Annotated in this window: 55 protein-coding genes (1 of these 55 cut by a window edge); 27 read left to right on the forward strand and 28 right to left on the reverse strand. The window is 69.0% G+C overall.

Annotated elements, in window-relative coordinates:
• The first annotated feature begins 48 nt into the window (after positions 1-48).
• Genes J2P76_RS13730 through J2P76_RS13750 form a run of 5 tightly spaced genes read left to right on the forward strand, consistent with a single transcriptional unit; the run spans position 49 to position 5,146 of the window.
• Positions 49-522, forward strand: coding sequence for a MarR family winged helix-turn-helix transcriptional regulator (locus tag J2P76_RS13730; RefSeq protein WP_207408257.1), 474 nt, complete (start codon positions 49-51; stop codon positions 520-522).
• Positions 519-2,576 carry an FUSC family protein gene (locus J2P76_RS13735; protein WP_207408258.1) on the forward strand — a complete coding sequence of 686 codons (2,058 nt, stop codon included), beginning with the start codon at positions 519-521 and terminating at the stop codon, positions 2,574-2,576. The genes J2P76_RS13730 and J2P76_RS13735 overlap by 4 nt, the downstream gene beginning before the upstream one ends.
• Positions 2,573-2,782, forward strand: a complete 210-nt coding sequence (locus tag J2P76_RS13740) for a DUF1656 domain-containing protein (RefSeq protein ID WP_207408259.1) — start codon at positions 2,573-2,575, stop codon at positions 2,780-2,782. Before J2P76_RS13735 ends, J2P76_RS13740 begins: the two co-directional genes overlap by 4 nt.
• Before the next feature lie 4 nt (positions 2,783-2,786).
• A complete protein-coding gene (locus J2P76_RS13745; protein WP_207408260.1) occupies positions 2,787-3,665 on the forward strand; it encodes an efflux RND transporter periplasmic adaptor subunit in 879 nt (292 codons plus the stop codon).
• Positions 3,662-5,146: an efflux transporter outer membrane subunit gene (locus tag J2P76_RS13750; protein ID WP_207408261.1), complete on the forward strand. Its 1,485-nt coding sequence runs from the start codon at positions 3,662-3,664 to the stop codon at positions 5,144-5,146. Before J2P76_RS13745 ends, J2P76_RS13750 begins: the two co-directional genes overlap by 4 nt.
• A gap of 36 nt (positions 5,147-5,182) precedes the next feature.
• Here the strand turns inward: J2P76_RS13750 and ypfH are convergent, their stop codons facing one another.
• Positions 5,183-5,887, reverse strand: coding sequence for an esterase (gene ypfH, locus J2P76_RS13755; RefSeq protein ID WP_207408262.1), 705 nt, complete (start codon positions 5,885-5,887; stop codon positions 5,183-5,185).
• A 227-nt stretch (positions 5,888-6,114) separates the two neighbouring features.
• Between ypfH and imuA the strand changes: the two genes are divergently transcribed.
• Genes imuA through J2P76_RS13770 form a run of 3 tightly spaced genes read left to right on the forward strand, consistent with a single transcriptional unit; the run spans position 6,115 to position 11,400 of the window.
• Positions 6,115-6,822 (forward strand): translesion DNA synthesis-associated protein ImuA, encoded by a 708-nt coding sequence (imuA, locus tag J2P76_RS13760; RefSeq protein WP_207408263.1) that lies wholly within the window; start codon positions 6,115-6,117, stop codon positions 6,820-6,822.
• Positions 6,752-8,218, forward strand: a complete 1,467-nt coding sequence (locus J2P76_RS13765) for a Y-family DNA polymerase (protein WP_207408264.1) — start codon at positions 6,752-6,754, stop codon at positions 8,216-8,218. The genes imuA and J2P76_RS13765 overlap by 71 nt, the downstream gene beginning before the upstream one ends.
• A gap of 8 nt (positions 8,219-8,226) precedes the next feature.
• A complete protein-coding gene (locus tag J2P76_RS13770; protein ID WP_207408265.1) occupies positions 8,227-11,400 on the forward strand; it encodes an error-prone DNA polymerase in 3,174 nt (1,057 codons plus the stop codon).
• Positions 11,401-11,458: 58 nt separating this feature from the next.
• On the opposite strand, the gene J2P76_RS13775 is transcribed toward J2P76_RS13770, so the two are convergent.
• From J2P76_RS13775 to hmpA, 3 genes are all read right to left on the reverse strand, one after another.
• Positions 11,459-12,706, reverse strand: coding sequence for a D-amino acid dehydrogenase (locus J2P76_RS13775; RefSeq protein WP_207408266.1), 1,248 nt, complete (start codon positions 12,704-12,706; stop codon positions 11,459-11,461).
• Between the two features lie 794 nt (positions 12,707-13,500).
• Positions 13,501-13,938, reverse strand: coding sequence for an Rrf2 family transcriptional regulator (locus J2P76_RS13780; RefSeq protein WP_207408267.1), 438 nt, complete (start codon positions 13,936-13,938; stop codon positions 13,501-13,503).
• An 18-nt stretch (positions 13,939-13,956) separates the two neighbouring features.
• A complete protein-coding gene (gene hmpA / locus J2P76_RS13785; RefSeq protein ID WP_207408268.1) occupies positions 13,957-15,174 on the reverse strand; it encodes an NO-inducible flavohemoprotein in 1,218 nt (405 codons plus the stop codon).
• Positions 15,175-15,320: 146 nt separating this feature from the next.
• Here hmpA and J2P76_RS13790 point away from each other — a divergent pair, with 146 nt between their 5' ends.
• Positions 15,321-15,782 (forward strand): GatB/YqeY domain-containing protein, encoded by a 462-nt coding sequence (locus J2P76_RS13790; RefSeq protein ID WP_207408269.1) that lies wholly within the window; start codon positions 15,321-15,323, stop codon positions 15,780-15,782.
• On the opposite strand, the gene dinB is transcribed toward J2P76_RS13790, so the two are convergent.
• Positions 15,763-16,884, reverse strand: coding sequence for a DNA polymerase IV (gene dinB / locus J2P76_RS13795; protein ID WP_207408270.1), 1,122 nt, complete (start codon positions 16,882-16,884; stop codon positions 15,763-15,765). The two genes, J2P76_RS13790 and dinB, sit on opposite strands and share 20 nt — an antisense overlap.
• A 94-nt stretch (positions 16,885-16,978) precedes the next feature.
• Between dinB and J2P76_RS13800 the strand changes: the two genes are divergently transcribed.
• A complete protein-coding gene (locus tag J2P76_RS13800; protein WP_207408271.1) occupies positions 16,979-17,392 on the forward strand; it encodes a PaaI family thioesterase in 414 nt (137 codons plus the stop codon).
• 78 nt (positions 17,393-17,470) lie between these two features.
• On the opposite strand, the gene J2P76_RS13805 is transcribed toward J2P76_RS13800, so the two are convergent.
• Positions 17,471-17,938, reverse strand: a complete 468-nt coding sequence (locus J2P76_RS13805; RefSeq protein WP_207408272.1) for a BPTD_2524 family lipoprotein — start codon at positions 17,936-17,938, stop codon at positions 17,471-17,473.
• A gap of 144 nt (positions 17,939-18,082) precedes the next feature.
• On the opposite strand from J2P76_RS13805, the gene J2P76_RS13810 reads away from it, so the two are divergent.
• The 4 genes from J2P76_RS13810 to J2P76_RS13825 all read left to right on the forward strand — a co-directional run bounded on the left by J2P76_RS13810 (position 18,083) and on the right by J2P76_RS13825 (position 24,402).
• Positions 18,083-19,954, forward strand: coding sequence for a S9 family peptidase (locus J2P76_RS13810; protein ID WP_207408273.1), 1,872 nt, complete (start codon positions 18,083-18,085; stop codon positions 19,952-19,954).
• A 115-nt stretch (positions 19,955-20,069) separates the two neighbouring features.
• A complete protein-coding gene (locus J2P76_RS13815; protein WP_207408274.1) occupies positions 20,070-22,676 on the forward strand; it encodes a penicillin-binding protein 1A in 2,607 nt (868 codons plus the stop codon).
• A 368-nt stretch (positions 22,677-23,044) separates the two neighbouring features.
• The gene (locus J2P76_RS13820; RefSeq protein WP_207408275.1) at positions 23,045-24,220 is read left to right on the forward strand and encodes a PepSY-associated TM helix domain-containing protein; all 1,176 of its coding nucleotides are present in this window, start codon (positions 23,045-23,047) and stop codon (positions 24,218-24,220) included.
• A complete protein-coding gene (locus J2P76_RS13825; RefSeq protein WP_207408276.1) occupies positions 24,217-24,402 on the forward strand; it encodes a hypothetical protein in 186 nt (61 codons plus the stop codon). Before J2P76_RS13820 ends, J2P76_RS13825 begins: the two co-directional genes overlap by 4 nt.
• 171 nt (positions 24,403-24,573) lie before the next feature.
• Here the strand turns inward: J2P76_RS13825 and J2P76_RS13830 are convergent, their stop codons facing one another.
• Both J2P76_RS13830 and J2P76_RS13835 read right to left on the reverse strand, forming a co-directional pair.
• A complete protein-coding gene (locus J2P76_RS13830; RefSeq protein ID WP_207408277.1) occupies positions 24,574-25,401 on the reverse strand; it encodes an aldo/keto reductase in 828 nt (275 codons plus the stop codon).
• Between the two features lie 176 nt (positions 25,402-25,577).
• Complete coding sequence (locus tag J2P76_RS13835) at positions 25,578-26,333, reverse strand: IclR family transcriptional regulator (protein WP_207408278.1); 756 nt, start codon at positions 26,331-26,333, stop codon at positions 25,578-25,580.
• Positions 26,334-26,577: 244 nt separating this feature from the next.
• On the opposite strand from J2P76_RS13835, the gene J2P76_RS13840 reads away from it, so the two are divergent.
• From J2P76_RS13840 to J2P76_RS13875, 8 genes are all read left to right on the forward strand, one after another.
• Positions 26,578-27,357 carry an enoyl-CoA hydratase-related protein gene (locus J2P76_RS13840; protein ID WP_207408279.1) on the forward strand — a complete coding sequence of 260 codons (780 nt, stop codon included), beginning with the start codon at positions 26,578-26,580 and terminating at the stop codon, positions 27,355-27,357.
• Positions 27,354-28,967 carry an acyl-CoA mutase large subunit family protein gene (locus J2P76_RS13845; protein ID WP_207408280.1) on the forward strand — a complete coding sequence of 538 codons (1,614 nt, stop codon included), beginning with the start codon at positions 27,354-27,356 and terminating at the stop codon, positions 28,965-28,967. The genes J2P76_RS13840 and J2P76_RS13845 overlap by 4 nt, the downstream gene beginning before the upstream one ends.
• On the forward strand, positions 28,964-29,395 hold the full coding sequence (locus tag J2P76_RS13850) for a cobalamin B12-binding domain-containing protein (RefSeq protein ID WP_207408281.1): 432 nt from the start codon (positions 28,964-28,966) through the stop codon (positions 29,393-29,395). Before J2P76_RS13845 ends, J2P76_RS13850 begins: the two co-directional genes overlap by 4 nt.
• Positions 29,392-30,519 carry a CoA transferase gene (locus tag J2P76_RS13855; protein WP_207408282.1) on the forward strand — a complete coding sequence of 376 codons (1,128 nt, stop codon included), beginning with the start codon at positions 29,392-29,394 and terminating at the stop codon, positions 30,517-30,519. Before J2P76_RS13850 ends, J2P76_RS13855 begins: the two co-directional genes overlap by 4 nt.
• Positions 30,516-31,424, forward strand: coding sequence for an ArgK/MeaB family GTPase (locus J2P76_RS13860; protein WP_207408283.1), 909 nt, complete (start codon positions 30,516-30,518; stop codon positions 31,422-31,424). The genes J2P76_RS13855 and J2P76_RS13860 overlap by 4 nt, the downstream gene beginning before the upstream one ends.
• 26 nt (positions 31,425-31,450) lie before the next feature.
• Positions 31,451-32,416, forward strand: a complete 966-nt coding sequence (locus tag J2P76_RS13865) for a Bug family tripartite tricarboxylate transporter substrate binding protein (RefSeq protein ID WP_207408284.1) — start codon at positions 31,451-31,453, stop codon at positions 32,414-32,416.
• 245 nt (positions 32,417-32,661) lie between these two features.
• A complete protein-coding gene (locus tag J2P76_RS13870; protein WP_207408285.1) occupies positions 32,662-34,464 on the forward strand; it encodes an ABCB family ABC transporter ATP-binding protein/permease in 1,803 nt (600 codons plus the stop codon).
• Between the two features lie 79 nt (positions 34,465-34,543).
• Positions 34,544-34,957, forward strand: coding sequence for a Rieske (2Fe-2S) protein (locus tag J2P76_RS13875; RefSeq protein ID WP_207408286.1), 414 nt, complete (start codon positions 34,544-34,546; stop codon positions 34,955-34,957).
• Here the strand turns inward: J2P76_RS13875 and J2P76_RS13880 are convergent.
• The 12 genes from J2P76_RS13880 to J2P76_RS13935 form a co-directional block, all read right to left on the reverse strand.
• Positions 34,941-35,156 carry a hypothetical protein gene (locus J2P76_RS13880; RefSeq protein ID WP_207408287.1) on the reverse strand — a complete coding sequence of 72 codons (216 nt, stop codon included), beginning with the start codon at positions 35,154-35,156 and terminating at the stop codon, positions 34,941-34,943. The genes J2P76_RS13875 and J2P76_RS13880 overlap by 17 nt on opposite strands.
• An 85-nt stretch (positions 35,157-35,241) precedes the next feature.
• Positions 35,242-36,348 carry an AGE family epimerase/isomerase gene (locus tag J2P76_RS13885; protein WP_242697368.1) on the reverse strand — a complete coding sequence of 369 codons (1,107 nt, stop codon included), beginning with the start codon at positions 36,346-36,348 and terminating at the stop codon, positions 35,242-35,244.
• Between the two features lie 138 nt (positions 36,349-36,486).
• A complete protein-coding gene (locus J2P76_RS13890) occupies positions 36,487-36,699 on the reverse strand; it encodes a hypothetical protein (RefSeq protein ID WP_012249539.1) in 213 nt (70 codons plus the stop codon).
• 160 nt (positions 36,700-36,859) lie between these two features.
• A complete protein-coding gene (locus tag J2P76_RS13895) occupies positions 36,860-37,084 on the reverse strand; it encodes a hypothetical protein (protein ID WP_207408289.1) in 225 nt (74 codons plus the stop codon).
• Between the two features lie 62 nt (positions 37,085-37,146).
• Positions 37,147-37,893, reverse strand: a complete 747-nt coding sequence (locus J2P76_RS13900; RefSeq protein ID WP_207408290.1) for a sulfite exporter TauE/SafE family protein — start codon at positions 37,891-37,893, stop codon at positions 37,147-37,149.
• Between the two features lie 189 nt (positions 37,894-38,082).
• On the reverse strand, positions 38,083-38,817 hold the full coding sequence (locus J2P76_RS13905; protein ID WP_207408291.1) for an IclR family transcriptional regulator: 735 nt from the start codon (positions 38,815-38,817) through the stop codon (positions 38,083-38,085).
• A 69-nt stretch (positions 38,818-38,886) separates the two neighbouring features.
• Entirely contained in the window at positions 38,887-39,654 is a 768-nt protein-coding gene (locus J2P76_RS13910; protein WP_207408292.1) for a class II aldolase/adducin family protein, read from the reverse strand.
• Positions 39,655-39,684: 30 nt separating this feature from the next.
• Entirely contained in the window at positions 39,685-40,950 is a 1,266-nt protein-coding gene (locus J2P76_RS13915; protein WP_242697564.1) for a TRAP transporter large permease, read from the reverse strand.
• 2 nt (positions 40,951-40,952) lie between these two features.
• The gene (locus tag J2P76_RS13920) at positions 40,953-41,447 is read right to left on the reverse strand and encodes a TRAP transporter small permease subunit (protein ID WP_207408294.1); all 495 of its coding nucleotides are present in this window, start codon (positions 41,445-41,447) and stop codon (positions 40,953-40,955) included.
• The gene (locus tag J2P76_RS13925; RefSeq protein ID WP_207408295.1) at positions 41,448-42,440 is read right to left on the reverse strand and encodes a TRAP transporter substrate-binding protein; all 993 of its coding nucleotides are present in this window, start codon (positions 42,438-42,440) and stop codon (positions 41,448-41,450) included.
• Positions 42,441-42,521: 81 nt separating this feature from the next.
• Positions 42,522-43,376, reverse strand: coding sequence for an amidohydrolase family protein (locus tag J2P76_RS13930; protein WP_207408296.1), 855 nt, complete (start codon positions 43,374-43,376; stop codon positions 42,522-42,524).
• Positions 43,377-43,639: 263 nt separating this feature from the next.
• The gene (locus J2P76_RS13935) at positions 43,640-43,888 is read right to left on the reverse strand and encodes a hypothetical protein (protein WP_207408297.1); all 249 of its coding nucleotides are present in this window, start codon (positions 43,886-43,888) and stop codon (positions 43,640-43,642) included.
• Between the two features lie 173 nt (positions 43,889-44,061).
• Between J2P76_RS13935 and J2P76_RS13940 the strand changes: the two genes are divergently transcribed.
• Together J2P76_RS13940 and hpaR are read left to right on the forward strand one after the other, a co-directional pair.
• On the forward strand, positions 44,062-44,448 hold the full coding sequence (locus J2P76_RS13940; protein WP_207408298.1) for a VOC family protein: 387 nt from the start codon (positions 44,062-44,064) through the stop codon (positions 44,446-44,448).
• Between the two features lie 38 nt (positions 44,449-44,486).
• On the forward strand, positions 44,487-44,933 hold the full coding sequence (gene hpaR, locus J2P76_RS13945) for a homoprotocatechuate degradation operon regulator HpaR (protein ID WP_207408299.1): 447 nt from the start codon (positions 44,487-44,489) through the stop codon (positions 44,931-44,933).
• A gap of 37 nt (positions 44,934-44,970) precedes the next feature.
• On the opposite strand, the gene J2P76_RS13950 is transcribed toward hpaR, so the two are convergent.
• The 3 genes from J2P76_RS13950 to hpaE are packed head-to-tail and all read right to left on the reverse strand — an operon-like array spanning position 44,971 to position 48,118.
• On the reverse strand, positions 44,971-45,765 hold the full coding sequence (locus J2P76_RS13950) for an SDR family NAD(P)-dependent oxidoreductase (RefSeq protein ID WP_207408300.1): 795 nt from the start codon (positions 45,763-45,765) through the stop codon (positions 44,971-44,973).
• Positions 45,762-46,625, reverse strand: a complete 864-nt coding sequence (hpaD, locus tag J2P76_RS13955; protein WP_207408301.1) for a 3,4-dihydroxyphenylacetate 2,3-dioxygenase — start codon at positions 46,623-46,625, stop codon at positions 45,762-45,764. Before hpaD ends, J2P76_RS13950 begins: the two co-directional genes overlap by 4 nt.
• Before the next feature lie 26 nt (positions 46,626-46,651).
• A complete protein-coding gene (gene hpaE, locus J2P76_RS13960) occupies positions 46,652-48,118 on the reverse strand; it encodes a 5-carboxymethyl-2-hydroxymuconate semialdehyde dehydrogenase (protein ID WP_207408302.1) in 1,467 nt (488 codons plus the stop codon).
• Between the two features lie 246 nt (positions 48,119-48,364).
• Between hpaE and J2P76_RS13965 the strand changes: the two genes are divergently transcribed.
• Positions 48,365-50,020 (forward strand): FAD-dependent oxidoreductase, encoded by a 1,656-nt coding sequence (locus J2P76_RS13965; RefSeq protein ID WP_207408303.1) that lies wholly within the window; start codon positions 48,365-48,367, stop codon positions 50,018-50,020.
• A gap of 10 nt (positions 50,021-50,030) precedes the next feature.
• On the opposite strand, the gene J2P76_RS13970 is transcribed toward J2P76_RS13965, so the two are convergent.
• Positions 50,031-50,927, reverse strand: a complete 897-nt coding sequence (locus J2P76_RS13970) for a LysR family transcriptional regulator (protein WP_207408304.1) — start codon at positions 50,925-50,927, stop codon at positions 50,031-50,033.
• Positions 50,928-51,016: 89 nt separating this feature from the next.
• Here J2P76_RS13970 and J2P76_RS13975 point away from each other — a divergent pair, with 89 nt between their 5' ends.
• Positions 51,017-51,412 carry a 5-carboxymethyl-2-hydroxymuconate Delta-isomerase gene (locus tag J2P76_RS13975; RefSeq protein ID WP_207408305.1) on the forward strand — a complete coding sequence of 132 codons (396 nt, stop codon included), beginning with the start codon at positions 51,017-51,019 and terminating at the stop codon, positions 51,410-51,412.
• Positions 51,413-51,444: 32 nt separating this feature from the next.
• On the opposite strand, the gene J2P76_RS13980 is transcribed toward J2P76_RS13975, so the two are convergent.
• On the reverse strand, positions 51,445-52,416 hold the full coding sequence (locus tag J2P76_RS13980; protein WP_207408306.1) for a Bug family tripartite tricarboxylate transporter substrate binding protein: 972 nt from the start codon (positions 52,414-52,416) through the stop codon (positions 51,445-51,447).
• Positions 52,417-52,533: 117 nt separating this feature from the next.
• On the opposite strand from J2P76_RS13980, the gene J2P76_RS13985 reads away from it, so the two are divergent.
• Positions 52,534-53,301, forward strand: coding sequence for an IclR family transcriptional regulator (locus tag J2P76_RS13985; RefSeq protein WP_207408307.1), 768 nt, complete (start codon positions 52,534-52,536; stop codon positions 53,299-53,301).
• An 18-nt stretch (positions 53,302-53,319) separates the two neighbouring features.
• On the opposite strand, the gene J2P76_RS13990 is transcribed toward J2P76_RS13985, so the two are convergent.
• The 3 genes in view from J2P76_RS13990 to J2P76_RS14000 are tightly spaced (at most 59 nt apart) and all read right to left on the reverse strand, a layout consistent with a single transcriptional unit that may run on beyond the window.
• On the reverse strand, positions 53,320-53,925 hold the full coding sequence (locus J2P76_RS13990) for a 3-phenylpropionate/cinnamic acid dioxygenase subunit beta (protein WP_242697369.1): 606 nt from the start codon (positions 53,923-53,925) through the stop codon (positions 53,320-53,322).
• A gap of 25 nt (positions 53,926-53,950) precedes the next feature.
• On the reverse strand, positions 53,951-55,303 hold the full coding sequence (locus J2P76_RS13995; protein WP_207408308.1) for an aromatic ring-hydroxylating oxygenase subunit alpha: 1,353 nt from the start codon (positions 55,301-55,303) through the stop codon (positions 53,951-53,953).
• A 59-nt stretch (positions 55,304-55,362) separates the two neighbouring features.
• Positions 55,363-55,618 carry the end of a 2Fe-2S iron-sulfur cluster-binding protein gene (locus J2P76_RS14000; protein ID WP_207408309.1) on the reverse strand. Its footprint extends 746 nt past the window's final position, so the window shows 256 of its 1,002 coding nt (coding positions 747-1,002); its start codon lies beyond the right edge, outside the window; its stop codon occupies positions 55,363-55,365.

Below are 55,618 nucleotides of genomic sequence, written 5' to 3' on the forward strand. Positions count from 1 at the left end.
GCCTCGCCATATTGATAGGATGCTAATAAATAGCATACAATACAACTCATGAAATCCCCTTCCGACTCCCGCCTCATGGCCGCCACGGCCAGCCTGATGGTGCTGTCGCGCGCCTACCGCGGCGCCGCCGATGCCGCCCTGTCCGAATACGGCCTTTCGCAGGCCACGGCATGGCCCGTGATCATCGCCGGCCGCCTGGGCGACGGCGTGCGCCAGGGCGCCCTGGCCGAGGCGCTGGGCGTCGAAGGCCCTTCCCTGGTGCGCGTGCTCGACCACCTGGTGTCGGCCGGCCTGATGGAACGCCGCGAAGACCCGAACGACCGCCGCGCCCGCACCCTGCACCTGACGCCCGACGGCCAGGCCCTGCGCGAGCGCGTCGAATGCGTGCTGGCCGCCCTGCGCCGCCGGCTGTTCAAGAACGTCAGCGACACCGACCTGGAAGCCTGCCTGCGCGTCTTCGACACGCTCAAGACCACCCTGGGCCGGCAATCGGCCTCGGCCACCGAAGAAGACCGGCCATGAAGCTGCCCAACAGCGATGAGCTGATCTTCTCGGTCAAGTGCTACGTGGGCGCCATAGCGGCGCTTTATCTTTCGTACACCATGGGCCTGTCGCGCCCGTTCTGGGCCATGACCACCGCCTACGTGGTGTCGCAGCCCTGGGCGGGCGCGGTGCGTTCGAAGGCGGTGTTCCGCCTGGGCGGCACGTTCTTCGGCAGCGCCGTGATGGTGTACCTGGTGCCGCGGCTGTCCAATGCGCCCGTGCTGATGATCCTGGCCATGGTGACCTGGGTCGGCCTGTGCCTGTATATCGCGGTGCTGGACCGCACGCCGCGCTCGTACCTGTTCATGCTGGCGGGCTACACCGCCGCCATGATCGGTTTCCCCAGCGTCACCGATCCCGCCACCGTGTTCGACACGGCGCTGGCGCGGGTCGAGGAAATCAGCCTGGGCATCGTGTGCGCCACGCTGGCTCACAGCCTGGTGCTGCCGCGCGGCATCGCCGGGCCGCTGATGGCCCGGCTGGACGCCACGGTGCGCGATGCGCGCAACTGGATCCGCGAAACCCTGATCCAGCGCGACGCCGCGCAGCACGGCAAAGAACGCCGGGCGCTGGCCGAAGACATCACGCTGCTGCGCATGCTGTCGACCCACGTGCCGTTCGACACCGGCAACATCCGCTGGACCGCCGGCGCCGTGCGCGCCATGCAAGACCAGATTGCCGCCCTGACACCGCTGGTGTCGGCAGTGGACGACCGCCTGCGCGCCCTGCAGGAAGGCGGCCACGCCCTGCCCGAACCGGTGGCGCGGGTGCTGGACGACATCGCCGCCTGGATCGACGCCGGGCCGCAAGCCGACCGCGCCAGCGCGGCCACGCTGCGCGCCGCGCTGGCGCAGCTGGCGCCCGATATCGGCCCGGCCGCCAGCTGGCGCGACGCGCTGCTGGCCAGCCTGGTGGCGCGCCTGCGCGAGCTGGTCGAGGCTTATGCCCGCTGCCTGGCGCTGCGCCACGACATCCGCGCCGGCCTGGCCGGCGCGCCGCGCCAGGGCGCGCGCGCGGCCCGCCTGGGCGCCGGCTCGATCCTGCACCACGACCACGGCCTGGCCCTGCTGTCGGCCCTGGCGGCCGCGCTGGCCATATCGGTGTGCTGCGTTTTCTGGATCGGCACGGCCTGGAGCAACGGCGCCACCGCCGCCATGATGGCGGCCATTTTCAGCTGCTTCTTCGCCGCGCAGGACAACCCCGTGCCCGGCATCATGCAGTTCCTGCTGTACACCATTTATTCGATTCCGCTGTCGGCGCTGTACCTGCTGGGCATCATGCCCGCCATCCATTCGTTCGAGATGCTGGCGCTGTCGATCCTGCCGGTGGCGCTGGCGCTGGGCGCGCTGATCCCGCGGCCGGCCTATACCCTCAGGGCCATGGCGCTGCTGTTCGGCTTCCTGGGCACGCTGGCGCTGCACGACACCCACACCGCCGACCTGGTGTCGTTCATCGACACCATGGCCGCGCAGATCATCGGCGTGGCCACGGCCGCGCTCATCGCGGCGATCTTCCGCACCATCAGCGCCGAGCAGAGCGCGCGCCGCATCCAGGCGGCCAACTGGAAAGAATTGGCCGCGCTGGCCAGCGCCGGCCGCGCGCCGTCGCGCTCGGCCTATACGCTGCGCATGCTCGACCGCATCGGCCTGCTGCAGCCGCGCCTGGCGCTGGCCAGGCGGGCCGACGACCAGTTGGCCGCCGACGCGCTGAAAGACCTGCGCGTGGGCAACGACATCGCCGAACTGCAGCGCGCGCGGCGCGTGCTGCCGGCCGCCGAACCCGCCATCCGGCCCGTGCTGGGCGGGCTGGCGGGGTTTTTCCGGCAGCGCCTGGCGGGCGGCGGCCGCGGCGCCGCCGACTTTCCCGCCCTGCTGGCCGACATCGACCGCGCGCTGGCGCGCGTCACGGCCACGCCGGGCGCCCTGGCCGCGCGCGACCGCGCCGTGGTGGCGCTGGTGGGCATCCGCCGCGCCCTGTTTCCGCAAGCCCCCGACTACCGGTCCGACGTCCTGCCGCCGGCGCACGCATCATGATTGGCGAATTCAATTTCTACGGCATTTATTTCCCCTGGCTGCTGGTGCTGGGGCTGGCCACGCTGGGCGTGGCCTGGGCCGCGCGGCGCCTGCTGGCGCGCGCGGGTTTCTATCGGCTGGTGTGGCATCCGGCGCTGTTCGATGCCGCGCTCTACGTCGTATTGCTGTACGGCGTTTACCTGATTTCACCTTACGTACTGAAGTAGCACCATGAATATCCTCAACACGCTGCGCCGCCCCATCGTGGGCAAGTTTCTCGTGACGGCGCTGACCGTCTGCGCGGCGGTCTATGCCGGCTGGCAACTGTGGACGCACTACGAAGTCGAGCCCTGGACGCGCGATGGCCGCGTCAAGGCCTATGTCGTGCAGGTCGCGCCCGATGTGTCGGGCCTGGTAACCGCCGTGCCCGTGCACGACAACCAGGACGTCAAGGCGGGCGACGTCTTGTTCGAAATCGACCGCGCCCGCTTCCAGCTGGCCTATGACCAGGCACAGGCCGCGGTACGCGCGCAGCAAGTGGCGCGCGACCAGGCCGCGCGCGATGCGCGCCGCAACCGCTCGCTGGGCAAGCTGGTATCGGCCGAGGCGCTGGAGCAAAGCCAGGCGCGCCTGCAGCAGGCCGAAGCCGCGCTGGCCGAGGCCCAGGTGCAGCGCGAAACCGCCAAGCTGAACCTGGCGCGCAGCCGCGTGGTGGCGCCCACCGACGGGCGGGTCACCAACCTGGACCTGCGCGTGGGTTCTTACGCCACCGCGGCGCACGGCGTCATGGCGCTGGTCGACGCCGGCTCGTTCTATGTGGAAGGCTATTTCGAAGAAACCAAGCTGGTGCACATCCATGAAGGCGATGCGGTCCTGGTCACCCTGATGGGCGACTCGCGCCAGATCCGCGGCCACGTGCAGAGCATCGCCATGGGCATTGCCGACCGCGACCGCAGCACCGGCGCCAACCTGCTGCCCAACGTCAATCCCACTTTCAACTGGGTGCGGCTGGCGCAGCGCATCCCCGTGCGCGTGCAGATCGACGAAGTGCCCAAGGGGGTGCGGCTGGTGGCCGGCCAGACCGCCACGGTGGAGGTCAACGCATCATGAACATCCGCCCCCTGTGCGTACTGCCGCTGGCCCTGGCGCTGGCCGGCTGCGCCGCCGTCGGCCCCGACTACCAGGTGCCCGCCAGCGCCGCCGTCAACCGGCCCACCGCCTCGGCTGATTTCCTGCAGGCCCGCGAAACGGCGTTCCGGCAGGATGCCGTACCCGGAACCTGGTGGCGGCTGTACCAGGACCCCGCGCTGGATGCCTTGATCGGCCAGGCGCTGCGGGCCAATACCGACCTTCGCATCGCCGCGGCCAACCTGCAGCGGGCCCAGGCCGCCACGCGCGAGGCGCGCGGGCAGCAGCAGCCCACGCTGGGCGTGAATGCCGCGCCGGCGTTCGGGCATGTCTCGGGCGTGCAGGCCGGCGCCCCCGATGTGCGGCCGCCCGACAGCTGGTCGTATTCCGGCGGCATCAGCGTGGCCTACCAGGTAGACCTGTTCGGCCAGATCCGCCGCGCCATCGAGGCCGCGTCCGGCGACGAGCAGGCGGCCCAGGCCGCCTACGATGCCGCGCGCGTAACCGTGGCGGCCGAGACGGCGCACGCCTATGCCGACATCTGCGCGGCCGGCATGCAGCTGGCCTCGGCCCGGCATTCGGTCCAGGTGCAGCGCGATTCGCTCGATGCCGTGCAGCGCCTGCAGCAGGCCGGCCGCGGCACCACGCTGGATGTCACGCGCGCGCGCAGCCAGCTCGAACAGCTGCAGGCCGACCTGCCGCCGTTCCAGGCCAGCCAGCGCACCGCCCTGTATCGCCTGGCCGCGCTTACCGGCCATACCCCCGCCGAAATGCCCGCCACGCTGCTCGACTGCGCCCGGCCGCCGCGCCTGGCGCAGCCCATCCCGGTGGGCGATGGCGCGGCGCTGCTGCGCCGCCGGCCCGACATCCGCCAGGCCGAACGCGCGCTGGCCGCCGCCACCGCCCGCATCGGCGTGGCCACGGCCGAGCTGTACCCCACTATTACGCTGGGCCTATCCGGCGGTTCGGCCGGCCCCGCCGCCATCGTGGGCGAGCGCGGCACGTTCAGCTGGAGCATCGGCCCGCTGATTTCCTGGACCCTGCCCAACACGGGCGCGGCCCAGGCGCGCATCGCCCAGGCCCGCGCGGGCGCCGGCGCGGCGCTGGCGCGCTTTGACGCCACGGTGCTGGGCGCCTTGCGTGAAACCGAGAGCGCGCTGGTCACGTATGCGCGCCAGCTCGACCGCGAGGCCGCGCTGCAGGCGGCTCGCGACCAGAGCGCACTGGCCGCCGGCCAGGCCCAGCAACTGTTCCAGGCCGGCAAGACCGACTACCTGACCGTGCTGGACGCACAGCGCACGCTGGCCGGCAACGAAAGCGCGCTGGCGGCCTCGCAGGCGGCGCTGAGCATCGACCAGATCGCCCTGTTCCTGGCGCTGGGCGGCGGCTGGCAAGACACGCCCGTCAGCACCGCCGATGCCGCGCACGCAGGCAACGCGGCGCCAGGCGCGCCTGGCGCGTGAAGCCGTTCATGCGGAAAACGAGAGGCCGCGCGGGCCTCAGTGCAGCGTCGAGCCCTGCGGCGGCGCCTGGTTCAGGCCCAGCGCCGCTTCCCAGCTGCGCAGCGGCACGCAGGTCTGCAGGCGCTCGATGGCGCGCTGCACCAGAGCCGGATGCAGCACATGCCCCACGCGGCTGGCCACGTCGATCGTGGCATCGCCATGCAGGGCATCCAGCCGCGCCTGGGCCGCCTGGGCATGCGATACCGCCATGACGGCGTCGTCGGCGCCATGCAGCAGGTGAATGGTGGTGTATTGCGGGGCGCTTTTTGGCAATTGCGCATAGCGCCCGGAAAAGGCCAGCACCCGCCCGGCCAGGCCGTCGTGGGCCTGCACCGCTTCCAGCGCCATGATGGCCCCCTGCGAGAATCCCGCCAGCGCGGTGTCCGACTGCAGCAGCCCCAGGCGCGCCTGCGCGGCCCGGATGTATTCAACCAGCGCCGGCAGGGCGCGCGCCACGCGTTCGGCGCGGTTGTCGTCATCAACCCCCTGCACTGAAAACCACTGCCGCCCGCCGGCCGCGCCATCGCCAGGCTCGAACCCCGCCGGCGCCAGGATGGCAGCCTGCGGGAACGCGGCGCGCAACGCCCGCGCCAACGGCTGCAGATCCTGCGGCCCGCCGCCCACGCCGTGCAGCAGGATGAACAACTGCTTGATCTCGATGCCCGGGTCGGGCAAGAACTCTAGGGCGGCGGCGTTGGACATGGCGAGGCTCTGGCTGGGTCTGAGCCGTCATTGTAGATCCCGGGTCCAGGCTCTGGATTTGAGTTCCGGCACCGTTCCGGACCGCTTGGGCGGGCGGGGCGACGCACGTGTGCCGGCCCCGGGCGCCCGGACCGCACCGTGAAGCCCGCCCCCGCCCGGCCCGCCGCCGCGGCGCCTGAAGAACTCAAATTACTGTATATTCATACAGTAATAACGGATCCCCCCAAATGTTGCCCCCCGAACACATCCACCCCGCCCTGTGGCGCGCCACGCAATTGGCCCGCGGCGCCGAACGCGGGGTTCCCACCGGCCATGCCGCGCTGTCCGCGCTGTTGCCGGGCGGCGGCTGGCCGCCGGGTGCGTTGGTGGAATTGCTGGCCCCGCATCCGGGCGTCGGCGAAATCCGCCTGCTGCAGCCCGCCCTGGCCCAGCTCGACAGCCGCCAGGCCATCGCGCTGGTGCAGCCCCCGCACGTGCCGCACCTGGCCTGCTGGCAGGGCTGGCGCCTGGCCCCCCGCCAGTTGCTGTGGGTGGCGCCCGAACGCCCCGCCGACGCCCTGTGGGCCGCCGAGCAAATCCTCAAGCACGGCAGTTGCGGCGCCCTGCTTTGCTGGCTGCCCGCAGCGCGGCCCGAAGCGCTGCGCCGCCTGCACCTGGCCGCCCAGGGCGGCAGCACCCTGTGCTTCGCCCTGCGTCCCGCCACGGCGGCGCAGCAGGCCTCGCCCGCCCTCTTGCGGCTGGCGCTGGCCCCCGTGCCGGGCGGGCTGTCGGTCCACATCCTGAAGCGGCGCGGCCCGGCCTGCGCCGAACCGCTGCACATTGTTTTCGAACCCGCCACGCCGCCGGTTTCCGCACCGCCCCGCCATGCCCCTCTGGATCGCCGCCTTCCTGCGCTGCCTGCCGCTGGACGCCGCACGCCCGCAATGGCCTCGTGACGCGGCCTTCGCGGTGCTGGAACAAGAGCGCATCGCCGCCCTCACCCCCGCCGCCGCCGCGGCCGGGCTGCAGCCCGGCATGCGGCGCGCCGGCGCGGCGGCCCTGGCGCCGTCCATCGCCCTGCTGGCGCGCGACCTGCCGGCCGAAAACCGCATCCTGCACGAAGCGGCGCTGGCCCTGCTGCAATACACGCCCGACATCGCCCTGGCCGAACCCGACACCGTGCTGCTGCAGGTCGATGCCAGCCTGGCGTATTTCGGCGGCCCGCGCGCGCTGCACCGGCGCGTGGCCGCCACGCTGCGCGCCATGGGCCTGCACGCCTCGCTGGGCCAGGCCCCCACGGCCCAGGGCGCCTGGCTGCTGGCGCGCCAGGCCGCGCCCCGGGCGCCGCGCCGCGTACTGAAGGCCGCCACGCTGGCGCGCCGGCTGGATGCCTTGCCCTGCGCCCTGCTGCCCAGCGCCCAGCCGCGCCTGGACTGGCTGCACGACATCGGCTGCCACACCCTGGGCGCGCTGCGCCGCCTGCCGCGCGCCGGGTTGCAGCGGCGCTGCGGCACCGAACTGGTCCGGGCGCTCGACACGGCCTATGGCGCCACCCCCGAATGCCATGCCTGGATCCAGCCGCCCGCGCGCTTCCGGCAGCGGCTGGAACTGCCCGACTACATCGAGCATGCCGGCGCCGTGCTGGCCTCGGCGCGCCGCCTGCTCGAACAGCTCTGCGGCTGGCTGGCCGCCCGGCAGCGCGCGGTGCGGCACCTGACGCTGGTGCTGGAACACGAACGCGGCCGGCGTGCCCGCCCGCCCACCGTGCTGCCCCTGAGCCTGGCCCAGCCGGCCTGGCAGCAGCCGCACCTGCTGGGCCTGCTGCGCGAAAAACTCGGCCGCCTGCAGCTCGAGGCGCCGGTCATCGCCCTGGTCTTGCGCGTGGCCGACACCGTCGAACAGCCCGCCGCCAGCACCTGCCTGTTTCCCGAGCCCGGCGGCACGCCGGCCGAACACGCGCGGCTGCTGGACCTGCTCAGCGCCCGGCTGGGCCGCGAGCGCGTCCTGCACGCGCGGCCCGTGGCCGACCACCGCCCCGAAGCCGCCAACGGCTGGCAGGCGGCGCAGGACGGCCCCGGCGGCCAGGGCGCCCTGCCGGGGCTGCTCGACCGTCCGTTCTGGCTGCTGGACCCGCCCGTGCCGCTGCAGGTCATCCAGAACCGCCCCGCCTATGCCGGGCAGCCCTTGCGCCTGGTGCGCGGCCCCGAGCGCATCGAAAGCGGCTGGTGGGACGCCACCCTGACCGTGCGCGATTATTTCGTGGCCGAAGACGCCGCCGCGGCGCGCTACTGGCTGTACCGCGAACGCGATACCGAGCACGCCCGCTGGTTCCTGCACGGGCGCTACGCTTAGGGTCCGCCATGCCGCCGTCTTCGCTCCCGCCCGGCCTGCTGCCGCCCTATGCCGAACTGCAGTGCCTGTCCAATTTCTCGTTTCTGCAGGGCGCCTCGCATCCTGAAGAGCTGGTCGAACAGGCCGCGCAGCTGGGCTATGCCGCGCTGGCCATCACCGACGAGTGCTCGCTGGCGGGCGTGGTGCGCGCGCACGTGGCGGCCGAATCCCGCAAATTGCCGCTCATCATCGGCAGCACCCTGGTGTTGCACGGCGGCGCCGGCGCGCCCGATCTTACTGTGGTGCTGCTGGCGCAGAACCGCGAGGGCTACGGCAATCTGTCCGAACTGATCACGCTGGGCCGCTCACGCGCGCCCAAGGGCGAATACCGGCTGCTGGCCGACGACATCGCCGCGCCCGGCCCGGCCCATGCGCACCTGCGCGGCATGCCCGATTGCCTGGCCATCCTGGCGCCGCCCGACGGCACCGATGCCGAAGCGCTGACCCGCCAGGCCGCCTGGCTGGCGCGCACGTTCCCGGGGCGCGCCTGGGTCGGCCTGACCCTGCTGCACCACGCGCGCGACGACCTGCACCGCGCCGCCGTGCAGCAGGCCGCGCAGGCCGCCGCGCTGCCCATCGTGGCGCTGGGCCGGGTGCAGATGCACCTGCGTTCGCGCAAGCCGCTGCACGACACGCTGGCGGCCATCCGCAGCAAGCGCAGCGTGGCGCAATGCGGCTACGACCTGCAGGCCAATGCCGAGCAGCATCTGCGCACCCGCCTGCGCCTGGCTGCGCTGTACCCGCCCGACGCCCTGGCGCAGACCCTGGCCATCGCGCAGCGCTGCAGCTTTTCGCTGCGCACGCTGCGCTACGAGTATCCCGACGAAATCGTGCCGGCCGGCGAAACCCCCGCCAGCTACCTGCGCCGCGAAGTCTATGCGGGCGCCCGCGGCCGCTACCACGGCAATGTTCCCGCATCCGTCGCCACCCAGATCGAAAAAGAACTCTCGCTGATCGCCGAACTGGAATACGAGCCCTATTTCCTGACGGTCTACGACATCGTGCAGGAAGCGCGCCGCCGGAACATCCTGTGCCAGGGGCGCGGCTCGGCCGCCAATTCGGTGGTCTGCTATTGCCTGGGCATCACCGCGGTGCCGCCCGAGCAAAGCAAGGCCCTGTTCGAACGCTTCATCAGCAAAGAGCGCAACGAGCCGCCGGATATCGACGTCGATTTCGAGCACCAGCGCCGCGAAGAAATCATCCAGTACATCTACGATAAATACGGACGGCACCGCGCCGCGCTGACTGGCGTGGTGATTTCATACCGCCCGCGCAGCGTGCTGCGCGACACCGGCCGCGCGCTGGGCGTCGATCTGGGCATCATCGATGCCGTGGCGCGCGCGCACCAGTGGTGGGACGGCCGGCAGGCCATGCTGCGCACGCTGGGCGCCTGCGGCCTGGACCCCGAATCCCGCGTGGCGCGGCACTGGGCCGTGCTGGCCGAAACCCTGATCGGCTTTCCGCGCCATTTGTCGCAGCACCCCGGCGGCTTCGTGATCTCGCGCGGCAACCTGGCCCGCCTGGTGCCCATCGAAAACGCCGCCATGCCCGACCGCAGCGTGGTGCAGTGGGACAAGGACGATCTCGACGCGCTGGGCCTGCTCAAGGTGGATATCCTGGCCCTGGGCATGCTGTCGGTACTGCACCGCGCGCTGGATTTCGCCGCACAGCGGCGCGGCCGGCCGCTGGCGCTGCATGAAATCCCGCAAGGCGACGATCCCACCTACGAAATGATCTGCGATGCCGACACCATCGGCGTCTTCCAGATCGAATCGCGCGCGCAGATGAGCATGCTGCCGCGCCTGAAGCCGCGCAACTACTACGACCTGGTGGTTCAGGTGGCCATCGTGCGGCCCGGCCCGATCCAGGGCGGCATGGTGCATCCCTACCTGAAGCGGCGCAACGGAGCGCCCGTCACCTATCCCAGCGCAGCCGTGGAAGGCGTGCTTACGCGCACGCTGGGCGTGCCCATTTTCCAGGAACAGGTCATGCAGATCGCCATGGTGGCGGCCGATTTCAGCGCCGGCGAGGCCGATGCGCTGCGGCGCTCGATGGCGTCCTGGAAGCGCAAGGGCGGCATCAGCAAATACACCGACCAGCTGGTCGCCGGCCTGCTGAAAAACGGCTACAGCGCCGAGTTCGCCGAGGCCATCATCCGCCAGATCGAGGGCTTCGGCGAATACGGTTTCCCGGAAAGCCACGCGGCCAGCTTCGCACTGCTGGCCTATGCCAGTTCGTGGCTCAAGCGCCACGAACCCGAAGCCTTCCTGGCGGCGCTGCTCAATTCGCAGCCCATGGGCTTTTATGCGCCGGCCCAACTGGTGCAGGACGCGCGCCGCCACGAGGTCGTCGTGCTGCCGGCCGACGTGGCCATCAGCGGCTGGGAAGCTTCGCTGGAAAACCTGCCCGGCCCCGCCGGCCAGCCCGCTGAACGGCCCGCCGTGCGGCTGGGCCTGAACCAGGTGCAGGGCCTGTCGGAAGACGCCGGCCGCCGCATCGAACAGGCGCGCGCCGCACGGCCCTACGCCGACACGCGCGACCTGGGCCGCCGCGCCGCGCTCAGCCGCCACGAACTCGACGCGCTGGCCGCCGCCGATGCCCTGCGCACCCTGGCCGGGCACCGCCGCCTGGCCAGCTGGGAAGCCAGCGCCAGCGTCGCCCACCGCGACCTGCTGCGCGATGCCGACGTGGCCGAAGCCGCCGCGCCCGCCCTGCCGGCGCCCACCGAAGGGCAATCCATTTCCGCCGACTACCGCAGCCTGCGCCTGACGCTGCGGCGCCATCCCCTGGCGCTGCTGCGGCCGCGCCTGCAGGCGCTGCGCTTCGAAACCGCCGCCGTGCTCGGCACTTACCCCGACCGCCGCCTGGCGCGCGCCTGCGGCCTGGTCACCGTGCGCCAGCGGCCGCAAACCGCCAAGGGCACCATCTTCGTCACCCTGGAAGACGAAACCGGGCCGGTCAACGTGGTGGTGCGCAATGAACTGATCGAGCGCCAGCGCCGCGAACTGCTGGGCGCCACGCTGCTGGGGGTATACGGCATCTGGCAAAGCGCCAATGGCGTGCGCCACCTGATCGCACAGCGGCTGGTGGACCTGTCGGCGCTGCTGGGCGGACTGTCGACGCGCAGCCGCAACTTCCACTGAGCACGCGGGCGGCCTCCATGCCAGATGCCTGGAACCGCAGCCGATGGTTTGCCGACGGCTACGGTTTGAACGGCCCGGCGTCTACAGGCAGTTCCAGGCCCGACATCTGCGCCGTCAGCAAGGCCGCGCTGCCGCAGGCCAGGGTGAAGCCGAGCGCTCCCTGGCCGATGTTCAGCCACAGGTTGTCGGCCACCCGGCTGGCGCCGATCAGGGGCTTGCCGGTGGGCGTGGCCGGACGCAGGCCGGCCCAGGGCACCGCCTCGCTCAGGTCCAGCTGCGGGAAGGCCTCGTTCACCTGGCGCTTCAGCAAGGCGATGCGGGCGGGATCGATATCGGCGTCCCGGCTGCCGATGTCGACCATGGCGGCGATGCGCAGCATCCGGCCCACGCGGGCATAGACGATGCGCCGCTCGTAGTCGGTCACGCTGATGGCCGGGGCGGTGTTGTCATCGGGCGCCAGCGGCACGCTCAGGCTGTAGCCTTTCAGCGGATACAGCGGCACGTCCTGGCCCAGCGGCCTGAGCAACGCGCGCGAACCCATGCCGGCGGCCAGCACCACTGCGTCGGCGCCGATATCGCCATGGGCGGTTTCCACCGCCACGATCTTGCGGCCGGCGCGGCGCAGCCCGTGCACCGGGCTGGCCATGCGGCATTCGGCGTTGCCCAGTTCTTTCAGGCGCCGGAACAGGGCCTCGGTGAACTGCCGGCAATCGCCGGCCTCTTCGCTGGGGGTGTAGACCGCGCCCGCCAGGCGGCGGCCCAGCCCGGCCAGGGCCGGCTCCAGCTTCAACGTATCGGCCGCGTCCAGCACCCGCTGCTCGGCGCCCAGCGCGGCCTGGTAGGCTACCAGCTTGCGGGCTTTTTCAAGCAGTTCCGGGCTGCGATAGGCGATCAGCTTGCCGTTGCGCACATGGCCGAAATCGAGTTCTTCCTGCTCGAGCAGGCGGTGCATCACGTCGCGGCTCAGATACGACAAGGCCTGCAGCTGTGCCGTGGAAGCCTGCGCCACCGACGCGCGGCAGGCCAGCGCGAACCGCAGGCTCCACAGCCACTGATGCGGATCCAGGCGCGGTCGGAAACGCAGCGGCGAATCGGCGCGCAGCAGCCACCCCGGCACGCTGGACAAGACCCCCGGGCCGGCCAGCGGCGCCACATAGCTGTAGCTGAGCTGCCCGCCGTTGGCATAGCTGGACACCGTGGCCGGGCGGGCCCGGCTGTCGACCAGCACCACCTCGTGCCCCTGCCGGGCCAGGAAATAAGCCGACGTCACCCCGACCACGCCGGCGCCGATTACGCATACCCTCATGGAAAACCCTGAATAACCATACTTGCAGCCATTCTGGAATGCCGCCGCTCCCCCGGCAAATGCCAAACTCGCAAGCTCCCATAACCTAAAGTTTTCTTTCTGGGGCTGCCTTGGTTGGGAGGTCTCTTTCGGTCTAGGGGGAGTGGGTTTGGTTCTTCTGGCGTCGGAGCGGGGCGTGGGGGCGGGCTTGGCTTCACGGGGCCGTCCGGGCGCCCTGCGCGCCCGGGCCCGGCCCCGAGGCGCCGCGCCCGCCCCCACGCCCCGCCCCGACTCGCGGTCAAGCCAATTGACCTGCCGCCGGGACGAGAAGGGTTCTTGCCTTCGTCGGCAGCGGGGGGTCAAAGAGAAGGGTCTTGCGGGGCCGCCCCCGCCGGCCGCCCTGCGCGGCCGGCGGGGGCATTCGTTCAATGTGGCGTGTGAGGGTGACTGACACCTCGGGCCCGCAAGCCGCCGCAGATCCATGCCCGAATGCTGCGCAGCGCCGCGCTGGGCGGCGTTGCGCAGCGGCCCTGCACGATTTTTCTCTCAAGACGAGCGCGCCCCACGAAGCTCAAGGACTCCGGCCGTCCCGGCGATGACTGGGCTTGCCGCTGCTGCGAGTCGGGCCGGGCGGCGGGGCATGGTCCGGGCGCCTCGGGGCCGAGCGAGGGAAACCGAAGGAGGCCGCAGGCTGACGCGGTTGACGACGCGGTGCCTGGCGCGAAGGCGCCAGGCCGGCCCCGTGAAGCCCGGGCCATGCCTCGCTGCCCGGACCGACGCCAGAAGAACACCCCCCAAAACGCGAAAAAAGCCCGCTAAGCCACCCGATGTAAGCGCACGATCGCCTCCCCTGTAGGCGCGCGCACCAGATCCGCCAAGGTATGCCGATTCAAGGCGTCGTAGAACACCTGCAGGCTGTCGGCCAGCACGCCGGACAGGCGGCACAGGCCGTTCAGGGCACAGGGCGGCTCGGCGCAGTTGATCAGGGCGCCCTGGTGTTCCAGGGCGCGCACCAGGTCGCCCACCCGGTAGGCCGAGGGCGGGTGGGCCAGGCGCAGGCCGCCGCCCTTGCCGCGGGCGGTGGCCACCCAGCCCTGCTGGGCCAGGAAATGCACCACCTTCACCATATGGTTGCGCGATACATCGAAGCGCGCGGCGATTTCGGGAATCGTCGCGGGCGTCGCGCGGCCGTTGTCCTGCGTCAGGTACATCAGCACGCGCAGGCCGAAGTCGGTGTATCGGGTCAGTTGCATGCGGCCAGACTATACCGGCTAAGCGCCCGGGCCGCCCGTGCCGAAGACTTCGGCATGGATGCGGTCGGATGCCACGCCCAGATCGGCCAGGCTCTTGCGCTGCGCGTCCATGAACGGCAGCGGGCCGCACAGGTAGTAATCGGCGTCGGGCAGCACCGCCACGTCGCGGATCGCCGGCAGGTCCATGCGGCCGGCGTAGTCGTAGTCGCGGCCGGGCTGGTCGCCGGTGCCCACCGTTTCGTAGTAGATTACCTTGCGCACGTTCGGCCGCGCCTGCGTCACCGTGTTGATGTGCGCTTTCATGGCATGCACCGAACTGTCGCGGCAGGCATGCACAAAGCGGATCTGGCGGCCGTCGTCGCGCGCCACCAGATGGTTCAGCATCGACACCATGGGCGTCAGCCCCACCCCGCCGCTCAGCAGCACCACGGGCGCGGCGCGCCGGGCGTCCAGCGTGAAATCGCCCTGCGGCGGCGCCAGGTCCAGCACATCGCCTTCCTGCACGCGGGCATGCAGCAGGTTGGACACGCTGCCCGCCGGCGCGCCGGCCTTGCCGCCTTCGCGCTTGACCGAAATGCGCAGCCGCCCCTGGCCGGGCGCATCGGACAAACTGTACTGGCGCGGCTGCATCAGCCCCAGTTCAGGCACATACACGCGCAGCGAAATATACTGGCCCGGCAGGTAGTCGGGCACGCTGCCGCCATCGGCCGGCACCAGGTAGAACGAAGTGATCTCGGCGCTTTCGGGCACCTTGCGTTCCACCCGGAAAGCGCGCCAGCCCGTCCAGCCGCCGTCCTTGCCGGCCGACTGCGCGTACAGGCGGGCCTCTTCGGCGATGAGCAGGTCGGCCAGCTGGCCATAGGCGGCCGCCCAGGCGGCGATCAGCTCGTCGGTGGCGGCCGCGCCCAGCACCTCGCTGATCGAGGCCAGCAGGTGCTTGCCCACGATGGCGTAGTGTTCGGGGCGGATGCCCAGGCTGACATGCTTGTGCACGATGCGCGTCACCACCGGCGCCAGCACCGACGGGTCGTCGATGTGCTCGGCGTAGGCCGCCACGGCCGCGGCCAGAGCCTGCTGCTGCTGTCCGCCCTCTTGGTGGCCCTGATTGAACACCTGCTTCAGTTCCGGGTTGTGGCGGAACATGCGGGCATAAAAATGGCGGGTCAGCGCCTCGCCATGGGTTTTCAGAACAGGCGCGGTGGCCTTGACCAGTGTGCGGACTTCCTGGCTCAACATGAGTACTGCTCCTTCGTCTACGGGTGAGGCTTAAAACATGTATTTATTATACATTTTAAAGACGGCCATACCGGCCGGCGTTTGCGCGGCGCACCGGCGCCCGGTTAAAACATCAGTTCAGCCGTATCCACCATAAAGGTTTCACCATGAGCAGCATCTCGCTCAAGACCCGCCTGTCCGACGCCATCAAAGACGCCATGCGCGCGCGCGATTCGCAGCGCCTGTCCACCCTGCGGTTCCTGTTCGCCGCGGTCAAGCAGAAAGAAGTCGATGAACGCCACGAACTGACCGACGCCGAAATCACCGCCATCATCGAAAAGCAGGTCAAGCAGCGACGCGAATCGATCGCCGCCTTCGAACAGGCCGGCCGCCTTGAAACCGCCGCCCAGGAAACCGCCGAGCTCGACGTGTTGCGCGAATTCCTGCCGCAGGCCGCCACGCCGGAAGAAATCGACGCCGCCATCAGCGCCGCGCTGGCCGAAGTGGCCAAACAGGGCGTCAGCGGCGGGCCCGCCATGGGCAAGGTCATGGCCATCCTGAAGGCCGCCCTGGCCGGCCGCGCCGACATGACCCTGGTGTCGCAGCAGGTCAAGCAGCGTCTGGTGTAGGCAGCGCCAGCCCCGCCCCCGCCGGGCCGAACAGATCCAGGTCGGCCTGGCGCGCCAGCGCGGCGGGATCATCGAAATTGCTCATTCCCACGCCCGCCAGCCGGTAGCGCGTGTGCGCCGGCAGGTCGACGCGCGCACACAGCTGGCGCGCCACCTCGGCCAGGGCCTCGGCCGATGCCGGCGCGCGCGTCAGCGTCAGCGTGCGCGTCAGGATGCGGAACCGGTCGGTCTTGAGTTTCAGCACCACCGTGCGGCCCACCGCGCCTTTTTTCACGGCCTGGCCCCACACCTTCACGGCCAGCCGCGCCAGCGGCTCGTCCAGGGCGCCCAGCGGCTGGTCGACGGCGAAGGTGGTCTCGGCCGAAATCTGCTGCAACGGGGCGTCCGGCTGCACCTCGCGCCGGTCGATGCCCTGCGACAGCTCGTGCAGGCGGATGCCGTAGCGCCCGAAGTGATGCTCGAGCTCGGCCGCCGTGTAGCGCGCCAGGTCTCCCACGGTATGCACGCCCAGCGTCTCGAGCCGGCCCTGCATCACTTTGCCCACCCCGGGCACCTTGCGCACCGGCAGCGGCTGCAAGAACGCCAGCACCTGGGCGGGCTTGATGACGAACAGCCCGTCGGGCTTGTCCCAGTCGGATGCGATCTTGGCCAGGAACTTGTTGGGCGCCACCCCCGCCGATGCGGTCAGCCGGGTTTCCTGCAGGATCTCGCGGCGGATGGCGCGCGCCACCTCGGTGGCCGATGGCAGCCCCTGCTTGTTGGCCGTGACGTCCAGGTAGGCCTCGTCCAGCGACAGCGGCTCGATCAGGTCGGTGTGGCGCGCGAATATCTGCCGCACCTGGCGCGACACATCGCGGTAGCGGTTGAAATCGGGCGGCACGTAGACCGCGGCGGGACACAGGCGCTGCGCGCGCGCCACCGACATGGCCGAATGCACCCCATAGCGTCGCGCCTCGTACGAGGCCGCGCACACCACCGAGCGCGGGCCTTCCCAGGCCACCACCACCGGCAGCCCGCGCAGCGCCGGATTGTCGCGCTGTTCGACCGACGCGTAGAACGCGTCCATGTCGACGTGTACGATCTTGCGCGAAGACGATGGCATGACAGGCACCCGGCGGGCGATACGGACGGCGATGGGATGGAAAAAAGAATATTATGACGCGCTCTCACGCATCCACCGATACTTGCCCGTATTCATGACCTCGCCCGCCCCTACTGATTACTTCGGCCTGACCATCCCGCTGATGAGCCTGATGGGACTGGTTCCGGACAGGATCGGCCCCGACAGCGCCCGCACCGTGCTGCCCTGGCGCGCCGACCTCACCAACAGCCGCGGCGACATCCACGGCGGCACCCTGATGAGCGTGCTCGACTTCACCCTCAGCGCGGCCGCCCGCGGCAACGATCCCGCCCTGGGCATGGCCACCATCGACATGACCACCAGCTTCATGTCGCCCGGCACCGGCGACCTGGTCATCGAAGCGCGCTGCCTGCGGCGCGGCGCCTCGATCGCGTTCTGCGAAGGCGAAGTGCGCGGCGCCGACGGCCAACTGGTGGCCAGGGCGTCCGCCACGTTCAAGATCATCAAGCGGCGGCCTGGCGGGGATTGATCCCCCCGAAGCGCTGCGCGCGTTCCATCTGGCGGATCGGCAAAGCCGGCTCCGCGGCGTCCCCGATCGGACCATGCCTTAACGCTGCGGCTGCGGCATCGGCCGCGGCAGTTCCCAGACCTGCTCGGCGGGGCGCGGGTCGCCCGGCATGTACGCCACGCACGAAGGCACGCCGTAAATAATGGCTTCGCGCATGGCGCGCATGGCGTCGGTATTCCAGATGCCGCGCCCCCACATGGCGACGTCCACTTTCGATTGGCGCTCGTCCAGCGCGGCGATGCGCACGCGCGCCACGTCGTCGTTGGTGAACGGCACCTCGACGCGCACCAGGGCGCCGCGCCCGGCCTGGTCGACCTCACCGTGCACCGTGTAGGCACCCGTGCCGCGCAGGCAGCGCTCGGCCTGCGCCTCGGCGGCGCTGTAGGCATCGCGGTAACCGGACTGCACCGTAAAGCTGTCGGTCAGCGCACTGCCGCCGGAAAGGCCGGTCGAGCATCCCGCCAGGCCCGCGGCGCCCAGCGCCGCTGCCACTGCAACTCTGATCATGTTGACTCCCGTAACGTGGCTGCGATTATCCCGCAATCGGCCGCCCGCCCGCCACCGGAACGCGCGCGCCGGTTCGACGCGCCCGCCCCGCCTGTGGCATGATCGGCGGATACCGCCGGGCCCGCCCGGCCCAGGAGACCCGCTTTGCCCCACGCCTCTTCCGCGGCCGCCCAGCCGCCGCGCCGCTACCCCCTGAAAGACTTCTTCCGCAACCCCGACCGGGGGTTTTTCCGCCTGGCCGACGACGGCAGGACGCTGGGTTTCATGCAGCCGGTGGCGATGGATGAACATCCGGCCCGCATGAACATTTTCGTACAGGCGCTGCAAGACGGCCGTCCCGCCGGCGAGCCGCGGCGGCTCACCGGCGAAACCGCGCGCGACATCAGCAATTTCTTCTGGAAAGGCAGCGACATCGTGCTGTACCAGAAAGATTTCGGCGGCGATGAGAACTTCCACGTGCTGGCCGTCAATGCGCGCACCGGCACGGCCCACGACCTGACGCCCTACCCCGGCGTGCGGGCCGGCATCGAAGACGACCTGCCCGACGACCCCGACCACGTGCTGATCAGCCACAACCAGCGCGACCCGCAAGTGTTCGACGTGTACCGCGTCAATGTGCGCACCGGCGCGGCCGCGCTGGTGGCGCAGAACCCCGGCAACGTGGTCGGCTGGCAGACCGACCACGCCGGCAAGGTGCGCGCCGCCCTGACCAGCGACGGGCTCGACACCACCCTGCTGTACCGCGACGACGAGGCCGCGCCGTTCCGTGCGCTGATCACCACCGACTACCGCACCACCGTCAGCCCGGCCTTCTTCACGTTCGACGACCGCCGCTTCTACGCACTGAGCAACCGCGGGCGCGACAAGCTGGCGCTGGTCATCGTCGACCCGGCCCGGCCCGACGACGAAGAACTCGTGTTCGCCACCGACGAGGTCGACCTCGACGCGGCCGGCTATTCGCGCAAGCGCCGCGTGCTGACGCTGGCCGCCTACCAGACCGACAAGCCGCGCCGCCATTATTTCGACGCCCCTACCGAAGCGCTGTACGGGCAGCTGGAAGACCTGCTGCCCGGCTATGACCTGGCCATCCAGGGCTGGAACCGCGATGAAGACACCTTCATCGTGGCCGCCTACAACGACCGCACGCCGGGCGCGCGCTACCTGTTCCAGAGCGGCGCGGGCACGCTGCACAAGCTGGCCGACATCAATCCGTCCATTCCCGAGGCCGACATGGCGCAGGTGCGGCCGGTGCGCTACACCAGCCGCGACGGGCTGGAAATCCACGGCTACCTGACCCTGCCCGCCGGCCGCCCGCCGCGCGGCCTGCCGTGCATCGTCAACCCCCACGGCGGGCCCTGGGCGCGCGACGGCTGGGGCTACAACCCCGAGGTGCAGTTCCTGGCCAACCGCGGCTTCTGCGTGCTGCAGATGAATTTCCGCGGCTCCACCGGCTACGGCCGCCGTTTCTGGGAAGCCAGCTTCGGCCAATGGGGCCTGGCCATGCAGGACGACATCACCGACGGCGTGCGCTGGCTGATCGACCAGGGCATCGCCGACCCGGCCCGCATCGGCATTTACGGCGGCAGCTACGGCGGCTATGCCACGCTGGCCGGCATTGCCTTCACCCCCGAACTGTACGCGGCCGCCGTCGACTACGTGGGCGTATCCAACCTGTTCACCTTCATGAACACCATTCCGCCCTACTGGAAGCCGCTGCTGGCCAAGATGCACGACATGGTGGGCCACCCCGAGCGCGACCACGACCGCCTGGCCGCCACTTCGCCGGCCCTGCACGTCGACCGCATCCGCACCCCGCTGCTGATCGCCCAGGGCGCCCAGGACCCGCGCGTCAACAAGGCCGAAAGCGACCAGGTCGTGCAGGCCCTGCGGCAGCGCGGCGTCGAAGTCGAATACCTGGTCAAAGACAACGAAGGCCACGGATTCCACAACGACGAAAACAAATTCGAGTTCTACGCGGCCATGGAAGCCTTTTTCGTGGAACACCTGAAACCATAAAAAACGGGGCACGAACCCGGACCGGGCCGGCCGCCCGCCCTCTTGGCATGTTTGGTTACGGAAACCTAATGGCCCGCGGGCGGGTCTATCCGGTTCTGACCTAGAATCGGCAGCAATGAATACCCCTGAGCACCCCTCCACCCCCGCCCCCCGCCGGGGCGTCAGGCAGTTCCTGCACAAGCGCTTCCTGGCCAAGGCCGCCGTGGCCCTGGCCGGCCTGGCCGCGTGCGGCGCGCTGCTGCTGGCGCTGGCCGTCGCGCTGGCCTGGCCCAGCCTGCCCGCCCTGCACGCCATGACCGACTACCGGCCCAGCGTGCCGCTGCGCATCTACACGGCCGACCACGTCCTGATCGGCGAATTCGGCGAAGAGCACCGCAACGTGCTGCGCTTCGACGAAATCCCCCTGGTCATGAAGCAGGCCATCCTGGCCGCCGAAGACGACAACTTCTACCAGCACGGCGGCATCGACTGGGCGGGCATGCTGCGCGCCAGCCTGGCCAACCTGGTCAGCATGTCGAAGTCGCAGGGCGCCAGCACCATCACCATGCAGGTGGCGCGCAACTTCTACCTGTCGTCCGAAAAAACCTATTCGCGCAAGTTCTACGAACTGCTGCTTACGTTCAAGATCGAATCCGAGCTCACCAAAGACCAGATCCTCGAGCTCTACATGAACCAGATCTACCTGGGGCACCGCGCCTACGGCTTCGCCGCCGCGTCGCGCACGTATTTCGGCAAGCCGCTGTCCGAGATCACCGCCGCCGAGGCCGCGCTGCTGGCGGGCGTCCCCAAGGCGCCGTCGCGCTCCAACCCCATCACCAACCTCGAGCGCGCCAAGGTGCGCCAGCACTATGTGCTGGGCCGCATGCAGGCGCTGGGCTATCTCACGCCGGAACAGGCGCAGGCCGCGCTGGACCAGCCCCTGCTGATCCGCGGCAGCGAAGGCGCGCAATCCAACGGCTTCGCGGTGCACGGCGAATACCCGGCAGAGCTGGTGCGGCAGATCATGTACGGCATGTTCCAGGACGAAACCTACACGCGCGGCATCGACGTCTACACCACCATCGCTTCCAAGTCGCAGCAGGCCGCCTACGAAGCCGTGCGCGCCGGCGTGCTCGACTACACCCGCCGCGCGCCCTACCCCGGCCCCGAAGACCAGCTCGACCTGCCCGACGGCATCGAGCACGATCCGCAGGCGTTCGAAGAAATCCTCGACGGCGTGCAGGAAGAATCGCCCGACAGCGGCGACCTGCTGGCCGGCGTGGTGCTGTCGGCCAGCCCCACCGAAGTGAAGGTGGCGCGCAGCGCCAACGAAATCATCACCGTGTCCGACAAGAAAGCCCTGGCCGTCGTGGCGCGCGCCCTGGGCCCGAAGGCCGACGACGATATCCGCATCCGGCGCGGGTCGGTGGTGTACCTGCATAAAAACGGCGACACCTGGGAAATCATCAACATGCCCACGCTGCAGGCGGCGCTGGTGTCGCTGGCGCCGCAAGACGGCGCGGTGCGGGCCCTGATCGGCGGCTTCGATTTCTACCGCGGCTCGTTCAACCGGGCCACGCAGGCCTGGCGCCAGCCCGGCTCCACCATCAAGCCGTTCGTGTACGCCGCCGCGCTCGAGCGCGGCATGACGCCGGCCACCCAGGTATCCGACCAGCCCTTCACGCTCAGCGTCGAACAGACCGGCTCGCGCCCCTGGGCCCCCAAGAACGACGGCAATGAATACGAACCCATGCAGACCCTGCGGCAGGGCCTGTACCGTTCCAAGAACATGGTGTCGATCCGCGTGCTGCAGGCCATTACGCCGCAGTACGCGCAAGACTACCTGACCCGCTTCGGCTTCCAGAAAGAGCGCTGGCCGGCCGTGCTGCCGATGGCGCTGGGCGCGGGCGGGGCCACCCCACTGCAGGTGGCCAGCGCCTATACCGTGTTCGCCAACGGCGGCTACCGCGTGCCGCCGTACCTGATCGACCGCGTCACCGACCGTTCCGGCAAAGTGCTGATGCAGGCCCAGCCCACGGTGGCGGGCGACGCAGCGGCGCGCGCCATCGACCCGCGCACCGCCTGGGTCATGGACGACATGCTGCGCGACGTGGCTTCCATCGGCACCGGCGCGCGCGCCAAGCGCACCCTCAAGCGCTCCGACCTGGCCGGCAAGACGGGCACCACCAACGACGCGGTCGACGTCTGGTTCAGCGGCTACACGCCCACGCTCACCACCACCGTCTGGATGGGCTTCGACCAGCCCCGTTCGCTGGGCACCAACGCGTTCGGCAGCGGCCTGGCGCTGACCACCTGGCTGGACTACATGCAGCCCATGCTGCAGGGCGTACCCGAACAGCCGCAGCGGCCCCTGCCCGGCGGCCTGATCGTGCACAACGGCGAATACTATTTCTCTGAATTCCCGCCCGGCCAGGCCGTGGCCGCGCTCGACCTGTCCAGCGGCGACGCCCTGACCGACTTCCTGAACAACATGCGGCCCAGCGACAGCGCGCCCACCCAGGTGCGCCCGCTGGATGCCCCGCCCCAGGGCGGCGGGCTGCCGATGCCGCCCATCCCGGTGCCGCAGGTCGGCCAGGCCGGCCCGCCGCCGGCCGTGCCCGCCGCGGCGCCCCCGTCCCCGGGCCCCGCGCCCATCCTCACCATTCCCATCCCTTCGGCGCCCGGCCCGGCCAATGCCCGGCCGATCCAGGCGCCCGGCTCGGTCGAATCGCGGCCGCTCTGACCACGGCCACGGCCGTAAGGTCTTAAGGTGTGTCAGGCGCCCATGGCAATGCCTTAAGGCCGATTCCGTGGTTTCCGGGCTATTGCCCAGGTGTCTGACTCCCGCAGGGTGTCGGACACCGTACGACTGAGACGGCTGCGGCATGCAGCGGTGTCAGGCACCTGGCGGAGCCCGACACCTGGGGCAATACCCAGGCAAAACGCCGTCTTTCGCCTTAAGGCCGTGCCATGGGCGCCCGACACAGCCGGCTCGGAACAATCGCCCCCCGCCGGCGCCACAAATCCGTGCGCGGAGCCTATTATTACGATGAGAATGGATATTGTTCATGCTATCGTTCAGGTTTCCGTCAATTACGCCCCGCGCCGCCCATGACCGCTGCAACTACCGTCAAGACCTGGTACCTGGTTCACAAATGGACCAGCCTGGTCTGCACCCTGTTCTTGCTGGTCATCTGTCTGACCGGGCTGCCGCTGATCTTCCACCATGAAATCGAGCACCTGCTCGACGAAGGCAAGCCGGTGGCCGAACTGCCCGCGAACGCGCCCCTGGCCAGCCTCGACCAGATCGTCGCCCAGGCCAGGACGCTGTACCCCGGCGAATACGTCGACTACGTCTTCCTGGATGAAGACGAGCCGCAGGCTTATGTGGGCATGGTGCCCGAGCTGGGCAAGGCCGTAGAGCAAGGCCATGCGGTGCGCGTCGACATGCGCACCGCCGAAGTGCTGCACGACGGCCCGCCCTACGCCGAAGACCGTTTCTCGTTCATGGGCATCATGCTGGCCCTGCACGTGGACCTGTTCGCGGGCCTGACGGGCGAACTGTTCCTGGGCTTCATGGGGCTGCTGTTCGTGGCGGCCACCGTGTCGGGCGTGGTGCTGTACGGCCCCTTCATGAAGAAGCTGGAATTCGGCACCGTGCGCGCCGCGCGCTCGACCCGCCTGAAATGGCTGGACCTGCACAATTTGCTGGGCATCGTCACGCTGGTCTGGGTCTTTGTGGTGGGCCTGACCGGCGTCATCAACGAATTGTCCACGCCGCTGTTCCGCCTGTGGCAATCCACCGAACTGCCGCGCATCCTGGCGCCCTACCAGGGCCGGCCCGTGCCCACCAATCTGGCGTCGGTGCAGAACGCCGCCGACACCGCCATGAAGGCCCTGCCCGGCCGCGAGGTTTCGTTCATCGCCTATCCCGGCAACGCCTACGGCAGCCCGCACCACTACATCGTCTGGCTCAAGGGCAACACGCCGCTGACCTCCAAGCTGAACAGCCCGGTGCTGATCGACGGCGTCACCGGCGAACTCAGCACCGTGGCGCGCATGCCCTGGTACCTGACCGCGCTCGAAGTCTCGCGCCCGCTGCACTTCGGCGACTACGGCGGCATGCCGCTCAAGATCCTCTGGACCCTGCTGGACCTGGTCACCATCGTGGTGCTGGGCAGCGGCCTGTACCTGTGGATCGCGCGCCGCAAAGCCACCGACGCGCGCGTGGCCGAACTGGTGCGGCGCCATCAGCAGTCCGCCACCCCCCAACGGAGCCCCGCATGACCCCCCGCAACCGCTTCCTGTTCATCTGGGGCGCGCCCATCGTGCTGGGCGTGCTCAGCATCTTCGGACTGCTGGCGGCGCTGCTGGGCACCGGCCTGTGGCACTGGGCCTCGTGGCTGTCGCTGACCGCGCTGCTGGTGGTCATTGCCAGGTACTGGTGGTTTCCGCCTGCCAGGGCCTGAAGGAAAGTCCTGAAGCGATCGGGGTCCGGCCCCAGCCTGACCAGGTGTCAGGCTCCGCCAGGTGCCTGACACCGCAATAAGCCGCAGCCGTCTCAGTCGTACGGTGTCCGACACCCTGCGGGAGTCGGACACCTGGACCAGGTGTCTGACAACTGGCCGGTCCGGGCCCGCTCAGCCGCTGAAACGTTCGGGGTCCGGTCCCAGGCGCGCGCCTTCGGGCAGATTGTCGATAGCGGCCATGTCGTCGGCCGACAGCTCGAAATCCAGCACGTCGATATTGGCCCGGATGCGGGCCGGCGTGACCGACTTCGGAATCACGATCAGGCCGTTCTGCAGGTGCCAGCGCAAGGTGACCTGCGCGGCCGACTTGCCGTACTTGTCCGCCAGCGCGGCCAGGGTCTTGTCCTGCATCACCGCGCCCTGGCCCAGCGGGCTCCAGGATTCGGTGGCGATACCCTGTTCGGCATGGAACGCGCGCAGCGGCTTCTGCGCGAAGCCGGGATGCAGCTCGATCTGGTTCACCGCCGGCACCACGCCGGTCTCGTCGATCAGGCGCTGCAGCTGGGCCCGCGGGAAGTTCGACACCCCGATCGAGCGCGCCCGGCCGTCTTCCTTCATGGCCACCAGGGCGCGCCACGCATCCAGGTACTTGTCGCTGCCGGCCACCGGCCAGTGGATCAGGTACAGGTCGACATACGCCAGCCCCAGCTTGTTCAGGCTGGCGTCCATGGCCTGCTGGGCCTCGTCGTAGCCGTGCTTGTCGTTCCACAGCTTGGTGGTGACAAACAGATCTTTACGCCCGACGCCCGCGGCGCGCAGGCCCGCCCCCACGCCCGCCTCGTTGCCGTAGATGGCCGCGGTGTCGATCAACCGGTAGCCGGCCGCCAGCGCCTCTTTCACGCAGCGCGCCGCCTCGTCGTCGGGCACCTGCCAGACGCCCAGGCCCAGTTGCGGAATCGAGTTGCCGTCGTTCAATTTCAGTATGGGCATCGTCGCCATGAGACCTCCGAAAGTGAATGAGTGGAATGCGGATACGCCCGGCGCACCGGCAGGCATCTAGCCCCGATGATAGCGCCCTGCCCGGCCATTCTTCCAATCGGGGCCCCGCGCGCCAGCTCATGGGCCCCCTCCGTGCTACGCACTCCGATATTCGCCCTTGGGGCGGCCCCGCGGGCTCAGGGCCGCGCCAGCGACTGCCGCAGAATGAAACTGCAGGCGGCCACCAGCAGCCTGGCGCACTCGGCCATGGTGCCTTCCATGCGGTGCTTGGGCCCCGCCACGGCAATGGCGAAAGTCTCTTTGTTCAGCACCAGCGAAGCCGCCACGGCCCAGACGTCGTCGACGTTCTCGCCGCGGGTCTGGAAATAGCCCAGCCGCCGGCCCTGCTGGACGTCGGCCAGCAGGGCCTCTGGGTCGGTCAGCGTCGCCGGGGTCACGCCGTCCAGCGAATGGGCCTGCAGCCAGGCCTTGAGCTCGGGATCTTTCATGCACCCCAGCATGGTCTTGCCGATGGAGCTCGAATGCAGCGGCTTGATGTCGCCCGGCCGGGCCGAATAGCGGATCGAGTGCATGCTTTCCACCACCTGCAGGTAGATCACCGCATCGCCCTGCCGCTTGCCCAGGATGACCGTCTCGCGCGAGGTGTCGCGCAGGCGCTCCAGCACCGGCGTCATGCGCTCGACGAAAGGATCTTTGTCGACGATGTCGCGCGCCACGTCGAACATGCGCTTGGTGGGATACAGCGAACGCGGCCGCGCCAGGGAATACAGGTAGCCGCGCGCCGTCAGCGTGCCGACGATGGCGTGGCAGGTGCTCTTGGGCAGGCCGGCCAGTTCGGCCAGCTCGGTCAGCGACAACGGCCGCTGGCTGGCCTGGAAGGCTTCGAAGATGTCGAGCAGGCGCTCGATGGCGGTGACATTGGCGGTGGACATATCGGGCCTCTGGCGGGACGGGATGGCGGGCCCCGGTTCAGCCCGCTGAACAAACCGGGCCGGCGTCGGCCCGGGCGGCATCACAGTATCGCTTTGTTCAGAATACCGAACATTTGTCCTTGATGCAGAAAAAAAGACTGCCTAGCATGCCATCCAGGCCTGCAGCATCCTGCTCGGCCGCCCGGGCGCCGGGCATCCCACGGGGTGTCCGGCGCCGCCACCGCCCATTCCGCCGGAGACCGCAGTGCCAGGCAGCGACGACATCCTCATGGATCACCAGCCATCCGGCGCCTGCTGGATCACCATCAACCGCCCCGCCAAGCACAACGCCCTGGCCCGCCCCCTGCTCGACGCCCTGGCGCAGGGTGTGCACGCGGCCGCCGCGCGGCCGCAAACCCGCCTGATCGTGCTGATGGGCGCCGGCGAGCGCTACTTTGCCGCCGGCGGCGACCTGCGCGACCTGGCCGCCGTACGCGACGAGGCCGCCACGCTCGAGATGGCGCGCCAGGCCCGCCAGGCGCTCGACGCCCTGCGCCTGTGCCCCGTGCCGGTGCTGGCCTACCTGAACGGCGACGCCATCGGCGGCGGCGCCGAGCTGGCGCTGGCCTGCGACCTGCGGCTGCAGGCCGCGCACGCCCGCATCGGCTTCATCCAGGCGCGCCTGGCCATTACGTCGGCCTGGGGCGGCGGCACCGATCTGTGCCGCCTGGTGGGCAGCGCGCGCGCCCTGCGCATGATGGCGCGCAGCGAAATGATCGACGCCGGCCAGGCGCTGGCCTGGGGCCTGGCCGACGCCGTGATCGCCGACGGGCCCGGCGGCGCCGACCTGCAGGCCTTTCTGCGGCCCATGCTGGCCTGCCCGCCCCAGGTGCTGCGCGGCATCAAGGCGCAGGCGCAGTCATGGCGCCAGGGCGCCGCCTACGACGCCGCGCGCGCCACCGAACAGCAACAGCTTTTGCAGACCTGGCTGCACGACGACCACTGGCGCGCCAGCGAGCAAGTCTTATCCAAAGGAAAGCAATGAGCAGTCAAGCGCACCCCGACCGGCCGCCGCGCCTGCATCCGGTCAACCGCAGCGGCATCGATATCCCGGTCAGCGCCGGGCCGGAATCGGTCGATCCCGCCCGCATCGGCCTGCCCGGCCAGTACCCGTTCACCCGCGGCATTTTTCCAGACGGCTACCAGGGCCGGCTGTGGACATTCCGGCAGTATTCGGGCTTCGGCACGGCCGAAGAATCGAACGCGCGCTACAAGTTCCTGCTGGCCCAGGGCCAGACCGGGCTGTCGGTGGCGCTGGACCTGCCCACCCAGTGCGGCCTGGACCCCAGCGACCCCATGGCGCGGCCCGAGATCGGCAAGGTCGGCGTGTCGCTGTCGAACCTGAGCGAGGCCGAGATCCTGTTCGACGGGCTGGACCTGTCGCGCATATCGACCTCGTTCACCATCAACGGCACGGCCGCCATCGTATACGCCATGTACCTGGCGGTGGCCGACAAGCAGAACGTGCCGCGCAGCAAGCTGACCGGCACCATCCAGAACGACATTCTGAAAGAATACGTGGCGCGCGGCACCTGGATCTTCCCGGTGCGGCCCTCGATGCGGCTGATCGCCGACACCATTCTGTATTCCAATGACGTGTCGCCGCGCTTCAATCCGATCAGCATCGCCGGCGCGCACGTGCGCGACGCGGGCGCCACGGCCGCCGAAGAAATGGCCTACACGCTGGCCAACGGCCTGGCTTATGTAGACGAACTGCGCCGGCGCGGCGGCGACATCGAGAAATTCGCCAAGCGCCTGTCGTTCTTCTTCTACGTCCATATGGACTTCTTCGAGGAAATCGCCAAGTTCCGCGCCGGCCGGCGCCTGTGGGCCAGGCTGATGAAAGAGCGCTACGGCGTGCAAGACCCCAAGGCCCAGCATTTCCGCTTCGGCGTGGTGTGCGGCGGCTCGTCGCTGGTGGCGCCTCAGCCCTACAACAACGTGGTGCGCGTCACAGTGGAAACCATGGCGGCGGTGCTGGGCGGCGCGCAGTCGATCTTCACCTGCGCGCTGGACGAGGCCTACCAGATTCCCACCGAATTTTCGGCCGAACTGGCGCTGCGCACTCAGCAGATCATCGCTTACGAAAGCGGTATCTCGAAAACCGTCGACCCGCTGGGCGGCAGCTATTTCCTGGAGCAGCACACCGACCGCATGGAGGCGAAGATCGAGCAGGTCATGGCCGAGATCGACGACTACGGCGGCGTCATCCGCGCCATCGAAGATGGCTGGATCCAGCTGCGCCTGGCCGAGCGCGGCCTGGAACGCAAGCTGGACACCGATGCCGGCGAGCAGGTCATCGTGGGCCAGAATCATTTCAAGAAGGCCGGCGAAGAAACCCGGATCGGCGAGGTGTTCACGCTGGACCCCACCGTCGCGCAGCGCTCCCTGGAAAAATTCCAGCGCGTGCTGGACACGCGCAGCCAGGCCGCGGTCGATACCGCGCTGGCGCGGCTGGCATCGGCGGCGGCCAAAGACCGCGAGAACCTCATGCCCTACCTGGTCGATTGCTGCCACGCTTATGCCACCGTCGGCGAAATGGTCGCCTGCCTGAAAAAAGAATGGGGTGAATTCAAGGAGCCCGTCAATCTATGAACACGCCATCCAACAGCCGGCCCGCGCTGGCCGGCAAGCGCATCCTGATCGGCAAGCCCGGGCTGGACGGCCACGACATCGGCGCCAAGATCGTGGCCCTGAGCCTGCGCAATGCGGGAGCCGAAGTCATCTACACCGGCCTGCGCCGCAGCCCGCGGCAGATCGCCCAGGTGGCCGTCGACGAAGGCGTGGACGCGGTGGGCCTGAGCATCCTGTCGGGCAGCCACCAGGAGCTGACCCGCGAAGTCATCGCGCAGCTGCGCGAGCTGGACGCCGGCGACATCAAGCTATTCGTGGGCGGCACCATACCGGCCGACGACCAGTCGCAGCTGCTGGCGCTGGGCGTGGCCGCCATTTTCACCGCCGACATGCCGCTGGAAGAAATGATCCAGACCCTGGCCCTGCGGCTCGAAGAGGCGCGGCAGTGAACGCGCCGCTGGCGGGCATCCGGGTGATCGAAGTCGGCCACATGCTGGCCGGCCCCTACTGCGGCCTGATGCTGGCCGACATGGGCGCCGAACTCATCAAGATCGAACCGCGCGAAGGCGACATCGGCCGCACCATCAGCCCGCACAGCATCGGCCCGCACAACGCCTACTTCGCCAGCCTGAACCGCAACAAGAAAAGCATCGTGCTCGACCTGGCCAGCGCCGACGGACAGGCGGCGCTGGGCCGCATCGCCGCGCGCTCGCACGCCCTGGTCACCAACCTGCGCCCGTCGGCCATCCGCAAGCTGGGGCTCACCTACGATGCGCTGCGCGCCCATAACGAACGGCTGGTCTGCGTCGCGCTGACCGGCTACGGGCTGGACGGGCCCTATTCCGAAAACCCGGCATACGACTACGTCATCCAGGCCATGACCGGCATCATGGCCATCACCGGCGAACCCACCGCCCCGCCGGCCAAGGCCGGCTACTCGGCGGTGGACAATTCCGCCGGGCTGGTCGCCGCGCTGGGCCTCCTGGCCAAGATCGTCGAAGGCCGCGGCGGCCAGGTCGATGTGTCCATGTACGACGTGATGTTGTCGCAGCTGAACTATCTGGCCGGGGCGGCGCTGAATGCCGGCGAAACCATCGAGCGGCTGCCGGCCTCGTCGCACCCGTATGTGGTGCCGGCGCAGCTGTTCCCCACCGCCGACGGCTGGCTGGTGCTGTTCATCACCCACGACCGGTTCTGGCGCATTTTCTGCGCCGAGATCGGCCGGCCCGAATGGATCGACGATCCGCGCTACGCCACCATGGCCGCCCGCCGCGCGCACCGCGCCGAGGTGGTGCGGGCCATTACCCAGGTGCTGGCCGCCGCGCCGGCAGAGCAATGGGTGGCGCGCCTGGCGCCGCTGGGCCTGGTGGCGGCGCGCGTGGGGACGCTGAACGAAGCCCTGCGCGGCGATATCGCCGCCGCGCGGCAGTTGGTGGTAACGCTGGGCGACAGCGACCCGCCGCTGCAGGCGGTGGCCAGCCCGCTGCGCTTCGCCGGCCACGCGCCGCGCTACGCCGCGCCGCCGCTGCTGGACCAGCATCGCGACGAAATCATGGCGTGGGCGGTCCCATGACAGCAGGCCGGGCGCCCCTGGATCGCCGCGCGCTGGGCCGCGCGCTGACGCGGCTGGCCAACGCCAGCCCGCTGGAACTGGCCGCGCAGCCGCCGCGCCAGCCCGCCCGGGCGGCCCGCCGCATCGGCATCACCGGGGCGCCGGGCGCGGGCAAAAGCACGCTGCTGGGCCACCTGGCGCTGGCGCGCCTGGGCGGCGGCCGGCTGGGCGCCCTGGCGGTCGACCCCAGCAGCCCCAAGAGCGGCGGCGCCATCCTGGGCGACCGCGTGCGCATGGATGAGCTGGCCGGCACGGCCGACCTGTATATCCGCTCGCTCGGCTCGCGCCGTACTTCCGACGGCCTGGCCGACAACCTGCCCGAAATGCTGGACGCCATGGACGATTTCGGCTTCGACGAAGTGCTGCTGGAAACCGTGGGCGTGGGCCAGGCCGAATACGCCGCGCGCACGCACGTCGACACGCTGGTGCTGGTGCTGCTGCCCGACAGCGGCGACACGGTGCAAGCCATGAAGGCCGGCATCATGGAACTGGCCGACATCTTCGTGGTCAGCAAGGCCGACCTGCCCGGCGCGCGCAAAATGGCGGCCGACATCCGGCGCATTGCCACCGCCATGCGCCACGAACCGCAGGCCTGGGTGGCGCCGGTGCTGCTGGCGGCCCAGGACCAGCCGGCCTCGATCCAGGCGCTGTCCGCGGCCATCGACCGCCACCAGGCCTGGCTGGCGGCCGGCGGCCGCCAGGACGCCATCCGCGACCAGCGCGCCCGCTACCGGCTGCGCCGCCTGCTTGAAATCCGCTGCGCCGAATTCATCGCCGCGCAAGACGGCGCGTTTTTTTCCCAGCCCCTGCAGCGCCAGCTGGCGCAATTGCTCGCTGGGCTGGAACATCCCGACGGCCAGCCATAAGGCCGCCCCCACCAAAGGAGAGACACATGCGTTATTCAACCTGGGCCCTGGCCCTGCTCCTGTCCGCCACGCTGGCCGCGCCGGCGGCGGCCGCGCAGGACTTCCCCACCAAGCCGGTGCGCATCATCGTGCCGCAGACTCCCGGCGGCGCCTCGGATACGCTGGCGCGCACCATCGGCCAGAAGCTGGGCGAACAATGGAAGCAGACGGTGGTGATCGAGAACCGTGCCGGCGCCGGCGGCAACGTCGGCATGGAAGCCGTGCTGCAGGCGCCGGCCGACGGCTACACACTGTTGATGAGCTATGTGGGCACCCAGGCCATCAATGGCGCCCTGTACAAGAACCTGTCGTTCGATCCCGGCACCGATTTCGCGCCGGTGGCCACGCTGGCCACCCTGCCGTTCGTGCTGATCACCCGCCCCGACGCGCCGTTCAAATCGGTGGACGACCTGGTGCGGGCCGCCAAGAAAGGCCGCATCACGTACGGGTCGGCCGGCAACGGCTCGGTCAACCACCTGCTGGGCGAGATGTTCAGCAGCGCCGCCAAGGTGCCGCTGGAGCACGTGCCCTATCGCGGCGCCGCGGCCGCGCTGCAGGACTTGCTGGGCGGGCGCATCGACATCGTGTTCACCAGCCTGCCGTCGGTGGCCGGCGCGATCAAGGCCGGCACCGTGCACCCGCTGGCGGTCACCAGCGCCAAGCGCGCCAAGTCGTTCGCCGATATCCCCACCATTGCCGAAGCGGGCTTCAAGAGCTTCGACGTCAACCCATGGTTCGGCCTGATGGCGCCCAAGGGCACGCCGCCCGCGCTGATCGGCCGCATCAACCACGACGTCAACGCGGCCCTGCAGGATCCGAAGGTCGTCGAAAGCTTCGCCGGCAAGGGCGCCGAGCCCTACGCCACCAGCCCCGCAGAATTCGCCAAGGTGCTCGACGCCGACGTCAAGCGCTGGGGCGAAGTCGTGCGCGCCTCGGGCGCACAGGTGGACTGAAGGCGGCGCGGCATCGCTCAGGTGTCGCCCCGGTGTCTGACTCCCGCAGGGTGTCGGACACCGCAATATTGAAGCAGTTGCTGCACACTTCGGTGTCTGGCACTTGCGGAGCCAGACATCTGGACCCAAGGCGTGCGCCAAGGCCCCTGCCGGCGCCGGGGCTTTCGCGCACGAGCGGACAAGCTGGCCGATAATGCCGCCTGCGCGGCTTTCCCGGCCGCGCGGACCTTGCGCCCCGCCCGCCCATGCCCCAGCCCGCCCCCACCGCCTCGCCGCGCGGCAGCCTCGCCACGCTGCGCACCCTGCTTCCCTACTTGTGGCCGCCCGGCCGCGCCGGCCTGAAGGCGCGCGTCGTCATCGCGCTGCTGTGCCTGCTGGCCGCCAAGGCGGCCGTGGTGTACGTGCCGCTGCTGTACAAATCGGCCATCGACGAACTGGGCGGGCACGCCGGCGCCGCTATCGTCGTGCCGGTGGGGCTGATCCTGGCCTACGGCGCCGCGCGCGTCTTCTCGCTGCTGTTTTCCGAACTGCGCGACGCCGTGTTCGCCCGCGTGGGGCAGCACGCCATCCGCGCGGTGGGGCTGCAGATCTTCCGCCACCTGCACGCGCTGGCCCTGCGCTTTCACCTGTCGCGCCAGACCGGCGGCCTGACCCGCGCCATCGAGCGCGGCACCAAGGGCATCCAGACCCTGCTGTCGTTCCTGCTGTTCAATGTGCTGCCCACCTTCTTCGAGATCGGCCTGGTGTGCGCGGTGCTGTGGAAGATGTTCGATTTCTGGCTGGCCGCCGTCACCGCCCTGACCGTGGGCCTGTACCTGGCGTATACGCTGGTGGTCACCGAATGGCGCACCCAGTTCCGCCGGCTGATGAACGAAACGGATTCCGAGGCCAACACCAAGGCGGTCGAAAGCCTGCTGAACTACGAAACCGTCAAGTACTTCGGCAATGAGGAACACGAGGCGCGCCGCTACGATGCGTCGCTGACCCGCTACGAGCGCGCCGCGGTGCGCAGCCAGGTCAGCCTGTCGATCCTGAACATCGGGCAGGCGGTAATCATCTCGGTGGGCCTGACGGCCGTCATGTGGATGGCGGCGCAGGGCATCGTCGACGGCCGCTACACGCTGGGCGATTTCGTGCTGGTCAACACCTACCTGCTGCAGCTGTACGACCCGCTCAGTTTCTTCGGCTTCATCTACCGCGAAATCAAGCAATCGCTGATCGACATGGAGCGCATGTTCGAACTGCTGGGCCAGCAGCGCGAAATCGGCGACAAGCCCGGCGCCGGCGCGCTGCGGCTGGCGGGCGCCGGGGTGGAGTTCCGCGACGTGGTGTTCGGCTATGACGCGCGCCGGCCCATCCTGAAGGGGGTCAGCTTCCAGATCCCGGCCGGCCGCACGGTGGCCGTGGTGGGCTCGTCGGGCGCCGGCAAATCCACACTGGCGCGCCTGCTGTTCCGCTTCTACGACGTCGAGCAGGGCGCCATCCTGGTCGACGGGCAGGACATCCGCGACGTCACGCAAGCCAGCCTGCGCGCCGCTATCGGCGTGGTGCCGCAGGACACGGTGCTGTTCAACGACACCATCCACTACAACATCGCCTATGGCCGCCCGGGGGCCACCGATGGCGAGGTGCAGGCGGCCGCGCGCCTGGCCCACATCCACGAGCTGGTCATGAGCATGCCCGACGGCTACCGCACGCTGGTGGGCGAACGCGGCCTGAAACTGTCGGGCGGCGAAAAGCAGCGCGTGGCCATCGCCCGCACCATTTTGAAAAACCCGTCGATTTTCCTGTTCGACGAAGCCACCAGCGCGCTCGACTCGCACACCGAACGGGAAATCCAGGCCAACCTGCGCGAAGTCAGCCAGGGCCGCACCACCCTGATCATCGCGCACCGCTTGTCGACCATCGCCGACGCCGACGAAATCATCGTGCTGGGCGACGGCCGCATCGTCGAACGCGGGCGCCATGCGGCGCTGCTGGCGCGCGGCGGCCCCTACGCGGCCATGTGGGAAAAACAGGCCCACGCCGGCGATACCGTGCCGGCCTGAGCGGCGCCCGGCACTGCGCGTTTGACACGGCCGGGCATCCTGGCCGAATATCGCAGCCTTTGCCCGCCTTGCGCCGCCCATGTCCGACCCCACCCCGCTTCCCGCCGTACACGTTTGCGCCAGCAGCGCGCTGGCCGATGGCGGCCTGGGCGTAAAACTGCCGGCGGCCGACGGCGCCGGCCGCACTACCGTGTTCTTCGTGCGGTACCAGGGCCGCGTGTACGGCTATGTCAACCGCTGCGCCCACGTGGGCGTCGAGCTCGACTGGGAAAACAGTTTTTTCACGCGGGCCGGCGACCTGCTGATGTGCGCCCGCCATGGCGCCACCTACCAGCCCGACACCGGCCTTTGCGTGGGCGGCCCATGCAAGAACGGCCGCCTGGCGCCGCTGCGGGTACAGGAGCGCGATGGCGCGGTGTACTGGCTGCCCGCCGGGCGCATCCTGCCATTGCCCGACGGCAATACGGGCGCCGTGCCTACGGCGCCAGCTTGAATCCCAGGTCGATTCCCCATTTATCGGTTTCGCGCAGCCACTTGGCGCCGCACTCCAGGCAGCGGAAATGGTCTTCGCGGCAGCCTTCGCGCCCCTTCTGGCTGGGATGCAGAAACCCCTGGTGCCCCAGCCCCGGATGCGGCTCGATCCCCGGCACGCCCGGCGCGATGGCCTGGCATGCAACACACATGATGCTCATGAGCAACCTCTGGACAACAATTAGCAAATTGTAAAGGATTTGACTAATTGTTGACCGGCCGCCGGCCGCGGCCGGCCCCTGCGCGTCAGGCGAGCGGCAGGGCCGCGTAACAGGTGGCCAGGTGGTAAGGCGTGGTCGAGGGCATGTCGGCGCGCGCCAGCGACCCGTCGGCGCCCAGGCATTCGCGCCAGCCCAGGGGCGACAGAAAGCGCCCCTGCAGGCCGGCCAGCTGCGCGGCCAGCGCCGGCCAGTCGCAGGTGGCCGCCAGGTAGCGCGCGTATTCGGTCTGGGCCCAGATGCGCTCGGTGGCGTCGCGCACCTGGCCGTCTTCGTGCAGGGCGGCCCGCACCCCGGCGGTGGCCTCCAGCACGCCGTGCCGGCGCGCCCAGCCGCAGCCGCGCGGCACGGCCAGCGCCAGTTCCAGCCCCGCGAATACGGCCGGCGCGCTGTCGAGCAGCACGAACCATTCGAACTGGTGGCCCGGCTCGATGCGGTTGCCGGGCGTGCCCAGCGGGGCCTCGGCCACGCATTGGCTGGGCGCATGCAGAAAGGCGTCGGCCACGCCCTGCGCCATGCCGCGCAGGTTCTGCGCGAACCAGGCGGGCTCGGCCACGCGCGACGCGGCCAGATAGGCTTCGGTCAGGTGCATGACCGGATTCTGCGCCGGCCCGTGGCTGACCTGGCGCCAGTCGGCCGACATGGCGGCGTGGTACAGGCCGTCGTCGCGGCGAAAGCGCGCCTCGATCTGCTCGGCCGTCTGCAGCAGCGCCTGGCGCGCCTGCGCGTTGCGCGAGCGCTCGAAATAGGCGGCGCATGCAAACACCACGAAGGCGTGCGTGTATAAGTCTTGTGTGTCGTCCAGCGGCCGGCCGTCGGCGTCGATGCTGTAGCGCCAGCCGCCGTGCCGGTCGTCGCGGAAGTGGCGCAGCAGCGCTTCGAACAGCCGGTCGGCATGCCGCGCATGGGCCGGTTCGGAAGCCGTGGCATACACGTACAGCTGGCGCGCGCAGGCCATGGCGCGGTAGCGCTGCGGCGCCAGGGGCAGCGCGCTGTCGCCGGCCAGCGATTCGTACGGCAGCCCCATGTGTTCATTGAAGCCGCGGCCCATCCACAGCGGCAGGATCACCTCGCCGAAGTGGCGGCGCAGCGCCTGGATGGTGCCGGAGAGTTCAGGAGCAACGGAAGCGGCCATCGATGCATGGCGCGCCGGTGGCGCGCGCCGTAAATGACGAAGCAGCGACGATAACCCGGATTTGTGCCGCAGCCGGGCCAGCCATCGGTTCACCATCATGGGCGCGCGCGGTTCGCAAGGTTTCCGCCTGGGCCTTTGTCAGCGGAATATGTTTTCCTCTACCCAGTTCTGGGCGAAGATTTCTGCGCGATCGCGCGCCTCGTGCAATGAGGCGCAGTCGCCCAGGTACGAAAAGGCGGCATCGACTTCGGTGCCCCCTTCGGCCGTTACCGTCAGCAGTACGCCGTATCCGCCGGTATCCATGGCCGCTGTGGATACGTCGATCAGCACTTCCTGGTCATGATGCTGCATGGCTTCCTCCCAGTCGGTTATCCAAACGCGTGAATCCACGCGTGGCGCTGGCGGGGTCCATTTATAAGGTCCGCATGGCAATTGGACCCGTGGGCGGCACGCAAGTTCATCTTACCGGGGGCCCGCGGGCGGCGATACCCCTGGCATCCCCTAGGATCGGCTAGCCCAGGTGGATGGCGCCCGGCGCTTCCATGCGCAGGGCCAGCCGGCCCTTGTCGGTAAGCGTCAACAGGCCGGAATCGGTCTCGCGCAGGCAGCGCAAGATCAACAGGCCGTCGGCCACGTGCGCGGGAACCTGCCCGCGCGGCACGCCGGCCGCGTCGCCGTCGGCGACGAACTGCAGCCAGTGGGCGAGTTCGCCCTGTTGAATTTTCATGCGTGCCATGGGATGTGTGCGTTTGAAAAAGCTTTGTCTACGATAGCATGCGCCCTGCCGCCCCCGGCGGCTCAGCGCAGCAGCACCGGCAATGCCGATGCTAGCAGCGCGACGCCGGCTGCTGTCAGCATTCCCAGCACAATCTTGCGAAACATTGCATCGGTAATGCCGACATAGGCGCGCGCGCCCAGCCATCCGGGCAGCAGCATGGCCGGAATGGCCACGGCCAGCGACGGCGCCATGGCCCGCGTGACCACGCCGCTTGCCATATACGACACCATCGTTGCCGCCAGCATGGCCAGGTTGAAGTTCTGGATGATCGAGCGCTGCGTATCTTTTTCAAAACCGCGCAAGGTGCACCACAAGGTGGGCAGCACGCCGGTAAAGCCGCCCACCCCGCCCATGACGCCGCCCAGCAGGCCCACCCCGGCATCGGCCAGGCGGCCGCCCGCCGTCAGGCGCGGCAGCCGGCCCGCCGCCAGCATGAGGGGGCACCAGGTGGCCAGGAAACCGCCGATCAGGGCCTTGAACAGCGCCGGGTTCAGCAGCGGCAGCACCGCCACGCCCAGGGGAATCCCCAGCAGTCCGCCCGCCACGAAGGGCAGCAGGCGCGCCGCGTCGAAGCCGCGCCGCACCGTCAGCGCCGCCAGGATCTGGCCGGCCAGGGCGCACGCCACCACCAGCACGGCGGCCAGGCGCGGGTCCAGCGTCCAGGCCCAGAACGACATGGCCACCATGCCGAAGCCGAAGCCGGCCAGGCCCTGCACAAAACCCGCCGCGGCCGCTCCGGCGACAATCAGGACAAACATGGAATCCATGGGCAAGGCGGTCCCCCGGGGGCTGAACGGTTACAGGCGCGGATCGTAACGCCTGAAACGATTTTCTGCTTGCATCGCGAAAAAGCCGGGACTAAATTGGAATTGCCGGGCGTTCTGACACCCATGCGTGCGAGGCCAGGCAAGAGCGCCCCACACTCGTCCCGAGCTGGGGCGCTCTTCATTGTGCGCTCAGAATGCGATTTCGCCGATGCACGCCAGCAATTGCGCCGCAATGGCCTCGGCGTTCTGGTCGATGCGGTTCAACGGCCCGGCCACCGCCAGCCCCAGCGTCAGCGCGCCGCGCCGCAGCGGCGCGGCGATGGCCATGACATCTTCGACGTTTTCGCCGCGGGTAATGCTGTAGCCGCGCTGGCGCGCGGCCAGGATATCGTCTTTCAGGCGCGCCGCCGACGTAATGGTGCGCGGCGTGGCGCGCCCCAGTTCATGCGCCTGCAGCCAGGCCTGCAGCTCGGCGTCGGGCAGCGCGCCCAGCAGCGCCTTGCCGATGGAACTGGAATGCAGCGGCTTGAAAGCGCCCGCGCGCGATGAATAGCGGATGGTCTGCCCGCTTTCCACCACCAGCAGGTACAGCACCCGGTCGTCCTGGCGGGTGCCCAGGATCACGGTTTCGTGGGTGGCGTCGCGCAGCGCGGTCAGGAACGGCAGGCAGCGCGTGGCGATGGGATCGTGGGCGTTGATCTCGCGCGCCATGTCCCATAGCCGCCGGGTGGGATAGGCCTCGCGCGACGACAGGAAATACAGCAGCCCGAACTGCTCCATCGAATGCACGACGGTATGGCAGGTGGACACCGGCACCCCGGTCGACTGTGCGATCTCGGACAGCGACAGCGGCCGCCTGGCCTCGCAGAATGCTTCCAGGATGTTGAACGGGCGCAGCGCCGAGCGGCTGGGAGTAGAGGCCATGTATCAGTAGAGCCGGTTGAAAAAAGCAAACCCGCCAATCCAGCGCGCCGCGCATGGCCCTGCCGCCGCTCAGGTCCGGAACGAAGCGTCCCGGCGCTCGAGCATCCGCAGCATGGCCGGCCATTCCAGCACGCCATAGGGGCGGCGGGTCTCGGGCTTGTACAGGTGCGCTGTCTTGGCAATGACATCACGCGCCGGGTAGTGCAGGTCGGTATTGCAGGCCATGGCGTCGACCTGGGCCCGGCAGGCCATTTCCAGCCAATACATGGTGTTGAACGCCTGCGGGATGTCCGCGCCGGCCACCAGCAGGCCGTGATTGCGCAGGATCATCGCATCGCCGCCGCCCAGGTCTTGCGTCAGGCGATCGCGTTCGTCCGTGTCGACAGCAGGTCCCTCGTACTCGTGATACGCGATCGTACCAAACCGCATGGCCGTCTGCGTCAGGGGCAGCAGGCCGCATTCCAGGGCCGATACCGCCATGCCGGCGCGCGAATGCGTGTGGATCACGCACTCGACATCGTGGCGCGCGCCATGCACCGCGCTGTGGATCACATAGCCGGCGGGGTTCACGTCATAATCGCCGTGCGGATTGAGCAGCACGTCGCCGGCCAGGTTGATGGTGATCAGGCTGGACGCGTTGATCTCTTCATACAGATAGCCGTACGGGTTGATCAGCAGGCGGTCTTCGTCGCCCGGCACGCGCGCGGTGATGTGGTTGTAGATCAGGTCGCTCATGCCGAACAGCGGCATCAGCCGGTAGCAGGCCGCCAGGTTGACGCGGGTTTCCCATTCGGCCGCCGAGACGGCCGGCTTCACATTCATGGTCAGGGTATTCATGCTCTTCTCCGGTTCAGTTCAAGGGGCGGCTCATCGGACCAGGGCCAGCGAAAATGCCGGCACGTACGTCACCAGCATCAGCACCGCCAGCATCATCACGACCTGCGGCCAGATCGCGCGCGCCACGGCGGTCAGGCGCTGGCCGCTGATGGCCGTGCCGACGAACAGGCAATAGCCGATCGGCGGCGCGGCCATGCCGATCGCCACATTGGTGACGATCATCGCGCCGAAATGGATGGGATCGATGCCGAACTGGTGCCCGATGGCGATCAGCATGGGGCCGAAGATCAGCATCAGCGCGATCTCGTCCATCACCGCCGCCAGCAGGAAGAACCCCAGGTTCAGGATCAGCAGCATCACCCACTGCTGGTGTATCGACGCGCTGAGCAGCGCGGCCAGCCTGGTGGCGAACTGTTCCTGCGCCACCAGCACGCCCATGCCGCCCGACACCGCCACGATGCCCATGACAATGGCGCTGACCCTCATGGCGCGCAGGATCACCGCCGGCACCTGCGACAGGCGCAGCTCTTTTTCGATGAACACGCCGACAATGAAGCTGTAGAAGCACACCACCGCGGCCGCCTCGGTCGGCGTGAACACGCCGCCGTAAATACCGCCCAGCACGATCACCGGCGCCAGCAGCGCCCAGACGCCCTTGCGCAGCGCGGCGCCCAGTTCGGCCGCCGTGGCGCGCGGCAGCTGCGGCACCCGGTCGCGGTGGGCGCGCCATATCACGATGGCCGACAGGCCCACCGCCATGATCAGCCCCGGGATGACGCCGGCCAGGAACAGCTGGGCGATCGACTGCTCGGCAATCACGCCCCAGATGATGAACGCGATCGAAGGCGGGATCAGCGGGGCCAGCACTCCGGCGCTGACCGCCAGCGAGGTGGCGTAGGGTCTGGAATAGCCCCGCTCGGCCATGGCCGGAATCATGGCGCCGCCGATGGCCGCGGTGGTGGCGGGCGCCGAGCCGGAAATCGCCGCGAAGATGCACGCCGCCACGATGGTCACGTGCCCCAGCCCGCCCAGCAGATGGCGCACGAACACGTCGGCCACCGCGATCAGCCGCCTCGACAGCCCGCCCGCCGACATCAGTTCGCCCGCCAGCATGAAGAACGGGATGCCGAGCAGGCTGAATGACTGCGTGCCCGCCACCATGGTCTGCGGCAGCAGCATCGACGGGATATCCGCCACCACCATTACCGCCACCACCGCCAGCCCGATGGCGAACACAAACGGCACACCCAGCACCACCAGGGCGGCGAACCCGGCGGTCAGGATCCAGACGCTCATGCTCACGACGGTTCTCCGGTTGCATGGCGCGCCCACAGCAGTTCCAGGCCGTACAGGAACACCAGGGCGCCGCAGGTCGGCGCCGCGCTGTACAGCAGCACGATGGGATACCCGATGGCGGCCGAGGTGGCGCCGTACATTTCCAGCGCGTAGCCCAGCCCCGACACCACCAGGTAGGCCCCGAACGCCGCCGTGGCCAGGTCGATCAGCGCCTGCAGCAGCCTGCCGCCGCCCGCCGGCAGGCGCTCGATCAACAGGTCCATGCGCACATGGAACGATTCCCGCACCCCCACCGCCAGCATCAGCAGCATCGACCAGCTGAACAGCAGCAGCGCCAGCTCTTCCGTCCAGGATGGCGGGCGGTTGAAGATATAGCGCATGCACACCTGCCACAGGATGGCCGCCACCATCAGCGCGGCCATCACCACGATGACGCCCTTCACGGCGCGCGTGATGATGTCATTGCAGCGCGTCAGCGCTTTGAGCAGCGCGCCCACTTACTTCACCTGGGCCAGCGCGGCGTCCAGCAGGTCCGGGCCGATGCCGGGCCGGAAAGCGTCGTACACCGGCTTGACCTTCTCGCGGAACGCCGCCGGGTTGTCAATGGTGTTGACCTGCATGCCCTTCTCTTTCAGCGTCGCCACCAGTTTCCGGGCGTTCTCGTCGTTGATCCTGCGCTCTTCCTGTGCGGCCTTGCGCGCGGCGTCCAGGATGGCCTGGCGCTGCGGCGGCGCCATCTTGTCGAGCAGGCGCTTGTTGAACACGAACTCGATCACCGAGAAAGTATGGTTGGTCAGGGAAAGGAACTTGGTGATCTCGTACGACTTGGTCGAGTCGATCACCGACAGCGGGATCTCCAGCCCGTCCAGCGCGCCCTGCTGCACGGCGGTGTAGGTCTCGCCCCAGGCCATCGGCACCGGGCTGCCGCCCAGCGCTTCGTACATGCCGATGTAAATGGGGCTCTGCATCACGCGGTACTTCACGCCGGCCACGTCCTGCGGCGCCTTCACCGGCCGCACGTTGTTGATCATGTTGCGAAAGCCGCCGCCCATGTAGCCCAGCACGGCGATGCCCTTGGCCTCGAGCTTCTTGGCCAGCTGCCGGCCGATGGGGCCGTCCATCAGCTGGTAGGCCTGCTCGGACGACGCATACAGGAACGGCAGGTCATTCAGCTGGAAGGCCGGCTCCATCTGCGCTACCACGGCATTGGTGATCAGGCCGGCCTGCGCCAGGCCCATGCGCACGCCTTCCAGCAGCGCCTTCTCGTCGCCCAATTGCCGGTTCGGGTACAGCTGCACTTCGAACGACTTGCCGTTCGGATCGGCCTCCAGCGCGGCCTTGAAGGCGCGCGCGCCGATGGCATAGGGATCCTGCTCGCCGTCCGTGGTGGTCCAGCCCAGCTTGATGACCTGCTTGTCCTGCGCCTGCGCCGCCGCAATGGCCAGGCATCCCGCCGCCGCCACGCACAGTCTCTTGAACCAGATGTTCATGTCTGCCCCTTGTAGATGTTGTCTTCGAGTAATAGGTGCGCGCGCACGGCTGCCCTGCGCGCGCCAAGGCCGGCGAGCGGATCAGTCCCGCCAGTAAAGCCGCGCCGGGTTGTCGACCAGCACCGCCTGCCGGATGGAGGCATCGGGCAGCCAGTCGTACACCAGGTCCACCAGGTCGCCGTCGTTGGGCATGGGCCCCGGAATGTGCGGATGCGGCCAGTCGGTGCCCCACACCGCCTGCGCCGGGTTGGCGTCCAGGATGGCATCGACCAGGGGGCGCACTTCCGGGTAGGCCGGCGCATCCGCCGACGAACGGTATGGCGCCGACAGCTTCACCCACGCCCTGCCCTCGCGCAGCAAGGCCAGCAGGTTGGCGAAACCGGCGCTGCCGATCAGTTGCCCCGGCTGACCGTGGCCGATGTGGTCCACCACCACCGGCACGCGCCCGGCGATGCGCGGCGCCAGGTCGGGCACCCGCGACAGGTCGCCGAACAATTGCACGTGCCAGCCGTGCGGGCTGATCTTGTCGATGATGCTGTCTATGTCGGCCTGCGTGGGGCCGCCCTGGAACAGCACGTTCACGCGCGTGCCGCGCGTGCCCAGCCGATGCCAGCGCGCAATGTCCTCGTCGGGCGTGTGCGCATAGGCCACGGCCACGCCGCGCAGCCAGGCGGCATGCTCGGCCAGCAGCGCCTCATAGCTGGCGTGGTCGGCCCCATACACACTGGGATGCACCAGCACCGCGCGGTCGATGCCATATGCGGCGCGCAGCGCCTGATAGCTGGCCCGCGGGGCGGGCGTGGGCGTATAGGCGCGGCCGGCCGCCAGCGGATACTGGCCGGGGCTCTCGAAAATATGGAAATGGCAGTCGCAGGCTCCCGCGGGAAGCCGCTGGCGGGCCGGCTTGAGCGCGGCATCAAACGGCAGGTAGGTCATGGACGCACGCCCCCCGTGCAGGGCATGGGCGGCGCGCGCCGGGTGCGGCGCCGCGGCGCGCGGCGGGAAAAGCTTTGGTCCAACCCCATCTGACGACCTCCCTTGGTGGTCCTGCATCAGTCCGGACAGCTTTATTTTTCGGTATTATGAATTTTTTATAGCTTATGTCTTGTATTTGGAATTTATTCTACGGACTGGTGGGGTCGATGGCAATACTGGACGCCGGCTGACGCCCGTCCAGGAATACGATGCGGCGCCGCGGGTCAGTTGCCGTACAGCGGTTCGCCGCACGCGCCCACGCGCTTGATGCTCTTCAACAGGCGCCCCGCCCGCCGCTGCGCCTCGGCCAGCTGGCTGCAAGGTTCCCAGTCGGGCACCTGCCAGGCGCGCTCGGTGTCCGGGCGGCCTTCCTGGTGAGATGCGACCACCAGCCGGTATTGGCCGCCGGGCAGTTCAACCACGTCGCAATGAATGCGGTAGCCCTCGATACGCACGCCTTTTGCGATATTCATGAATATCCGCCGGAAAGAAAAATCTGGTGACGCGTCCAGCGTATGACGCGCGTGCGACAGATTCATGTCAGGCGCCCGGCCCCGGCGCGCGCCTACAATCGGCAGGCGCGCGCATCCGCGCCGGGCGCCCGCCCGGCCCGCATGGCACGCCCGCATCGCACTGAGGACACCGCATGATCGACCACCTGGACCACCTGGTCCTGACCTGCACCGACCCGGCCGCCACCGTCGACTTCTATACCCGCATCCTGGGCATGCGCCTGGAAACCTTCGGCCAGGGCCGCCAGGCCCTGCGCTTCGGCAACCAGAAGATCAACCTGCATGTGCGCGGCAGCGAGTTCGAGCCCAAGGCGCACCTGCCGGTGCCCGGCGCGCTCGACCTCTGCTTCATCGCCGACCGCCCGCTGGACCAGGTCATCGAACACCTGGCCGCGGCCGGCGCGCGCATCATCGAAGGCCCGGTGGCGCGCACCGGCGCCACCGGCAAGATCCGCTCGGTGTACCTGCGCGATCCCGACCTGAACCTGATCGAGATCTCCGAGCTGCAGGCCGGGTCGTGAAGCGGGCCGCGCGGCGGAATCTTGATAACATCGCGGGCATGAACCGCCACTTCCATCACCGCAACCTGCCCCATCTGTTGCTGTATGCGCGCGAGGCGCTGATGGCGCATTTCCGGCCCATCCTGAACCAGGCCGGCGTCACCGAACAGCAATGGCGCGTGCTGCGCACGCTCAGCGACCTGGAACCCATGGAGCCCAACCAGATCGCCGCCAGCTGCCAGATCCTGCGGCCCAGCCTGACGCGCATGCTGCTGGGCATGGAACAGGCCGGCCTGATCGAACGGGCGCGCTCCAGCGCCGACCAGCGGCGCCAGGACATCTCGCTTACGCCCAAGGGGCGCAAACTGATCGAGCGCATGCGTCCGCTGGTGGACAAGCGCTACGAAAACCTGGAAAAAACCGTGGGCAAAGACCGCCTCGAGCGCCTGTATCGCGATATCGACGCGGCCATCGAACTGGTCAAGCGCGAACCGCCGGCGGTCTGACGGCCGCGCCGGCGCCGGCCAGCGGCCGGCGGCGCGGCTATCCCTGGGGGCGCGGCGGCACGGGCCCGCCCTGGTGGGCGAAGCAGCCCACATCAAGCACCGTGCCCGAAATCGCGGCGGCCTGGTCCGACAGCAGGAATGCCGCCGCCGCGGCCATGTCCTCCGGCACCACCGGCCGGCCCGCCGCCGAGCCGGCCGCGTTGCGGCCGAACTTCGACGCGTCGCCCCCCACGCGGCCCAGGCTCATGCCCGACACGATGCCGCCGCCGCCGGGAATCAGCGTATTGACGCGGATGTGCTGATGGAAGTGGTCGTAGGCCATGGCGGCGCCCAGCGCCACCAGGCCGCCTTTGCTGGCGCTGTAGGCTGCCATGTTGGGCTTGCCCCAGCCGGCCCCCGACCCCACGTTGACGATGGCGCCGCCGCCCTGCCGCGCCATGTGCGGTATCACCTGGCGCGCGCACAGGTACACGCCCTTGAGGTTCACCGCCATGATCTGGTCCCACAGGGCTTCGTCGGTATCCAGCACCGTGCCCAGCGGCCCGATGGCGGCATTGTTCACCAGGCCGTCGATGCGGCCATGGCGCTCCAGCGTATGGCGCACCACGCGCGCCACGTCGTCGGCCCGCGACACATCGGCTTCGAGCAGATCGGCCTCCAGCCCGGCCTGCTCGAGCTCGGCCTGCACCTGCCGGATGCCGTTGTGCGCGGTGCTGGACACCTGGGCCGACTCCAGCCCGAACGCCACCACCCGCCAGCCGGCCCGGGCCAGCCCCACCGTGATGCCGGCCCCGATGCCGAAGGTCCCGCCGGTTACGATCACGGTTTTCATGCTGCGCGCTCCTGCGGCAGCGGCAGGATCGCGTTGATCTGCCCGGTGCCGGAACTGGCGAAGTATTCGGTAATGATCTCGGCCGGCCGGTCGTAGGCATCCCAGCCCAGCAGGCCCAGCAGCATGGCCGTGTCGTGCATGCCGCCCTCGCCTTCGCACAGCTCGGCGTACTCGGGCAGCATGGCGCAGAAGGTCTTCCAGTCGCCCTGGCGCCACAGCTCCACCACCCGCAGATCCACCTGGCGGAAGAATTCGCGGCTGATGCTGTGGATGGATTCTTCGGGGCTGCCGTTGTCATTGAAGCGGTGCGACAGCGATCCGCTGGCCAGCACCGCCACATTGCTGTCGCTGCGCTCGATGGCTTCGAGCACCGCCTCGCCCATGCGGCGGCTGTCGTCCAGCTTGTGCCAGGCGCACCAGCCCGCCATCGACACCACCTTGAAATGGCCGTCCTGGTTCATGTAGCGCATGGGCACCAGCGTGCCGTATTCCAGTTCCAGGCTGTCGATCTCGTGGGCCCGCGTGGCCACGCCGCGCGCGTTGGCGGCCTCGGCGATCAGGTGGCCCAGCGCCGGATTGCCCGGATAGGCGTAGCGCATGTCCTTGATGAAATGCGGCAGCTCGTTGCTGGTGTACACCCCCGAGAATTGCCCGTTGCAATTCACGTGATAGCCGGCGTTGACCAGCCAGTGCACGTCGAACACCAGCAGGGTGTCCACGCCCAGCTCGCGGCAGCGCCGGCCGATGACGCGATGGCCCTCGATGGCCGCCTCGCGGCAGCCCTGGTGCCTGCCGGGCAGTTCCGACAGGTACATGGACGGCACATGCGTGATCTTGGCCGCCAACGATAGTTTCCCCATATGTCTCTCCTGGCCCCTGGCGGGCGCTATACGCCCCACTTCGGGATGTGATGGCCGCCCATCGACACGCAGACGTTCTTGACCTCGGCAAACACCTCGTAGCTGTATTCTCCGCCTTCGCGGCCGGTGCCGGATTCTTTCATGCCGCCGAACGGCTGGCGCAGGTCGCGCACGTTCTGGCTGTTGACGAACACCATGCCGGCCTCGATGCCGCGGGCCAGCCGGTGGGCGCGGCCCAGGTCGTTGGTCCAGATATACGACGCCAGGCCGTATTTGACGTCGTTGGCCAGCGCCAGCCCGTCGGCCTCGCCCTTGAACGGCAGCAGGCAGGCCACCGGGCCGAAGATTTCTTCCTGGGCGCAGCGCATGCGGTTGTCCACGTCGGCCAGCACCGTGGGCCGCACGAAATTGCCCTGGCTCAGGTGCGCCGGCAGGCCCTGCGGCTTGTCTGCGCCGCCGGCCACGATGCGCGCGCCCTCTTGCTCGGCCAGGCGGATATAGCCGGTGACCTTTTCCCAGTGCTGGCGCGTGATCATCGAGCCGACATTGGTCTTTTCGTCGGTCGGGTCGCCCACCACCAGGCGCTGCGCGCGCTCGGCGAACTTGCGCACGAAATCGTCATACACGCTTTCCTGCACGAAAATGCGCGAACCGGCGGTGCAGCGCTCGCCGTTGAGCGAAAAAATGGTGAACAGCGCCGCGTCCAGCGCGCGGTCGAGGTCGGCATCGTCGAACACCAGCACGGGCGACTTGCCGCCCAGCTCCATCGAGAATTTCTTGATGCCGTCGGCCCCGGCGATGATCTTCTTGCCCGTGACCGTGCCGCCGGTGAACGAGATGGCGCGCACGTCCGGGTGCCGCACCAGCGCGTCGCCCGCCGTGGCGCCATAGCCCTGCACCACATTCAGCACGCCGGGCGGAATGCCGGCTTCCAGTGCCAGCCGGCCCAGCTGGTCGGCGGTCAGGGGCGACAGCTCCGACATCTTCAGCACCGCCGTGTTGCCCAGCGCCAGGCACGGCGCAGTTTTCCAGGTGGCGGTCATGAACGGCACGTTCCAGGGCGACACCAGGGCGCACACGCCCACCGGCTGGTACAGCGTGTAGTTCAGCATCTGGTCGTCCACCGGGTAGGTATGCCCGTTCATGCGCACGCAGACTTCGGCGAAGAAATTGAAGTTCTCCGACGCGCGCGGAATCAGCTGCTTGCGGGTCTGCGAAATGGGCAGGCCGGTGTCGGCGGTTTCCAGCTCGGCCAGCTGCGGGACGTTCTGGTCGATGAGTTCACCCAGGCGGCGCATCAGGCGCGCGCGCTCGCGCGCCGGCGTATTGGCCCAGCCGGGAAAGGCCCGCTTGGCGGCGGCCACCGCGGCATCGATCTCGCGTGCGCCGCCCGCCGCGACTTCGTCGATGGCCTGACCCGTGGCCGGGTTGAAGGTGGTGAAGCGGTCGTCGCTGTCGACCTGCTTGCCGTCGATCCAGTGTTTGATGGTCACAGATGTTCTCCTTGCGCGTCTGGGCCTGCCGGCCGGGTTGGGTCGGCCGCAGAAATAATTAACTCGTTAATGATCTCCGGTTTGCCCCAGGCTGTCAATGCGCCGCGGCCCGCCGGGGCGGCGCGCCACATTCATGAACAAATACGATGGATGAATAAAAAACTTTCGATTCATTTATGAATAAGGCCGTGCTGCAATCTGCCTGTCCGCGCCCGTTCCGGCGCGCCCCCAAGGAGACCTTCCCGCATGACTACGCAGCCCGCCCACACCGGTGTACTGATTGCCGGCGCCGGCCCGGTAGGCCTGGTGCTGGCCATGGAACTGGCCGCCCGCGGCATCGACGTCACGGTGCTGGAACCGCGCCAGCGGCTCGAACCGCCCAACGTCAAGTGCAACCACGTGTCGGCGCGCTCGATGGAGATCCTGCGCCGCCTGGGCGTGGCCGGCGCGGTGCGCCAGGCCGGGCTGCCGGAAGACTATCCGCACGACATCGCCTACCGTACCACCGCCACCGGCCAGGAACTGACCCGCATCCCCATCCCGTGCCGGCGCGACCGCTACACGGCCGCCGCAGGCCCCGACACCGGCTGGCCCACCGCCGAGCCGCCGCACCGCATCAACCAGATCTACCTGGAACCCATCCTGTTCCTGCACGCCGAGGCGCAGGCCCGCATCCGCATCCTGAACCGCGCGGCGCTGCGCGATTTCGAACAGGACGCGCAAGGCGTGCGGGCCGTGGCCGAGCACGTCGACACTGGCGAGCAGTTGGCATTCAGCTGCGACTACCTGGTCGGCTGCGATGGCGGCCGCTCGATGGTGCGCAAGCGCATCGGCGCGCAGCTGCGCGGCGATGCGGTGGTGCAGCGGGTGCAGTCCACCTATATCCACGCGCCCGGCCTGCTGGCGCGCTTCCGGCATGCGCCGGCCTGGGCCACGTTTTCGCTCAATCCGCGCCGCAGCGGCAACATGTACGCCATCGATGGCCGCGAACGCTGGCTGATCCACAATTATCTGCGCGACGACGAGCCCGACTTCGAATCGGTGGACCGCGACGCCTCCATCCGGGCCATCCTGGGCGTGGACGCCGGCTTCCGCTACGACATCATCAGCAAGGAAGACTGGTACGGCCGGCGCCTGGTGGCCGACCGCTTCCGCGACCGGCGCGTGTTCCTGTGCGGCGATTCCGCCCACCTGTGGGTGCCCTATGCCGGCTACGGCATGAACGCCGGCATCGCCGACGCCGCCAATCTGGCCTGGCTGCTGGCCGCGCGCCTGCAGGGCTGGGGCGCGCCGGGCATCCTGGATGCCTACGAGGCCGAGCGCCTGCCCATCACCGAGCAAGTGTCGCACTTCGCCATGAATCATGCGCACGCCATGGCCAGCCAGCGCAAGAGCGTGCCCGACGGCATCGAGCAGCCCGGCCCGCAGGGCGACGCGCTGCGGGCGGCGCTGGGCCGCGCGGCCTACGAGCTGAACGTGCAGCAGTACTGCTGCGCCGGGCTGAACTTCGGCTACTTCTATGACCGCTCGCCGCTGGTGGCCTACGACGGCGAAGCGGCGCCCGGCTATTCCATGGGTGCGTTCACCGCGTCCACCGTGCCCGGCTGCCGCACGCCCTATTTCGAGCTGGAAGACGGCACGCCGCTGTACGACGTGCTGGGCCCGGGTTATACGCTGCTGCGCTTCGACCCCGCCATCGACATCGCGCCGCTGCTGCGCGCCGCACGGGCCGGCGGCATGCCGCTGGCCGTGCTGGACGTGGGCCGCCACGACCCGCGCGCCGCGGCGTACCGGCACGCGCTGCTACTGTCGCGGCCCGACCAGCACGTGGCCTGGCGCGGCGACGCCCTGCCCGCCGACCCGGAATCGCTGGTGGCCCGCCTGTGCGGCGCCGCGCACTGAGGCGCGCGACTCAGCGCGGCTGCGCCAGGATCTCGGTAAATACGCCGATCAGCGCCGCCGCCGCGGGCGACAGGGTATGGCCCTTGCGCGTCACCACGTACAGGCTGCGCTCCACCGCGGGGTCGTGCAGAGGCCGGGTCAACAGGTTGGGATACTGGAAGCCGCTGACCAGGTAGCCGGGCAGCACCGACACGCCCAGGCCGCGCGAGGTCAGGGCCAGCGCGGTCGACAGGAACGAGACTTCCCAGGCGGGATGGAAATCAATGCCCGCCTGCGACAGCGCGCCGTCGATCAGCGTGCGGATGCCGTTGCCATGCCGCACGGTAATCAGCGGGAACGGCGCCAGGTCGCGCCAGCGCAGGCGCTTGCGGGCGGCCAGCGGCGAGTCGTCGCGGCACACCACCCCCAGTTGGTCGCGCAGCAGCGGCGTCAGGGCGATGCCCGCGGCGCGCGCGTCCGGCGTGCCGATGCTGAACTCCACCTCTTGCTCCAGAACCGGCGCAATCAGCCGGTCGGGCCCCAGGTCGTGCATCACCAGGCGGATGTCGGGGTAACGCTGCTGGAACTGCTCGATCGCCAGCGGCATCAGCGTGGCCGCCACGGAAGTGGTCACCGCGAAATGCAGCAGCCCGCGCCGCCGGTCGGCCAGCCCGCGGGCATTGCTGACCAGCAGGTCGACATCCTGCAGCACGCGCTGCGCCATCTCGTAGGCCTCGCGGCCGGCGTCGGTGGGACGCAGCGTGCGCGAAGTGCGGTCGAACAGCAGCACGCCCAGCGCTTCTTCAAGCTGCTGCAGCAGCACGCTGGCGGCCGACTGCGTCACGTGCATGGCCTGCGCGGCCTGGGTCAGGCTGCCCAGCCGGTACACGTGCACGAAGGCCTGCAGCTGGCGCAGGGTCGGCGTCATGGCCTGCCCTGTTGCGCGGGCTCAGTCATTGTCCGGCCCTCCGGTTTTGATTATCATTAACATGGCAATTAAATCGCGCGGAGACCGTCATGCCCCACATCTGGATAGAGTATTCCAACAACCTGCGCCCGCGCCTGGATGTGCCGGCCCTGATGCGCACCATACAGGACAGCGCCGTCGATGACGGCAGCGTATTCCCCCTGGCCGGCGCGCGCACGCGCGCCATCGCCGTCGAAGACTACCTGATCGTCGACGGCCACCCCGACAATACCTTCATCCATGTCACCATCAGGGTCGGACATGGCCGCGATGCCGCTGAAAAACAGCGCGCGGCCGAACGGGTGTTCGCCGCGCTGCGCGCTTTCACCGAGCCCCTGATGGCGCAACTGCCGCTGGGCCTGAGCCTGCAGCTGGAAGAAGCCGACCCGGTGCTGAACCTGAAGCACAACAATTACCGGCAATACCTGCAGGCGCGCCAGGCCTGAAGCGGCAGCCCCGGGGCTGCCGCCCCGCCTGGTTATTCGAGCTGGATGCCGGCGTCGTGCGCCACCTTGGTCCAGCGCGCGATATCGGTCGAGATCGCCTGGCGCAGCACCTCGCCGTCGGCCGTGCCGGTGTCCATGCCTAGCTGGTGATAGCGCTTCTGGATCTCGGGCTCTTTCAGGATCTCGGCCAGCGCGGCGTTCAGCGTGCGCACCACCTCGGGCGGCGTGCCCGCCGGAGCCACCAGCGCGCTCCAGATCGGCACGTCATAGCCGGCCAGGCCCGATTCGGCCACGGTCGGCACGTCGGGCAGCACCGGCGAACGCTCTTTGGTGGTCACCGCCAGCGCGTGCAGGCGGCCGGCCTGCACCGACGGGATCACGGCCGCGCTGTCCAGGAAGGCCAGGTCGATCTGGCCGCCGGTCAGGTCCACCACCACCGGCCCCGAGCCCCGGTACGGCACGTGCGTGAACTGCACGCCCGCCATGCTGGCCATCAGCTCCGCCGCCAGCTGGAAGGTCGAAGTCGCCACGCCATGCGTCAACGGCGCTTTCTGCGACTTCTGCAGCTTGATCAGTTCCGACACCGACTTGATGTCTTTCAGTTTGGGGCCGGTGGTGATCACCAGCGGAAACTTCGCCAGCAGCGCCACGGGCGTGAAGTCTTTCACGGGGTCGTACGTCAGGCGGCCGGGCTTGTACACCGCGGGGTTCACCGTCAGGCCGCCGCTCGATATCACCAGCAGCGTGTAGCCGTCGTTGGGCGCGGCTTTCACGTAGTTGGCCGAGATCATGGAATTGGCGCCGGGCTTGTTCTCGACGATGAAGGTCTGCCCCAGGCGCTTTTCCAGTTCCGAAGACACCAGGCGCGCCAGGATGTCGTTGGTGCCGCCCGGCGCGAAGCCGACGATGACGTTGACCGGCTTTTCCGGATAGGCCGCCGAAGCCGGCAGCGCGTACGCCGCGGCGGCCATGCAGCCGGCGGCAAGCAAGGTGGATATTTTCATGATGTCTCCTGGAATGCTCTGTGATTAACCTGTTAACTTATTTATGAAATTTAAGTCCATACAATGGACTATGATCAATCTATCGAAAACCCTTACTCCCCATCAGCCTCCCCATCCATGGAAAAAACCTCCGAAGGCGTGCGCGCCGTCGAGCGCGCCCTGGCCATCCTGCAGGCCTTCACGCTCGAAGACTCCCAGCTCTCGGCCATCGAGCTGGCCAGGCGGGTCGGCCTGAGCCGCCCCACGCTGTACCGGCTGCTGTACACCCTGGAAAACCAGGGCTATATCGTGTCCGAGGGCGACCCCCAGCGCTTCAGCCTGGGCCCCGCCGTGGCCCGCCTGGCGCACATCTGGGCCGCCGGCCTGGATCTGCCGCGCCTGGCGCGCCCGGTGCTGCAGCAAGTCTGGGAACAGACCCGCGAAACCGTGGCCCTGTTCGTGCCGCGCGGCGACTTGCGGCTGTGCGTCGCCGAACTGCCCTGCCCGCAGCCCCTGAGCTTCAAGCGCGGCGTGGGCTACAGCGAAAAAATCGAACGCGGCGCCAGCGGCCGCGCCATCCTGGCCTATGCGGCGCCCACCGCCGCCCAGCTGGCGCGCTACAGCCAGGCCCTGGACATCGAGCCGGCCCGCCTGCAACGCGACCTGGCGCAGGTGAAGAAAAAGGGCTACGCCGAGAGCCACGACGAACTGATGCGGGGCGCCACCGCCGTGGCCGCGCCGTTCTTCGACCGCGCCGGCGCGGTGGCCGGGTCGATCGGCGTGTTCGGCCCGGCCGTGCGGCTGGACAAGGACCGCGTGGCGTCGCTGGCCGCCCTGGTCACCCGGGCCGCGGCCGAGCTGTCGGCCATGCTGGGCCATGCCGAACGGGCGCCGGGCGCGGCCTGACGCGCGGCGGCGCCGGCTTCAGAAGAACACGGTCAGGTTCTTCGCCAGCAGCACGTTCTGGTCCAGAATGATCTCGCGGCGGGCCAGTTGCCAGGGCCCGCCCGCCTGGCGGCGCAGCGTGTCGTTGCGCTTGCCCACGAAAAAATAGGTCTCGTATTCGACGCGGTTCTGGTACACCAGGAAGCGCGAACCCACATCGACCTCGCAGCCGCCATCGGGCAGTTCGCGCACCGCCAGCACGCGCACATTGCTGACCTGGTGGCACACGCGCGACAGCGGCTCTTCGGCCCAGTGCACGCCGGTCTGGATCTGCTCGACGCGCTTGCGCAGGGTCCACTTGTCTTCGTCGAACCAGCTGATGTCGCGGCCCTGGCGCGTGTTCTCGCGTTCTTCATGGGTGCCGTACTTGACGTTGCGGCGGATCGGCATGAAATAGCTCAGATCGTCGGCCAGCGTGTCGAGCCAGTCGTCGAACCGCCGCGAGTCGATCAGGTCGGCCTCGCGGTACAGGAATTCTTCGACTTCCAGCCGCAGCAGCAGGTGCTGCAGGCCGGCCGCATCGCCGCCGACGGTATTGCCGTGCGCCGGCGCCGCCGGCTGGGGGGAAACCTGGGTATTCATCATTGCTCCTGGAATGGCGGTCGGCGGCTCAGCTTTGCGCGGGCCGGTACATGGGATCGTTCTTGCCCAGCAGGTCGTCCCAGCCCTTGCCTTCCATGTAGTCGCGCCAGCGGTTGTACAGCGCGCGCGGGTTTTCTTCGCCGACCTGCAGCGACACGTTGCCCGGCACCGGGTCGTTGATGGCCGACTTGCCCAGCGACTGCTGGTAGTTGTACGGGTAGCGCCGCGCAATCGTGCCGCGGCTGGCCGCCGTGGCGTAGTTCCAGTTCTCCATATCGTCCTGCTCGGTCATGCCGGCCGGGCCCGAATAGCGCATGTAGTAATGGCGCAGGAAGTCCTTGACCGCCGGCGGCGCGTCCTTGTCCACCAGGAAGAAGCGCCAGACCTCGACAGTGTCGGGCCCATGCGGGTGCCACACGAAAATCGAGCGCGGCTGGTTGCCGTGGAACGACGTGTTGGGAAAAATCGTGCCCACGAACGGCCGCAGGCGCGACTTGTCGCCCAGGCGCCGGCGCCGTTCTTCGAAGCAGTGGCGGAAATACGCCTCGACCTCGGGGTTGTCCTTGAACGACTCCACGTATTCCTGGCCTTCGGGCATGATGGCGCTGTGCACGCCATGGCCTTGCGGAAAGTTGATCCACAAGTGCTTGGCGTGTTCCAGCTCGTTGTCGCGGCGGCCCTTCACGTCGGCCTTGGCGCTGGGCCCGATGCCGATCAGGTCCACCGATTTGTGGCTGACGTTGTGATACGTGTCGCCCATGAAATTCTCGGCCGGGAATTTCCAGTTGCACGGAATGATCCACTTGGTAATGCCGCCGAAGACTTCCGAGCCGCCCTCGCGGCCGTCGCGGCAGTCCAGCGCCAGGTCCAGGTGCTCTTTGGCGTCGCCCAGGTAGGTCAGGAAATCCGGCGCTTCGGGGTCCCAGTTGGCCCAGATGGTGCCTTTGTAGTTGCAGATGTTGGGCGGCTCGATCAGGCCCCAGTCGGCCTTTTCCATGCAGCCTTCGTAGATGGTCTTGTACATGGGCACGCCCTGCAGCTTGCCGTCCAGCGTATAGCTCCAGGCGTGGTACGGGCAGGTGAACAGCGACGTATTGCCTTCGTCGTACAGACAGACCTTCATGCCCCGGTGGCGGCACGAGTTCAGGAACACATGGATCTGCTGCTTCTTGTCGCGGCACAGAATCACCGACTCTTCGCCCATGCGCGACACGAAATAATCGCCGGCATTGGGAATCTGGCTTTCATGGCCGACAAACTGCCATACCCGCGGAAACAGCTTTTCCAGTTCGTCGCGGTACACGCTTTCCTGGAAGAACATTTCCCGGCTCACCAGGCCTTTCTTCAGGTCCACATAATGCTCGTAGGTCTTGCCGCTCATTCAGGCCTCCATTGGAATCAACAGGCAGCGCGCGCCCGGCGGCGCGCGCCGTATTCGGTTCAACTGAATCGTTCGCACAGCACATCGCCGCCCGCGGCGCCGGCCTTGACCACCGACTGCCGCACCGCCTCTACCATGGCGGGCGGGCCGCACACGTATGCACGCGTGTCGGCGGGCAGGCGCATGGCCTCGATCAGCTCGGTGACGCGCCCCGCATGGCAGCCGGCCGGCGCATCCTGCTCGGCGGCCCACTGCACCACGGCGCCGGGTATGCGCGCCGCCAGTCCGGCCAGCTCTTCGTGCGCGAACAGGTGC

Origin of the sequence: Bordetella petrii (assembly GCF_017356245.1) — a bacterium.
GTDB classification, from domain to species: domain Bacteria; phylum Pseudomonadota; class Gammaproteobacteria; order Burkholderiales; family Burkholderiaceae_B; genus Bordetella_A; species Bordetella_A petrii_D.

Bases quoted from the DNA above. Each gene is read 5' to 3' on its own strand.
- J2P76_RS13730 (WP_207408257.1), top strand. From the start codon at position 49: ATGAAATCCCCTTCCGACTCCCGCCTCATGGCCGCCACGGCCAGCCTG.
- J2P76_RS13735 (WP_207408258.1), top strand. From the start codon at position 519: ATGAAGCTGCCCAACAGCGATGAGCTGATCTTCTCGGTCAAGTGCTAC.
- J2P76_RS13740 (WP_207408259.1), top strand. From the start codon at position 2,573: ATGATTGGCGAATTCAATTTCTACGGCATTTATTTCCCCTGGCTGCTG.
- J2P76_RS13745 (WP_207408260.1), top strand. From the start codon at position 2,787: ATGAATATCCTCAACACGCTGCGCCGCCCCATCGTGGGCAAGTTTCTC.
- J2P76_RS13750 (WP_207408261.1), top strand. From the start codon at position 3,662: ATGAACATCCGCCCCCTGTGCGTACTGCCGCTGGCCCTGGCGCTGGCC.
- ypfH (WP_207408262.1), bottom strand. From the start codon at position 5,887: ATGTCCAACGCCGCCGCCCTAGAGTTCTTGCCCGACCCGGGCATCGAG.
- imuA (WP_207408263.1), top strand. From the start codon at position 6,115: ATGTTGCCCCCCGAACACATCCACCCCGCCCTGTGGCGCGCCACGCAA.
- J2P76_RS13765 (WP_207408264.1), top strand. From the start codon at position 6,752: ATGCCCCTCTGGATCGCCGCCTTCCTGCGCTGCCTGCCGCTGGACGCC.
- J2P76_RS13770 (WP_207408265.1), top strand. From the start codon at position 8,227: ATGCCGCCGTCTTCGCTCCCGCCCGGCCTGCTGCCGCCCTATGCCGAA.
- J2P76_RS13775 (WP_207408266.1), bottom strand. From the start codon at position 12,706: ATGAGGGTATGCGTAATCGGCGCCGGCGTGGTCGGGGTGACGTCGGCT.
- J2P76_RS13780 (WP_207408267.1), bottom strand. From the start codon at position 13,938: ATGCAACTGACCCGATACACCGACTTCGGCCTGCGCGTGCTGATGTAC.
- hmpA (WP_207408268.1), bottom strand. From the start codon at position 15,174: ATGTTGAGCCAGGAAGTCCGCACACTGGTCAAGGCCACCGCGCCTGTT.
- J2P76_RS13790 (WP_207408269.1), top strand. From the start codon at position 15,321: ATGAGCAGCATCTCGCTCAAGACCCGCCTGTCCGACGCCATCAAAGAC.
- dinB (WP_207408270.1), bottom strand. From the start codon at position 16,884: ATGCCATCGTCTTCGCGCAAGATCGTACACGTCGACATGGACGCGTTC.
- J2P76_RS13800 (WP_207408271.1), top strand. From the start codon at position 16,979: ATGACCTCGCCCGCCCCTACTGATTACTTCGGCCTGACCATCCCGCTG.
- J2P76_RS13805 (WP_207408272.1), bottom strand. From the start codon at position 17,938: ATGATCAGAGTTGCAGTGGCAGCGGCGCTGGGCGCCGCGGGCCTGGCG.
- J2P76_RS13815 (WP_207408274.1), top strand. From the start codon at position 20,070: ATGAATACCCCTGAGCACCCCTCCACCCCCGCCCCCCGCCGGGGCGTC.
- J2P76_RS13820 (WP_207408275.1), top strand. From the start codon at position 23,045: ATGACCGCTGCAACTACCGTCAAGACCTGGTACCTGGTTCACAAATGG.
- J2P76_RS13825 (WP_207408276.1), top strand. From the start codon at position 24,217: ATGACCCCCCGCAACCGCTTCCTGTTCATCTGGGGCGCGCCCATCGTG.
- J2P76_RS13830 (WP_207408277.1), bottom strand. From the start codon at position 25,401: ATGGCGACGATGCCCATACTGAAATTGAACGACGGCAACTCGATTCCG.
- J2P76_RS13835 (WP_207408278.1), bottom strand. From the start codon at position 26,333: ATGTCCACCGCCAATGTCACCGCCATCGAGCGCCTGCTCGACATCTTC.
- J2P76_RS13845 (WP_207408280.1), top strand. From the start codon at position 27,354: ATGAGCAGTCAAGCGCACCCCGACCGGCCGCCGCGCCTGCATCCGGTC.
- J2P76_RS13850 (WP_207408281.1), top strand. From the start codon at position 28,964: ATGAACACGCCATCCAACAGCCGGCCCGCGCTGGCCGGCAAGCGCATC.
- J2P76_RS13860 (WP_207408283.1), top strand. From the start codon at position 30,516: ATGACAGCAGGCCGGGCGCCCCTGGATCGCCGCGCGCTGGGCCGCGCG.
- J2P76_RS13865 (WP_207408284.1), top strand. From the start codon at position 31,451: ATGCGTTATTCAACCTGGGCCCTGGCCCTGCTCCTGTCCGCCACGCTG.
- J2P76_RS13870 (WP_207408285.1), top strand. From the start codon at position 32,662: ATGCCCCAGCCCGCCCCCACCGCCTCGCCGCGCGGCAGCCTCGCCACG.
- J2P76_RS13875 (WP_207408286.1), top strand. From the start codon at position 34,544: ATGTCCGACCCCACCCCGCTTCCCGCCGTACACGTTTGCGCCAGCAGC.
- J2P76_RS13880 (WP_207408287.1), bottom strand. From the start codon at position 35,156: ATGAGCATCATGTGTGTTGCATGCCAGGCCATCGCGCCGGGCGTGCCG.
- J2P76_RS13885 (WP_242697368.1), bottom strand. From the start codon at position 36,348: ATGGCCGCTTCCGTTGCTCCTGAACTCTCCGGCACCATCCAGGCGCTG.
- J2P76_RS13890 (WP_012249539.1), bottom strand. From the start codon at position 36,699: ATGCAGCATCATGACCAGGAAGTGCTGATCGACGTATCCACAGCGGCC.
- J2P76_RS13895 (WP_207408289.1), bottom strand. From the start codon at position 37,084: ATGGCACGCATGAAAATTCAACAGGGCGAACTCGCCCACTGGCTGCAG.
- J2P76_RS13900 (WP_207408290.1), bottom strand. From the start codon at position 37,893: ATGGATTCCATGTTTGTCCTGATTGTCGCCGGAGCGGCCGCGGCGGGT.
- J2P76_RS13905 (WP_207408291.1), bottom strand. From the start codon at position 38,817: ATGGCCTCTACTCCCAGCCGCTCGGCGCTGCGCCCGTTCAACATCCTG.
- J2P76_RS13910 (WP_207408292.1), bottom strand. From the start codon at position 39,654: ATGAATACCCTGACCATGAATGTGAAGCCGGCCGTCTCGGCGGCCGAA.
- J2P76_RS13915 (WP_242697564.1), bottom strand. From the start codon at position 40,950: ATGAGCGTCTGGATCCTGACCGCCGGGTTCGCCGCCCTGGTGGTGCTG.
- J2P76_RS13925 (WP_207408295.1), bottom strand. From the start codon at position 42,440: ATGAACATCTGGTTCAAGAGACTGTGCGTGGCGGCGGCGGGATGCCTG.
- J2P76_RS13930 (WP_207408296.1), bottom strand. From the start codon at position 43,376: ATGACCTACCTGCCGTTTGATGCCGCGCTCAAGCCGGCCCGCCAGCGG.
- J2P76_RS13935 (WP_207408297.1), bottom strand. From the start codon at position 43,888: ATGAATATCGCAAAAGGCGTGCGTATCGAGGGCTACCGCATTCATTGC.
- J2P76_RS13940 (WP_207408298.1), top strand. From the start codon at position 44,062: ATGATCGACCACCTGGACCACCTGGTCCTGACCTGCACCGACCCGGCC.
- hpaR (WP_207408299.1), top strand. From the start codon at position 44,487: ATGAACCGCCACTTCCATCACCGCAACCTGCCCCATCTGTTGCTGTAT.
- J2P76_RS13950 (WP_207408300.1), bottom strand. From the start codon at position 45,765: ATGAAAACCGTGATCGTAACCGGCGGGACCTTCGGCATCGGGGCCGGC.
- hpaD (WP_207408301.1), bottom strand. From the start codon at position 46,625: ATGGGGAAACTATCGTTGGCGGCCAAGATCACGCATGTGCCGTCCATG.
- J2P76_RS13965 (WP_207408303.1), top strand. From the start codon at position 48,365: ATGACTACGCAGCCCGCCCACACCGGTGTACTGATTGCCGGCGCCGGC.
- J2P76_RS13970 (WP_207408304.1), bottom strand. From the start codon at position 50,927: ATGACGCCGACCCTGCGCCAGCTGCAGGCCTTCGTGCACGTGTACCGG.
- J2P76_RS13975 (WP_207408305.1), top strand. From the start codon at position 51,017: ATGCCCCACATCTGGATAGAGTATTCCAACAACCTGCGCCCGCGCCTG.
- J2P76_RS13980 (WP_207408306.1), bottom strand. From the start codon at position 52,416: ATGAAAATATCCACCTTGCTTGCCGCCGGCTGCATGGCCGCCGCGGCG.
- J2P76_RS13985 (WP_207408307.1), top strand. From the start codon at position 52,534: ATGGAAAAAACCTCCGAAGGCGTGCGCGCCGTCGAGCGCGCCCTGGCC.
- J2P76_RS13990 (WP_242697369.1), bottom strand. From the start codon at position 53,925: ATGATGAATACCCAGGTTTCCCCCCAGCCGGCGGCGCCGGCGCACGGC.
- J2P76_RS13995 (WP_207408308.1), bottom strand. From the start codon at position 55,303: ATGAGCGGCAAGACCTACGAGCATTATGTGGACCTGAAGAAAGGCCTG.